The organism is Polynucleobacter sp. IMCC30063, from assembly GCF_021395235.1.
GTDB lineage: Bacteria > Pseudomonadota > Gammaproteobacteria > Burkholderiales > Burkholderiaceae > Polynucleobacter.
This window is the reverse complement of the sequence record NZ_JAJVCQ010000003.1, coordinates 285,846-329,062: the sequence shown is the minus strand read 5'-3', so window position 1 is coordinate 329,062 and position 43,217 is coordinate 285,846. Positions and strand designations below refer to the sequence as shown.

42 protein-coding genes and 3 tRNA genes (1 of these 45 only partly in view) are annotated in these 43,217 nt (G+C 46.3%); 10 read left to right on the top strand and 35 right to left on the bottom strand.

Annotated features, from left to right (window positions below):
• Positions 1 to 233: 233 nt before the first annotated feature.
• From LZG75_RS08155 to cysS, 8 genes are all read right to left on the bottom strand, one after another.
• Complete coding sequence (locus LZG75_RS08155) at positions 234 to 512, bottom strand: hypothetical protein (protein WP_233937198.1); 279 nt, start codon at positions 510 to 512, stop codon at positions 234 to 236.
• Positions 513 to 1,035: 523 nt separating this feature from the next.
• Entirely contained in the window at positions 1,036 to 1,524 is a 489-nt protein-coding gene (locus LZG75_RS08150) for a hypothetical protein (RefSeq protein ID WP_233937197.1), read from the bottom strand.
• Positions 1,525 to 2,016: 492 nt separating this feature from the next.
• Positions 2,017 to 2,111, bottom strand: a tRNA-Ser gene (locus LZG75_RS08145).
• A 106-nt stretch (positions 2,112 to 2,217) separates the two neighbouring features.
• Entirely contained in the window at positions 2,218 to 3,468 is a 1,251-nt protein-coding gene (locus LZG75_RS08140; protein ID WP_233937196.1) for an aspartate kinase, read from the bottom strand.
• A gap of 67 nt (positions 3,469 to 3,535) precedes the next feature.
• Positions 3,536 to 4,942, bottom strand: a complete 1,407-nt coding sequence (gene tilS / locus LZG75_RS08135) for a tRNA lysidine(34) synthetase TilS (protein WP_233937195.1) — start codon at positions 4,940 to 4,942, stop codon at positions 3,536 to 3,538.
• Positions 4,905 to 5,879 carry an acetyl-CoA carboxylase carboxyltransferase subunit alpha gene (locus LZG75_RS08130; protein ID WP_233923485.1) on the bottom strand — a complete coding sequence of 325 codons (975 nt, stop codon included), beginning with the start codon at positions 5,877 to 5,879 and terminating at the stop codon, positions 4,905 to 4,907. Before LZG75_RS08130 ends, tilS begins: the two co-directional genes overlap by 38 nt.
• A gap of 9 nt (positions 5,880 to 5,888) precedes the next feature.
• Entirely contained in the window at positions 5,889 to 6,617 is a 729-nt protein-coding gene (locus LZG75_RS08125; protein ID WP_233923486.1) for a DNA-3-methyladenine glycosylase, read from the bottom strand.
• The gene (cysS, locus tag LZG75_RS08120; protein WP_233937194.1) at positions 6,602 to 8,050 is read right to left on the bottom strand and encodes a cysteine--tRNA ligase; all 1,449 of its coding nucleotides are present in this window, start codon (positions 8,048 to 8,050) and stop codon (positions 6,602 to 6,604) included. Before cysS ends, LZG75_RS08125 begins: the two co-directional genes overlap by 16 nt.
• Positions 8,051 to 8,104: 54 nt before the next feature.
• Here cysS and LZG75_RS08115 point away from each other — a divergent pair, with 54 nt between their 5' ends.
• From LZG75_RS08115 to LZG75_RS08100, 4 genes are read left to right on the top strand one after another with little or no spacing between them, the layout of a single operon-like run.
• Positions 8,105 to 8,311, top strand: a complete 207-nt coding sequence (locus LZG75_RS08115; protein WP_233923488.1) for a hypothetical protein — start codon at positions 8,105 to 8,107, stop codon at positions 8,309 to 8,311.
• Positions 8,265 to 9,143, top strand: coding sequence for a tetratricopeptide repeat protein (locus tag LZG75_RS08110; protein WP_233937193.1), 879 nt, complete (start codon positions 8,265 to 8,267; stop codon positions 9,141 to 9,143). The genes LZG75_RS08115 and LZG75_RS08110 overlap by 47 nt, the downstream gene beginning before the upstream one ends.
• Complete coding sequence (locus LZG75_RS08105) at positions 9,115 to 9,618, top strand: peptidylprolyl isomerase (RefSeq protein ID WP_233937192.1); 504 nt, start codon at positions 9,115 to 9,117, stop codon at positions 9,616 to 9,618. Before LZG75_RS08110 ends, LZG75_RS08105 begins: the two co-directional genes overlap by 29 nt.
• A gap of 35 nt (positions 9,619 to 9,653) precedes the next feature.
• A complete protein-coding gene (locus LZG75_RS08100) occupies positions 9,654 to 10,442 on the top strand; it encodes a UDP-2,3-diacylglucosamine diphosphatase (RefSeq protein ID WP_233937191.1) in 789 nt (262 codons plus the stop codon).
• Positions 10,443 to 10,445: 3 nt separating this feature from the next.
• Here LZG75_RS08100 and LZG75_RS08095 read toward each other — a convergent pair whose 3' ends face one another.
• A complete protein-coding gene (locus tag LZG75_RS08095) occupies positions 10,446 to 11,264 on the bottom strand; it encodes an inositol monophosphatase family protein (protein WP_233923492.1) in 819 nt (272 codons plus the stop codon).
• Between the two features lie 123 nt (positions 11,265 to 11,387).
• On the opposite strand from LZG75_RS08095, the gene LZG75_RS08090 reads away from it, so the two are divergent.
• Together LZG75_RS08090 and cysE are read left to right on the top strand one after the other, a co-directional pair.
• Positions 11,388 to 12,212, top strand: coding sequence for an RNA methyltransferase (locus tag LZG75_RS08090; RefSeq protein ID WP_233923493.1), 825 nt, complete (start codon positions 11,388 to 11,390; stop codon positions 12,210 to 12,212).
• 23 nt (positions 12,213 to 12,235) lie between these two features.
• Positions 12,236 to 13,006: a serine O-acetyltransferase gene (gene cysE, locus LZG75_RS08085; protein ID WP_233923494.1), complete on the top strand. Its 771-nt coding sequence runs from the start codon at positions 12,236 to 12,238 to the stop codon at positions 13,004 to 13,006.
• 17 nt (positions 13,007 to 13,023) lie between these two features.
• Here cysE and LZG75_RS08080 read toward each other — a convergent pair whose 3' ends face one another.
• Positions 13,024 to 13,653 (bottom strand): peptidylprolyl isomerase, encoded by a 630-nt coding sequence (locus LZG75_RS08080; RefSeq protein WP_233937185.1) that lies wholly within the window; start codon positions 13,651 to 13,653, stop codon positions 13,024 to 13,026.
• Between the two features lie 36 nt (positions 13,654 to 13,689).
• On the opposite strand from LZG75_RS08080, the gene LZG75_RS08075 reads away from it, so the two are divergent.
• Positions 13,690 to 14,964, top strand: coding sequence for a cupin domain-containing protein (locus LZG75_RS08075; RefSeq protein ID WP_233937183.1), 1,275 nt, complete (start codon positions 13,690 to 13,692; stop codon positions 14,962 to 14,964).
• 100 nt (positions 14,965 to 15,064) lie between these two features.
• Entirely contained in the window at positions 15,065 to 15,241 is a 177-nt protein-coding gene (locus LZG75_RS08070) for a hypothetical protein (RefSeq protein WP_233923497.1), read from the top strand.
• Between the two features lie 76 nt (positions 15,242 to 15,317).
• On the opposite strand, the gene bamC is transcribed toward LZG75_RS08070, so the two are convergent.
• The 9 genes from bamC to LZG75_RS08025 form a co-directional block, all read right to left on the bottom strand.
• Positions 15,318 to 16,436, bottom strand: coding sequence for an outer membrane protein assembly factor BamC (gene bamC, locus LZG75_RS08065; protein ID WP_233937180.1), 1,119 nt, complete (start codon positions 16,434 to 16,436; stop codon positions 15,318 to 15,320).
• 65 nt (positions 16,437 to 16,501) lie between these two features.
• Positions 16,502 to 17,428, bottom strand: a complete 927-nt coding sequence (gene dapA, locus LZG75_RS08060) for a 4-hydroxy-tetrahydrodipicolinate synthase (RefSeq protein ID WP_233923499.1) — start codon at positions 17,426 to 17,428, stop codon at positions 16,502 to 16,504.
• 27 nt (positions 17,429 to 17,455) lie between these two features.
• Positions 17,456 to 17,995, bottom strand: a complete 540-nt coding sequence (locus tag LZG75_RS08055; RefSeq protein WP_233923500.1) for a class I SAM-dependent methyltransferase — start codon at positions 17,993 to 17,995, stop codon at positions 17,456 to 17,458.
• Between the two features lie 2 nt (positions 17,996 to 17,997).
• The gene (locus LZG75_RS08050; protein ID WP_233923730.1) at positions 17,998 to 19,200 is read right to left on the bottom strand and encodes a tryptophan--tRNA ligase; all 1,203 of its coding nucleotides are present in this window, start codon (positions 19,198 to 19,200) and stop codon (positions 17,998 to 18,000) included.
• Positions 19,201 to 19,241: 41 nt separating this feature from the next.
• A complete protein-coding gene (locus LZG75_RS08045) occupies positions 19,242 to 20,090 on the bottom strand; it encodes a 3',5'-nucleoside bisphosphate phosphatase (RefSeq protein WP_233923501.1) in 849 nt (282 codons plus the stop codon).
• A 9-nt stretch (positions 20,091 to 20,099) separates the two neighbouring features.
• Positions 20,100 to 21,203 (bottom strand): cell division protein ZapE, encoded by a 1,104-nt coding sequence (gene zapE / locus LZG75_RS08040; protein ID WP_233937169.1) that lies wholly within the window; start codon positions 21,201 to 21,203, stop codon positions 20,100 to 20,102.
• Positions 21,204 to 22,640 (bottom strand): dihydrolipoyl dehydrogenase, encoded by a 1,437-nt coding sequence (lpdA, locus tag LZG75_RS08035; protein ID WP_233937166.1) that lies wholly within the window; start codon positions 22,638 to 22,640, stop codon positions 21,204 to 21,206.
• A gap of 12 nt (positions 22,641 to 22,652) precedes the next feature.
• Positions 22,653 to 23,873, bottom strand: a complete 1,221-nt coding sequence (gene odhB / locus LZG75_RS08030; protein WP_233937157.1) for a 2-oxoglutarate dehydrogenase complex dihydrolipoyllysine-residue succinyltransferase — start codon at positions 23,871 to 23,873, stop codon at positions 22,653 to 22,655.
• A 26-nt stretch (positions 23,874 to 23,899) separates the two neighbouring features.
• A complete protein-coding gene (locus LZG75_RS08025; RefSeq protein ID WP_233937154.1) occupies positions 23,900 to 26,761 on the bottom strand; it encodes a 2-oxoglutarate dehydrogenase E1 component in 2,862 nt (953 codons plus the stop codon).
• Between the two features lie 302 nt (positions 26,762 to 27,063).
• On the opposite strand from LZG75_RS08025, the gene LZG75_RS08020 reads away from it, so the two are divergent.
• On the top strand, positions 27,064 to 27,747 hold the full coding sequence (locus LZG75_RS08020) for a helix-turn-helix domain-containing protein (RefSeq protein WP_233937150.1): 684 nt from the start codon (positions 27,064 to 27,066) through the stop codon (positions 27,745 to 27,747).
• A gap of 11 nt (positions 27,748 to 27,758) precedes the next feature.
• On the opposite strand, the gene LZG75_RS08015 is transcribed toward LZG75_RS08020, so the two are convergent.
• The 16 genes from LZG75_RS08015 to LZG75_RS07935 all read right to left on the bottom strand — a co-directional run bounded on the left by LZG75_RS08015 (position 27,759) and on the right by LZG75_RS07935 (position 41,908).
• Positions 27,759 to 28,043 carry an H-NS family nucleoid-associated regulatory protein gene (locus LZG75_RS08015; protein WP_233923507.1) on the bottom strand — a complete coding sequence of 95 codons (285 nt, stop codon included), beginning with the start codon at positions 28,041 to 28,043 and terminating at the stop codon, positions 27,759 to 27,761.
• Between the two features lie 206 nt (positions 28,044 to 28,249).
• Complete coding sequence (locus LZG75_RS08010) at positions 28,250 to 28,666, bottom strand: PaaI family thioesterase (protein WP_233923508.1); 417 nt, start codon at positions 28,664 to 28,666, stop codon at positions 28,250 to 28,252.
• Between the two features lie 34 nt (positions 28,667 to 28,700).
• A tRNA-Pro gene (locus tag LZG75_RS08005) sits at positions 28,701 to 28,777 on the bottom strand.
• Positions 28,778 to 28,809: 32 nt separating this feature from the next.
• A complete protein-coding gene (locus tag LZG75_RS08000; RefSeq protein WP_370634803.1) occupies positions 28,810 to 29,121 on the bottom strand; it encodes a MerR family transcriptional regulator in 312 nt (103 codons plus the stop codon).
• Positions 29,122 to 29,164: 43 nt separating this feature from the next.
• On the bottom strand, positions 29,165 to 29,488 hold the full coding sequence (locus LZG75_RS07995) for an integration host factor subunit alpha (RefSeq protein WP_233923509.1): 324 nt from the start codon (positions 29,486 to 29,488) through the stop codon (positions 29,165 to 29,167).
• A 63-nt stretch (positions 29,489 to 29,551) separates the two neighbouring features.
• On the bottom strand, positions 29,552 to 32,080 hold the full coding sequence (gene pheT / locus LZG75_RS07990) for a phenylalanine--tRNA ligase subunit beta (RefSeq protein WP_233937146.1): 2,529 nt from the start codon (positions 32,078 to 32,080) through the stop codon (positions 29,552 to 29,554).
• A gap of 6 nt (positions 32,081 to 32,086) precedes the next feature.
• Entirely contained in the window at positions 32,087 to 33,133 is a 1,047-nt protein-coding gene (gene pheS / locus LZG75_RS07985) for a phenylalanine--tRNA ligase subunit alpha (protein ID WP_233937145.1), read from the bottom strand.
• Positions 33,134 to 33,159: 26 nt separating this feature from the next.
• Positions 33,160 to 33,522, bottom strand: coding sequence for a 50S ribosomal protein L20 (rplT, locus tag LZG75_RS07980; protein ID WP_233923512.1), 363 nt, complete (start codon positions 33,520 to 33,522; stop codon positions 33,160 to 33,162).
• Between the two features lie 24 nt (positions 33,523 to 33,546).
• Positions 33,547 to 33,744, bottom strand: a complete 198-nt coding sequence (rpmI, locus tag LZG75_RS07975; protein ID WP_233923513.1) for a 50S ribosomal protein L35 — start codon at positions 33,742 to 33,744, stop codon at positions 33,547 to 33,549.
• A 134-nt stretch (positions 33,745 to 33,878) separates the two neighbouring features.
• Complete coding sequence (infC, locus tag LZG75_RS07970; protein ID WP_233923731.1) at positions 33,879 to 34,400, bottom strand: translation initiation factor IF-3; 522 nt, start codon at positions 34,398 to 34,400, stop codon at positions 33,879 to 33,881.
• A 51-nt stretch (positions 34,401 to 34,451) separates the two neighbouring features.
• Positions 34,452 to 36,389, bottom strand: a complete 1,938-nt coding sequence (thrS, locus tag LZG75_RS07965; protein WP_233923514.1) for a threonine--tRNA ligase — start codon at positions 36,387 to 36,389, stop codon at positions 34,452 to 34,454.
• Positions 36,390 to 36,433: 44 nt separating this feature from the next.
• Positions 36,434 to 36,510, bottom strand: a tRNA-Val gene (locus tag LZG75_RS07960).
• 18 nt (positions 36,511 to 36,528) lie between these two features.
• Positions 36,529 to 38,520 (bottom strand): bifunctional (p)ppGpp synthetase/guanosine-3',5'-bis(diphosphate) 3'-pyrophosphohydrolase, encoded by a 1,992-nt coding sequence (locus LZG75_RS07955; protein ID WP_233937143.1) that lies wholly within the window; start codon positions 38,518 to 38,520, stop codon positions 36,529 to 36,531.
• Positions 38,521 to 38,557: 37 nt separating this feature from the next.
• Positions 38,558 to 40,453 (bottom strand): alpha/beta fold hydrolase, encoded by a 1,896-nt coding sequence (locus LZG75_RS12330; protein ID WP_370634802.1) that lies wholly within the window; start codon positions 40,451 to 40,453, stop codon positions 38,558 to 38,560.
• A gap of 31 nt (positions 40,454 to 40,484) precedes the next feature.
• The gene (locus tag LZG75_RS07940; RefSeq protein WP_233923516.1) at positions 40,485 to 41,138 is read right to left on the bottom strand and encodes a CoA transferase subunit B; all 654 of its coding nucleotides are present in this window, start codon (positions 41,136 to 41,138) and stop codon (positions 40,485 to 40,487) included.
• Positions 41,139 to 41,203: 65 nt separating this feature from the next.
• On the bottom strand, positions 41,204 to 41,908 hold the full coding sequence (locus LZG75_RS07935; protein WP_233937134.1) for a CoA transferase subunit A: 705 nt from the start codon (positions 41,906 to 41,908) through the stop codon (positions 41,204 to 41,206).
• Positions 41,909 to 42,037: 129 nt separating this feature from the next.
• Between LZG75_RS07935 and LZG75_RS07930 the strand changes: the two genes are divergently transcribed.
• Positions 42,038 to 43,217: the 5' portion of an electron transfer flavoprotein-ubiquinone oxidoreductase gene (locus LZG75_RS07930; RefSeq protein WP_233937131.1), read on the top strand. 491 nt of this gene lie beyond the right edge of the window; only the first 1,180 of its 1,671 coding nucleotides appear in the window; its start codon is at positions 42,038 to 42,040; the stop codon falls past the right edge of the window.

Below are 43,217 nucleotides of genomic sequence, written 5' to 3'. Positions count from 1 at the left end.
TCAGCCAAAAGTGGAGTATGCCCATCAGAGATTGGAAGGGTGCATTAAATCAGTTTAGTATTAAGTATGAGGAGAGAATCCCTCTGTAGTAAACGAACCCCGTTTACACAAAATATGGGACACCCTCTCATGAGATGACTCCTTTGACCGTAAAAAAATTAAGGTGACTACTTACATCTTAGTACTTTTGGTTAGTTCTTTAGTGGCTTATTTGGTTTCTTTTTTAGCCGTATTTACCAATTAGCAGCCCAAAGCTCAGTTTGCTTCGAGTTAAGCCATTTTTGGCGACCTGCCCATTTATAGTTAAGAAATTCAAGTCCAAACGACTCTTCAATTTTTCTGCCAAAGTAGCTTATTAACTCTTCCGTTATTGGCCAGTGATCCCCAGTCATTCTATGAATACAATAATTAGTTGAAATTTGAATCATTGGGTATGTATTGCCCCCTTGCTTATATTGCTTAGCTACCATCTGCGGGGCATAGACTATCCGTTCAAAATATTCTCCAAACATATCATCTAAATAGCTTTGATCGTTGGCTTTTTGGGATATATTTTCAATAAGGCATTCGAGCATTATTAAGGTGGCCCTCTTAACTGAGACATCATGGTTAATTGCTATCTCATTAACCGTCTGATTAGCCCAATCATCACAGGGATTTCGAAGTAAAGGCTGATCATTATATTTTTGTATATTTATATAGGTAGCGACCCATCAATCCCAGCAAATTAATGCATCTTTCATCCATAGTGGACTCTTTTGACATACCGGACAAGTCATCCCATCCCATAAGACTAAATTCTTAGATTCGTTACATTCATCACAAACTGGCATCACATCTTCGACCCTATATCCCGTATATTGGGATTTATCAGTTACATAGCTGCCAATACGAATGTTTTTAAGGGCCTTGCATTTACTGCAAAATAAAGGTTGGACGACCGCTATAAACCCCCTATCCCTACCGTGCGAACATTGGGCAGTAAACCCACAGTCGTCACATTTGAAGTTGTAATAATCGCCCATATTATTTAATCTATTGCTGGCAGATTTCAGCGCTTACACTAACATTGGTTATGCCATCAGGATCAATTGACGCTATCGACTGATAAAAAATTTTTTCCGACTGAGATCCCAGATAGCTCGAAGGGATTTTATAAGTAACAGGGCTGCCCCCATCTATAAAAAATGTCACCGAAATATTCTGAATAGCCTTAATGTTTCCGTTGTAAACCGTTAACCTGGCCTCCCGGTTTTCTTTGTGAGTTTCAGCTTTGAGCTTAAGCTGGTTCTTTTCGCTCTGGGTGATAGTCGTCAAAGAACATGGTTTTTCTGAACTTTTGGTGGAGTAATCTTTTCCGGTACAAGCGTATGTAACAGCGTTAATTGCTTGCTCTGACATTCCGGGCTTAATTTTTTCTAACAAGCAATCTTCGTATGTTTTTGGCGAACAGCCAGCTAATCCCAATAAAAAAATACACGCAAAAAAATAATGGGGGCGGTGCATTAGAAATATTTTTTTCATTTTAAAAATCTATAAAAACTAGAATCATTTGAGCAAATTCAAGTGTAAAGGGTAAAGCGGGTCCCATCTAGCCTAAATTAGGGGATGGGGGGGTCGTTCAATTTGATCCAAATAAACTAAATGGGTGCCTCCCCCTACTTCGTTACATTAGCTAGATGAGTAAAAAAGGTCTAAGTGATGTTGAGAACGCTGGAAAGGTGAAAACCCAGCTCTTCAAGCAACCCCATTTTGGGTGCCTCATAAAGGACGGCATAGTCATTCCAGTATGTAGGAGAAGCAAAAGAATAAGAACTACAGCGCAGTAGGGACTTTGAAGCAGCGGCTGTGGATGAAGTTCGCCATAGTAGAACAGCGGCCTAGCCATCAAAGGATAAGCTAGAAAAAAGCCGCTCACTAGGGCACGATTCGAGGAATGGCTCTTTTTCTTTTGGGTATTTAATTGGGTAGGTAGAAAAGAAAAAAACCCGTTATGGCTTATTATATATACGTCTATGGCGGAGACGAGAGGATTCGAACCTCCGATCAGAGTTTTAGCCCCGATGCTCCCTTAGCAGGGGAGTGCCTTCGACCAGCTCGGCCACGTCTCCGTATTCAGTCACAAAAATTACAACAGCCGCTAGTTTAACGGAGTGTTGGTAAAACAGCCAAATGTGGCCTCACTGGGCCTTCAACAGCCTCTTAACCAAAGTAAAACTAAGCCTGATCTAACTCAAATGATTTGTGCAAAGCCCGCACGGCTAATTCCATGTATTTTTCATCAACCACCACCGAAATTTTAATTTCACTAGTAGAGATCATTAGGATATTAATACCCTCTTCCGAAAGCGTACGGAACATTTTACTGGCAACCCCAACATGCGAACGCATGCCAACGCCCACTACCGACACCTTGGAAACTTTGGGATCACCAGTAATTTCTTTGGCGCCGATATGCGCCTGTACTGAGTTTTTTAGTAAATCAATCGCTTTTTGATATTCAGCCCTCGGTACTGTAAAAGTGAAGTCAGTTTTACCATCAACCGATTGATTTTGAATAATCATGTCAACATCAATATTCGCATCGGCAATAGGGCCTAAAATTTGATACGCAATACCAGGACGATCGGGCACACTTAAGACAGTAATTTTGGCTTCATCGCGTGCAAATGCAATACCCGAAATAACGGCGGCTTCCATGGTGCTGTCCTCTTCAAATGTAATTAATGTACCCGACTTCATTTCTTGTTCAAGCGCAATTAAGGGGTCTGTCAAGGAAGACAAAACCCGAGTTTTAACTTGGTACTTGCCAGCAAATTCAACAGAACGAATTTGCAATACCTTCGAACCTAAGCTTGCCATTTCCAGCATTTCTTCAAAGGTAATTTTATCGAGGCGGCGTGCATCTTCGCAAACTCGGGGGTCGGTGGTATAGACCCCATCAACATCGGTATAAATTAAACATTCTTCTGCCTTCAGTGCCGCAGCCACTGCTACCGCGGAAGTATCAGAGCCACCGCGACCTAAAGTAGTGATGTTACCGTGCGGATCGACCCCCTGAAAACCGGTAATCACTACCGCTTTACCTAAATTCAAATCGGCCCGAATTTTTTCATCTTCAATACCCATAATGCGGGCTTTTGTAAAAGCAGAATCAGTATGAATCGTCACTTGCCAGCCTGCATAACTAACCGCATCAATACCTTCACGGTGCAAAGCTAGGGCTAATAAACCCGAGCTCACCTGCTCACCGGTCGAGGCAATTTGATCTAACTCACGCGGATTAGGATTGGGGTGAATATCTTTAGCTAAACCCAACAAGCGATTGGTTTCGCCCGACATAGCCGATGGCACCACCACCACTTGGTGGCCAGCTCGCATCCATTTAGCTACGCGCTTGGCCACATTCTGAATGCGCTCAACCGAGCCCATCGATGTGCCGCCGTACTTGTGAACAATAATTGCCATAAAAGAAGGTAGAAAGCTTGCTTAAAGGCTTTATTTTACAAGGTTTGCAGCGCTCCAGCCAAAGTCTTCAAGCTTGCCACTCGGGCCAAACCCGGTTGCCTGTAGCCACTAAATGCGGATGATTCACCCCAATTCCCGCAACTGCTACGAGTTCATTGGCAATAAAGAGTAAAGGGGCCTGACGTTGCCAGGGCGGAATAGCGTCTTCTTGAAACAAATTTTTCAGCGTTTTAGTCGCACCACGAGCCGTTTTTTGAAAACGCTCTCCGCCTTTGCGTAAACGGTATTCAATCGCTCCAGTCAGCTGCGCTTCTTGCACCCATGCCGCTGCTAAACCTAATCGCTTACTGCGCAAGGGTACAGGTAAAAAAACCCACTTCCCTGCGAAAGCTTTATCACTATTTTGCTGATTTGATGTGGCCTCATAAATTAATTGTCCACGCCATAAACGAATTTCCCCACCAGCATGCAGGAACTTCAAGCGTGCATCACTGCGTGCGCGTTGTAAGTCTAGCCACCACGATTGCAAACGCTCTAAGGATGGCATTGCTAAACCCAGTTGTAGCAACCAATAACGCACGACATTATTCGCCGCCGAAGCATCCTTTAGATATAAATCCAATAATGGTTTTACTTTTAATCCTGTTGTCAATGGGGCAGTTTTTGAGCTTTGCAAAATTTCCGCGCCGTCTAGTTGCGCTAAGCGCTCTAATAAATGCTGCGAGTCGCTTAACAATTTTGCACTGCGCGCTAAATTTGCAATTGCGCCTGGCTGCACTTGCTCTAGCTTTGGCAGCAGTGAATGACGCACCGCATTGCGGCGATAAACCAAACTACGGTTCGAGGGATCTTCCACCCACTTAAGGCGGTGTTGCTGGGCATAAGCTTCTAATTCTGCGCGCGATAAATCAAGTAACGGTCGCCATAAGGTAATGGGTTTGGTCTGAGTATTGGGCTCTACTTTGGTCATGTTTCGCATCATGGGCATACCCGCCAAACCACGTACCCCTGCACCACGTAGTAATTGCAAGAGCACGGTTTCGGCTTGATCATTTTGATGATGGGCGAGCAATAAGTCACTTACCCCATGCACCGCGCATAAATCAGCTAAAGCTTCATAACGGGCCAGACGGGCTTTTGCCTCATTGGTATTTGCAGGCAATTGCAATAAACGGAAGTCGAAATGAACTTTTTTACGCTGCGCAGCTAGGGCACAAAAATCTAGCCAAGCATCAGCTGATTTTTGCAAGCCATGGTGAATATGAAAAACCCATATTGGAATTGATGTGCCCTTCTTATCAGTCTTCAAAGCAGCAAGATTGCGTATGACTGCATCAAATAGCACCATGGAGTCGAGCCCACCACTTAAAGCAATGCCAATCACTGTATCTTGGCTGCGCGGTAGTTGAGGCTTGATAACCTGACTACTACGTCGGCTAGGTGGCTTTGGGTTCAGCTTCCTTGAATTTGCCATAGCTCATTAAACGCTCATGCCGACGCTCGAGAAGTTCTTTTTTTCCCATTGATTCAAAAATCTTTAAAGATTCACTTAAAGCTTTACGCATGGCCGTCATCATGTTTTCATAATCACGATGAGCGCCACCTACCGGTTCGCTCACAATCCGATCAATTAAGCCTAGGGCCTTGAGGCGTTGCGCTGTAAGGGCTAATTGCTCAGCAGCTTCAGGGGCTTTCTCAGCCGTTTTCCATAATATAGAAGCACAGCCTTCTGGTGAAATTACCGAATAAGTTGAATATTGCAACATCAAAACTACATCACCCATGGCAATCGCTAAAGCCCCTCCCGATCCGCCCTCGCCAATAATGGTAGAAATAATTGGCACCGTTAACTCAGCTTGGGTATATAAATTTCTGCCAATCGCCTCCGATTGATTGCGCTCTTCGGCATCAATACCAGGGAAAGCGCCTGGCGTATCAACAAATGTAAATACTGGTAATTTAAATTTTTCGGCTAAGCGCATTAAGCGCATGGCTTTGCGATAGCCTTCGGGCTTACTCATGCCAAAATTACGTAAAGCCCGTTCTTTTGTATCGCGGCCTTTTTGATGACCAATAATCAGACAAGCGGTGTCATTAAAGCGCCCTAAGCCGCCAATAATCGATTTGTCGTCGGCAAAGGTGCGGTCGCCATGTAGCTCCCGAAAATCGGTAAATAAGGCGTTGATATAGTCTAAAGTGTAGGGTCGTTGGGGATGCCGTGCCACTTGGGATACTTGCCAAGGGCTTAAATTGGCATAAATATCTTTAGTGAGTTGCTGGCTTTTTTCAGCTAGCGTTTTAATTTCGGCTGAAATATCAACAGCTGACTCATCTTGCACAAAACGCAATTCTTCAATTTTGGCTTCTAACTCACCAATCGATTGTTCAAAGTCTAAAAAAGTGATTTTCATTGCTGAATTCTAATATTCCACGGGAATTGGGTCGATACTGCGCCACATATACCAAGTAGCTACTGTACGCCATGGCGCCCAGTTTTCGCCTACCTCGCGCATTTCATGGCGACTAACAGGCTCGCCACTGAAATAATTTAAGGAAATTGCCCGAATTAAGCCCACATCATCTAAAGGCAATACATTGGGCCGAATCAGATTAAACATCAAAAACATTTCTGCAGTCCACCGCCCAATTCCCCGAATATCGGTTAATTCCCGAATCACGCTTTCATCATCCATTGCTTGCCATTGTTTGGCATGTAAACGCCCCTCATGAAAATGACTGGCTAAATCACGGATGTACTCTACTTTCCGACCTGATAATCCGGCGCTGCGCAAATGCTCACTAGATACAGCTAAAACTTGCGCAGGATTGACCTTTTTTTCTAAATTCGTTACCAACCGATTCCAAACTGCTTGGGCAGCTGCAACCGAAATTTGTTGACCTACAATCGCCCGTGCTAAGGTATTAAAAGCATCACCGCGGGTGACTAAAAATCCAGTACCGTAGCGCGGAATGAGCTTGCGCAAAATACGATCTTGTTGCATTAACTCAGTACAAGCTTGTTGCCAATAATCGGGGGCTGCATCTGCTGCGATTTTTTTTCTAACCGGTAATTTAACTAGATTTTTTTTGAGGGGAGGTATAGCAGTTGCAACTTTAGCGGTACTAGATTGAATTACGCGCGGCGCCATGTGGTTACCCCTCCAGCCTGATCTTCTAGAACTATGCCTTGCGCTAAGAGACGCTGCCGAATCGTATCAGCTTGAGTGAAGTCACGGGCCACTTTGGCGGCGCTTCTTGCGGCAATTTGCGTCTCAATCAACTCTGCACTAAGCCCAGCCGAGTCAGGGTTTTGTTGAACTAAAGTCTCGCCTTGTAAAAATGCTGTGGGATCACCTTGTAAAAAATTCAACACACCGGCTAAATGATGTAAATGTTGGGCCAAAATTACGCGCTCAGCGCCTTGTGCACGGTTAATCTCGCTTGCTAAATCAAATAGCACAGCAAGGGCTTCGGGCGTATTGAAGTCATCGTTCATGGCGGCGGTAAAACGCATAACCCAAGCGTTAGCTGGGTCACCCAACCCATTCATTTTTTTTGCCACAAAACCGGGGGTTTGTACCAGCGCAGTATATAAACGATTTAAACCCGCCCGCGCCTCTTCTAACTGCGAATCACTAAAGTTAATCGGGCTACGGTAATGCGCTTTAAGCATAAAAAAGCGGATCACCTCGGGATCAAATTGCTCGAGCACATCGCGTATCAGAAAAAAATTGCCAAGAGATTTCGACATTTTTTCTTTGTTAACGCGAATATGCCCGTTATGCATCCAATAATTTACAAAAGGGGGATCAAGTGGTTTACGGTTTTGACCGTAGATAGCCCCTTCACTTTGGGCAATTTCATTTTCATGGTGGGGAAATTGCAAATCAGCACCGCCACCATGAATATCAAAATGTTGTCCGAGAAGATCACAAGACATTGCCGAACATTCAATATGCCAGCCGGGTCGTCCTTCCCCCCAAGGGGATTTCCAGCGAGTATCGCTTGGTTCTTCGGGCTTAGCACTTTTCCATAAAACAAAATCAAGTGGATCACGCTTACCGCTGCCAATCGCCACGCGCTCGCCTGCGTTTAAATCATCGATGGCTTTGCCCGAAAGTTGGCCATATTTTGGAAATGAACGCACAGAAAAGTTAATATCGCCATCATCACCTTGATAAGCCAATTGTTGGTCAATGAGACGCGAAATCATGCCCTGCATTGGCGCAATAAAATCGGTTGCTCTTGGTTCATGATTCGGCTGCAATAAGCCTAAATGGTCAGAATCGACATGCATAGCAGTAATAAAACGATTAGTTAAGGCTAAAATAGATTCTTTATTTTCTAGCGCACGTTGGATAATTTTGTCATCAATATCCGTGATATTGCGCACATAATTCACTTCGTATCCCAAGGTCATTAGCCACCGCACTACAATGTCAAACACAATCATCACCCGCGCATGGCCCAGATGGCAATAATCGTAAACCGTCATCCCGCAAACATAGATGCTTACGTGGCGGGGGGTAATCGGCTTAAAGACCTCTTTCGACCGGCTCAGGGTGTTATAGATTTGCAGCATAAAGGCAGCGAAGGTATCGGTTCCGCTAATTTGTTAGACTGCTGAGTATATCGAATGAGCCCACACCTCCCCACCCTTCCTAAAACTCCCTTTTATTGGTACCGCAAAATCCTTTTGCCGGTCTGCGGAACCTTGCTTTTCAATTTAGGGGGTTGTGCCAGTATTAATGGCGATCCAAATGCAACTTATGCAATTCCTCAGGCTACTTTTAATGATGGCCCACCTTCAATGGCCGATTCTGTCGCTGTGCCTTATCAATAAGTTGGCTAGCATGCGTTTATTCTCCTTAGTTCAACGGTTTATATCTGCTGCAGTGTTGCTTGGCGCAATTTTCTTGAGCGCCTGCACTACCACTCCACCCCCTCCAGTGGTCTCATCTTATAGCCCAACCGCTGGGTTTGATCCGCTAACTGCCCCTATCGCTAATTCAATTGCCGTACCCTACCTGTCGTTCTTAATTATCGAGCCCGATGCCCTTGCAAAAGATGGCATTCCACCCCAAATTGAAAAGCTCGTAAGAGCAAAACAATTTAAAGCAGCGGTTGATCAAATCGACCTAACCTTGATTAAGAACCCACGTAATGTGCAATTGCGTTTTTTGAAGGCGCGCTTACAAATTGAATTACACAATATTCCTGCTGCCAAAAAAACCTTTACTGAAATTACCCAACAATTTCCAGAGTTACCCGAGCCCTACAATAATCTAGCGGCCATTGGGGCTAGCCAAGATCAATGGATTGATGCCCGCGATTATCTTGAATTAGCGCTGAAGCTGCGTCCAGATTACGTTACTGCCCTGTCAAACTCAGGTGATATTTATATTCGTTTAGCCGCTAAAAACTATGAAGCAGCCGCGAAATTACAACCCAATATTCGGGAAAATGCGCGTCGTAATAAAGCCTTGCAAGAAATTCTGAAGCCGCCCGTTGTCAAAGTGCCCCAAGCTGCGGCAGCAGCAAAACCGGCCACCACCCCAACAACTTCAGTTGCGCCAGCAACATCACCATCAGTTACTGCAGCACCCGCCACTTCAACCCCTAACCTTCTAGAAAGTACACCAAGCAATGGCCAAAGTTCTTCTCAAAACAAATAAAGGCGATATCACCTTATCTCTCGATGCTGCTAAAGCGCCAAAAACCGTGGCGAATTTTTTACAATATGTAAAAAGTGGGCATTATGATGGCACTATATTTCATCGCGTTATCGATAATTTCATGATTCAAGGCGGTGGCATGACCACTGGCCTAAAACAAAAATCAACCTTGGCTGAAATTGAAAACGAAGCAAATAATGGCTTAAAAAATCTGCGCGGCAGTGTGGCAATGGCCCGCACCAACGAGCCCCACTCGGCATCATCGCAATTTTTTATCAATTTGAATGACAATGATTTCTTAAACCATACAGCACCCAATGCGCAAGGCTGGGGTTATGCAGTCTTTGGCGAAGTTTGTGACGGCATGGATGTCGTTGATGCCATTCGCAAAGTCAAAACGGGTACCGCTGGTTTTCATCAAGATGTACCCACCGAAGATGTCACGATTGAAAAAGCCACGGTTTTAGAAGACTAATTCACGAGCTAGTCATTTTTTAAGAAATTTTCAGCATGATTCCAAGCTACGCTAGCGCCCTCTTGATTTCCGATATCCATCTCACGCCGTCAATGCCAATAACGGCGCAACGGTTGATTGATTTTTGTGAAAAAGAGGCGCGCTCGGTTGAAGCCGTTTTTATTTTGGGCGATCTCTTTGAATATTGGGTAGGCGATGATGCTAGCTTACGCTCCCCTTTTCATCTAGAGATAAAAAATGCCTTGGCCAATTTGGCGCTCAGTGTAAAAATTTACTATCTTCATGGTAATCGCGATTTTTTAATTGGTCCTGATTTTTTAAAGAAAACCAGTATGACCCTCTTGCCCGACCCAAGTAAAGTAGTCTTAGCAGGCTCTGAATATCTCTTAAGCCATGGCGATATTTTATGCACTGCCGATAACGCGTATCAACTCTTTCGTAAGTGGGTTCGTAAACCCTGGCTACAACAGCTATTTTTAAAAATGCCCCTCAACTGGCGTCGCACTATAGCCCAGCAGTTGCGAAGCAATAGTACCGCGCAGTATCAGCGAGCTGCGCGTTATGCGCCTGAATCCACTCAAATGAAAGTCGATGTCACTCTTCATGCCTGTGCCAGCCTTGTCGATCAATTTAAGATCGATCAGCTTATTCATGGTCATACGCATTTACCCACTCGACATCATGAAAACTTCAATCAAGTGGAGTGGCAACGCTGGGTGCTATCCGATTGGGATTTAGATCATCCCGAGAGCGTCTTGCCTAAAGCTAGTGCACTACGCATTGATGCTAATGGGGTGCGCTACCTAGACTTAGTTAAGGGGTAAAAACTAACTCCGTTTTAAGGCGCTATTGCCCTCTGGCGCTTTAGCATAAGGTCGCAAAATTTGCGCCATCTGGGCAAATAAACGAGGGTTAGCCGCCATCACCTCACCACTTTGCAAGAAACCTTCTTCACCCGAGTAGGTACCCACTAGGCCGCCTGCTTCGGCCACAATTAAAGCGCCTGCTGCCATATCCCAGGGCTTTAAATCACTTTCAAAAAATCCATCATAACGACCCGCAGCAACATAAACCAAATCTAAAGAAGCAGCACCAGGCCGACGCAAGCCAGCGCATTGCCGAGACATCTCAGCAAAAATGCGTAAGTAGCTCTCAAGGTCTTGATCTTCTCGGTAAGGAAAGCCCGTTCCCAGCAAAGCATTAGCCAAACGGATTTCAGCTGCTACCCGCAAACGACGGCGATTTAAATACGCTCCGCTACCCCTAGTAGCAGTAAATAATTCATCGCGAGTGGGGTCATATACCACTGCTTGCTGAGTCACTCCCGCAACCGCTAAGGCAATTGAAACTGCATACTGCGGAAAGCCATGAATAAAATTGGTGGTGCCATCAAGGGGGTCAATAATCCAAATTGATTCCGCATCGGGTTTGTGGCTACCTGTTTCTTCCGCCAAAAAACCATGGTCAGGGTAGGCATCACTTAAGGTTTCAATAATGGCCGCTTCGGCTTGTTGGTCTACTTCTGTCACAAAATCATTATGTTGTTTACGATCAACCTGCAAGCGCTCTAAGTTCAGCGAGGCACGGTTAATAATAGTTCCAGCACGGCGGGCAGCCTTAACGGCCACATTCAACATAGGATGCATAAGATTAGTGTGAGCAAATTAAATAAGAGCCAGCCTGTAAGTGCCCTAAAAAATGCGGGACAATAACAAGCGAAGCGCTCATCTTAAACGATCGGACGCAATACCTGCAGAATGAACCTCAAGATGCCCCCAATGACTCCACAACCGACCCATAGTGACGCGGTTAACCCGCTGCATCAGCTAAGCTCACTACCTGAACATCCTGCATTTAATGCGCTAAATTGGGTCTTGGTCCAAACCAGCCATCCTGGCAATATTGGCGCAAGCGCGCGGGCGCTAAAAACCATGGGCTTTCAGCGCCTCACGCTAATAGCCCCACGTCAAAATAAGCCGTTCGAGCACTCTGAGGCCATTGCCTTTGCCAGTGGCGCTCAAGACGTATTAGAGCAAGCGCTCGAAAGACCGACCTTGGGTCCAGCCCTCAAAAATTGTTCGCTGGTGCTAGGTTTAACTAGCCGAGAGCGCCAATTTGGGCCGCCAGCGCTTTCGTGGCCAGAAGCTTGCCAACGGGCGACTCAACTATTAATGAATGAAGAGCAAGTGGCTTTGGTTTTCGGTACAGAAAGAACTGGTCTAGATAATGAAGCCCTCAAACTGTGTTCACATCGAGTCTTTTTAGATGCTAATCCGGCATACCCCTCTTTGAATTTAGCGCAAGCCGTAATGGTCTGCGCCTATACCCTGCGCCAGTCTTTGCAAGCCGAAATAGCCCGCCACAAAATCAGCTCAAACCCCAAAGCAGCAAGCAGTGATCTAGCCGACCCCACCGCAGTGGCCGCTATGGCCGAGCATTGGCGCCAAGGCCTTGAATCTATTGGCTACCTTGACCCCGATCGGCCCAAAAAACTAATGCCCCGTTTACAGGCCTTGTTTGCACGAGCCGAACTGCATAAAGAGGAAATTGATTTATTAAGGGGTATCGCCAAACAGATGCTGACAAAAAAATAAGCGCTTCCGATTAAACTCTCACTATGGCCAACGCATTCTTCGACGAAATCGATTCCATTATTGCCCGTGATCCGGCAGCGCGAAACCGGCTGGAGGTAATACTTTGCTACCCTGGTTTGCATGCGGTATGGCTGCATCGTGTTGCGCACTTTTTTTGGCAAGTAGAACTTAAATTAATCGCCCGCCTATGGTCAATGTTGGCGCGTTGGCTTACCGGCATTGAAATACATCCTGGGGTCAAAATTGGGCGCCGGGTTTTCCTCGATCATGGCCTGGGTATTGTCATTGGCGAAACCACGGTTATTGGTGACGATTGCACAATTTATCAAGGCGTTACTTTAGGCGGCACCTCACTTTATAAAGGCGTCAAACGTCACCCCACACTAGGCAAGGGGGTGGTTGTTAGCGCAGGCGCTAAGGTCTTGGGTGGGTTTATGGTGGGAGATGGCGCCCGTATAGGCTCAAATGCTGTCGTGCTGAAAGAAATACCGGCGGGTGCAACCGCCGTTGGTGTGCCAGCCCGCACCCTACACCCCGACTTACCTCACGCTGGCAGTATGGAGAGTAAGGCTAATTTTTCTGCATACGGAATCACCCCCAATGCCGATGATCCCATGTCACTTGCGCTAAAAGGGCTGATTGACGCCACCCTCTTACAAGAAACAAAAATACAAGCCTTAGAAGAAGCCTTGGCAAAACTAACAGGACACGCCCCTACACAGGTAACACCTAGCTCTGAAGATGGCGCTGCGATGCGCGAGCTAGATGCAATTAAGCGCTGGCTGAAAGAATAAAATATGACGGATTTTATTTAGTGCAAGGTGTGCGGATTTGCGCCATCTTTTTTTTGTGCGCCGCCAATATAATCTTCATCCATTTCATCGTCACCCTCATCCAAAACCCCAAAGCCAAGACCTTCCTCGCCTTGCGGGTGTCGATTTTGAATTTCCTCATCGGTGGCAATTCGCACTTCTTCTACCTGCAACCAAAAGCGTAACGCCATGCCAGCAAGGGGATGATTACCATCCAGCACCACTTGATTCTCGGCAACATCGGTCACGGTATAAATCATTGCGGAAAGATCCTCTTCGTCGCTATCATCTATCACCTCATGAACCTGTTCGGCATCAAGCGAAACGTCATCTGCGTCGGGTACACCCTCAAATTGCATCCCTACCTCAAGCGGCTCTGGAAAACGCGTACGGGGCTCTATTTTTAATAACTCAGGGTCGTATTCGCCAAATGCATCGCCAGGATCGAGTTGCAAAGTGGTTTCATACCCCACATCTTGCCCATCTAAAGCGGTTTCAATTTTTGGAAAAGTGCCATCATAACCCCCGTGCAGGTATACCATCGGGGCTTCGGGTTCTTCGATGACATTATTTTGTGCATCGGTTAATTTGTAACGCAGCGAGACAATAGTATTTTTTGAGATCTTCATACGTAGTTTGCTAATAAGTTTGCTAAAAAATTAGAATTGAGTTCATTTTACTTGAGCAATCCCTACCAACCACCCCGCGCGCCTGAAGTCTTGCTCTTGAAGCAAGCTTGGCCCCTCTTGGGCGGCCTTAGCCCACAAGTCTTTATGCGCAATTACTGGCATCAGCGCCCCCTCTTAGTGCGGGGAGCTATTCCTGCTTTTCAGCAAGCTAAGGCCCTTGGTAACCCGCTCGATAGTCCTATATCGGCCCAGGCACTCTGGGCTATGGCCAGTCAGGGTGAAAGTGAAGCCCGCTTAATTCGCTCTAAACCCTGGCGTCTTCATGACCTCAGTACCGAGCCGCTCAAAGCCAAGCATTTACCAAATCTTAAAGACCCTAATTGGACCCTGCTCATACAAGGGGTAGAGGCCCATCACCCCGCTGCCGCAAAGGTACTTTCTTGGTTTCGCTTTATACCCGATGCCAGATTAGACGATTTAATGATCAGCCTTGCCGGTATCGGGGGTGGCGTGGGGCCCCACTTTGACTCCTATGATGTGTTTTTATTGCAAATGGCAGGCCGCAGAAAATGGTCAATTTCCACCCAAAGTGATCTAACACTCAAAGCGGGGCTGCCACTGAAAATTCTGCGTCACTTTAAGGCTCAAGAAGAATGGGTGCTTGAGCCTGGCGATATGCTCTATTTACCGCCAAATACAGCACATGATGGCGTCGCGCTCGATCCAGCATGCCAAACCTGGTCAATTGGCTTTCGAGCACCCACCTACCGAGAATTACTCCAAGAGGGGTTGTGGCGCTTAGCTGAATCCCTAGACTCGGTACCCGAGCTCAATACACACTATGCCGATCCCCAGCAAGGTGCCACCAAGCAACCCGAAGTGCTACCACCAGAGCTAATTAAGCAATTGAAAAAACGCCTGAAAAGCCTTGATTTAAATGATATTAATCATTTTTTACAGGGTATTAGTGCCTATTTAAGCGAACCCAAGCCCAGCGCATATTTTACGGGCCCAGCAAAACCCCTCAGTTACCCACAATTTATTGGCAAGCTGTCTACAAGCTCTTTGTATCTACATCCACTTACCCGCATGATCTGTGACAAGCAGCATATTTTTTGTAATGGCGAAAATATGACCCAAACCGCCAGCCCGCTAGTCAAGCAGTTATGGCGCGCGCTGGCAACGAACAAAACCCTTAGTCTCTCAGCTCAGCAGCGGTTAATTCTCCGGCCTACCCAAGGCCAAGCTGCCCATTCTCTCTACAGCGCATATCAAGCCGGATGGTTAATCTTTGAACCATTCCCCCAATGATGGCTATAATGTTTTCTGGATTTGTTAAGGGGTAACCCTTAACTGATTCCAACAACAATTACCGGTAATTGATGTTAATTTTTTTTAAAGGAACTTACAAATGAAGAAGTCACTATTACTTGCTGCTATGTTAGCCGTTGCTTTGGCTGCTTGTGGCAAAAAAGAAGAACCAAAACCAGCGCCTGCTCCAGCTCCTGCTGCTGCTCCTGCTGATGCTGCTCCTGCTGCTGCCGCTCCTGCTGCTCCAGCTCCTGCTGCTCCTGAAGCAAAGAAGTAATCTTCTTGCAGAAGAACGAAAAAGCCGCGTAAGCGGCTTTTTTTACGATCTCATACCAATCAAAATCAGTAGTAAATTAGCGCGCTAGTTGTTCAGCTAATAATGTGAGCAATTGAATTCCAGCAGGAGAATTTTCTGGTTTGCCTTCAGCATCTTGCGCAAATACTTGACTTGCCTCTGCGCCATTGGCCTTTACAAAAATTCGATATTGCTTCGCTTGTAAAGCAGCTTCATCTTTACTACTAAAAAGCCCAGAAAAGAAGCCCTTAGAAGCATCGCCAGTATCTTTAGTATTGACGTAGCGCACAAAGTAAACTCCTTTTGAGCGATCACGATCGATTACCGTAAAGTTCGACCGATCAAGCGCTAGGCCCACATCGCGCCAAGCCCGATCAAAGCTCGAGGGTAATTCAATCACAGCTACTCCACTACTATCTTGCGCAAGTTTCGCTTTGACCACTTTATTGGTGGGTGAGCTAGCTGCTGCTAACTGGGCTTTAGCTTGTTCTTGCGTATGACCAAGACGCTCCATCAGCCTGACCAGAAAAGCAGCGTCTAAATCAGGGTCATTGGGTCGTGGTACCCACTTGGTTGAAATCACACCACCACTGTTATCGCGGACGGGCTCTTCTGAAGCGCCTTTATGGGTAATAAAAATTTCTGTCTGATCAGGCTTTAAAACCTCTAAACGCGTTTTATATTTATCGCGCTCACCAGTATCAAAAACACTCGAGAGCACACCACCTAATAGGCTGCGTAAATAATCTTGCGGAATTTTGGCACGATTTTCAACCCAATCGGTTTCCATAATGCCGGTGGTAGGCGAATCTACTAATAATAAAAACCCATTTTCTTGCCAAAAATCTTTAATTTGCGGATAAAGCTCGGCTGCTGGTTTATCGATGACGAGCCAACGCCTGTCGCCATCTCGCACCATACGCATACCTGGAATTCCAGTTAAAGGCGTTTTACGTACTTCTCCGCCCTTTTTTAGAATGGCGTTGTAATCAGACATGGTGGCGCTACCGTCCTGTACTAAATAACGGCGATCGGCTTGCGTAGTAACTAAATCAGGAGGATAGGCTAGGTTGGGGCCGCGCTGAGTACCGCCCGACTTGTAATCAACCTTATCAGAACTTACTGTAGAAGTCGTGCAGGCAGTTAAGCCCGCAGTTAGTCCTAGGCAAGCAAGCATTAGCAGGGTGAAAAAATTGCGGGTATGGGGTTTGAATCGAAGTCGATAAACCTTCACATCAAAAATCATAAAAGACCAAGTTGCTTAAGGGTGGACAACAAAGAGTCTCGCAAAGCGGGGCTCAAGGGCGTTAAAGGCAAACGGATGCCAGGCGTAATTTTACCCATAGCGTGTAATGCCCATTTCACGGGAATAGGATTTGCCTCAATAAACATGGCTTTATGCAAAGCAAATAAGCGAAACTGCAAATCGCGCGTGCGCACCAAATCGCCATTCATAGCGGCACTACATAAATCATGCATTAAACGCGGGGCTACATTTGCAGTAACCGAAATATTGCCTTGACCACCCATTAGCATCAGCATAAAAGCTGTTAGATCATCGCCCGAGTAAACCGCAAAATTACTTAACCCAGCAGACTGTAAATCCGCTAATAACATACAGCCTCGCTCTAAATTGCCCGTGGCATCTTTAATACCCACAATGCCAGGTACTGTTGCTAAACGTAAGATGGTGTCATTGGCTAAATCGGCTACCGTTCTACCAGGTACGTTGTAGAGAATCATCGGCAAATCAACCCGCTCAGCAATGCTTTTGAAATGGGCAAACATACCTTCTTGGGTCGGTTTGTTGTAATACGGCACCACTTGCAGGCTCGCATCAGCGCCCACCTTTTTCGCGAACTCAGTTAGCTCAATCGCCTCAAGGGTTGAATTGCCACCAGTGCCAGCAATTACCGGAATACGGCTAGCAATCTGCTCTACTGCTACCCGAATGAGTTCGCAATGTTCTGCCACCGAAACCGTGGGCGATTCACCACTCGTCCCAACAATCACTATCGCCGAAGTGCCTTCGGCTACATGCCAATCTAATAAATTACGTAAAGCCGAAAAATCTAAAGCGCCATCAGCAAACATGGGGGTAACAATTGCCACCATGCTGCCTTTAATCGGCTTCTCAAGCAATCTAGCGCTGGAATTAGGCGTATTCATCGCTGAAATTGTAACGGATAAGGCCCTCTAAGCCGATTTTTGGGCGCAGAGGCGCTGCACCATCGCCGGTTTAGGTAGATCGGTAAAAAGATCTTCGTAAGCCCATACCCGCAAGCCAGAGCGCTGGGCTAACTGCAACAATTCCGCAGGGTTTAATAAAAATTTGGGGCTGGTCGGTTTTCCAAACTCAGCATTGCCTTGGGCAAAAGTTTCATAAATTAAGAAACCGCCCTTACTCAGAAGGCTCGGCAATACCTCCAAAAAGGGGCGATAGAGATAATTTGTCACGACGATTCCGTCCCAAAAGCCAAAGCTGGCGCTCGACAAGGGCCACACGGCAGCCTCTAAATCCATTTCAAGCCATTGGGGGTTACCGCTCTTTAATTGGCCCAGGTTTTCCCGTGCCAAAGCCAACGATTCGACATTGCTGTCAACCCCGAGAACATCAAAGCCTGCATTAGCCAAAAAAATACTGTGTCGGCCGCTACCACACGCTAAATCAAGCACCCTGCCACCTGGCTTCAACAACGCCGCAAAGCGCTGCACCCAGGAAGAAGGGTCAAGCACGGCTAGTCATACGCTAGCCCCATTGCCTCGCGTACCTCACGCATGGTTTCTTGGGCAACCTTGCGCGCCTTATCACATCCGTCAGCAATAATGGAGCGCAATAAACTAGGGTCGTCCAAATATATTTGCGCTCTTTCAAACATGGGCTGCTGTTCTCGCAAAATGGCATCAATGACTGGCTGCTTACATTCTAAACAACCAATGCCAGCGGAAATGCACCCTTTTTTAGCCCAATCTTGAGTGACCGAATCAGAATAAACCAAATGTAATTGCCATAAAGGACAATGCTCTGGATTACCAGGATCGGTTCGCCGCACCCGTGCTGGATCGGTAGGCATCGTGCGTACTAAGCGAATAATTTCAGCGGGCTGCTCACGAATGCCAATTGTGTTGTTGTAGGATTTCGACATTTTTTGACCATCGAGTCCAGGCATGCGCGAAGCTTTGGTTAATAAAGCTTGGGGCTCTGGCAAAATAATTTTTCGCGCCCCCTCTAAATAACCAAATAACCGCTCCCGATCAACCATCGACAGGCTTTGAGAATCTTGCAGCAGGGCCTGAGCTTGTTCTAGAGCCTCAGTATCACCCCGCTCTTGATAGGCAACCCGCAGTTCAGCATACATTTTGGCGCGCTTACTACCCAACTTCTTTACCGCCTCGATTGCCTTGACTTCAAAATCCGCTTCGCGCCCATATAAATAGTTAAAACGGCGGGCGACTTCTCGCGACATCTCTACGTGCGGCACTTGATCTTCACCAACAGGAATCAGTTGAGCGCGATAAATTAAAATATCCGCAGCCTGCAGAAGGGGGTAACCTAAAAAACCATACGTTTGCAAATCTTTTTCTTTTAATTTTTCAATTTGATCCTTATACGTTGGCACTCGTTCCAACCAACTTAAGGGCGTGCCCATTGCTAGTAATAAAAAAAGTTCAGCGTGTTCAGGCACTCTACTCTGAATAAATAAAGTCGCTTGTTGCGGATCAACCCCAGCAGCCAACCAATCGATTACCATCTCCCAAACCGATTCCTCAATCACGCTAGACGTTTCATAATGAGTGGTTAGAGCATGCCAGTCGGCAACAAAGAAGAAACAAGGGTATTCCGATTGCAACTGCACCCAATTCTTGAGCACGCCATGGTAATGGCCTAAATGCAAATTGCCAGTGGGTCGCATGCCAGAAAGTACACGTTCAGCAAACATCATTCATTTTTTCTAAAAATTAATTTCAAAAATTACAATTGTTAATGAAACACCGACCAAATGGGCTTCAAGCTAGAAGGTAAATTCGGTAGCAAACCCAAATCAGTATGGCTTTCACGCGGGTCATGAAAATCAGAGCCTCGTGAACCCATAAAACCATAATCAATAGCAATCTTGGCATACGTTTGATACTGATCAGGGCTATGACTGCCGGTTACTACTTCAATGCCCAATCCACCTAAATCTTTAAAACGCGCATACAACTCCGTCATCTGTAGCGGGGTTAAATGATAGCGCCCTGGATGGGCAATCACGGCAACGCCACCAGCACTCCGAATCCAATGTACTGCATTTTCTAAGGTTGCCCAACGATGTTGCACATAGCCAGGTTTACCTGCAACCAAATAATTTTTAAATACTGTTTCGGTATCGCGACAAAACCCTTGCTCAACTAAAAACCGCGCAAAGTGGGTACGAGAAATTAATTCTGGATTACCGGCATACAGTTGCGCCCCTTCAAAACTACCGGCAATGCCAACTTTAGCTAATTGCTCTGCCATCGCCTGCGCTCGATTACGGCGCCCATCGCGGGTTTGACGCAGACCCTCAATTAAGCCAAGATCAGTAGGATCAATACCTAAACCCACAATATGTACCGTATGGTCTAGCCAGGTTATCGAAATTTCCACCCCCGCCACATAGTCAATTCCACATTGCGCTGCCGCAGCTTGGGCGCGAACCTGGCCCCCCAGCTCGTCATGGTCGGTTAATGACCACAATTGCACCCCATTCAGCTGCGCACGCTCTGCCAGCGCTTCAGGTGACAAGGTTCCGTCTGAAACCACAGAATGGCAGTGCAAATCTGCATTTAGTACAGAAGGTGTATTCATCCAGCTATTTTAGGTCAAGCTTGTATTAATTACTCGGCGCGGGGCATCGAGATAGGCGCGAGATTGCATTTCCACTAGGCGGGATACGGTGCGACCAAATTCAGCCACAATTTGACCTTCAGGATAAAGCTCTGCAGGTGGTACTTGCGCCGACATAATCAATTTGATTCTATGGTCATATAAAATATCAATTAGCCAAATAAACCGCCGAGCTTCATTGGTCATGCGCGGCGGCATATACGGTACCTCCGACAACATAATGGTATGAAAGCGCGTCGCCAACTCCAGATAATCATTTTGCGAGCGGGGCCCAACGCACAGGGTTTGAAAATCAAACCAGACTACCCCTTCAGCCAAACGAAAGGGACGAATTTGTCGCGACTCGATAAAGAGCACGGGGCACGACATCTCATCGCGATTACCACTTAAGCGCTTAAATGTATCTAATAAAATTAAATGATTTTGCGCCGTAAGGGGACATAAATAAGCCTCAACTTGTGCCATTTGTAGCTGCCGATAATCAGCGCCAGCATCGACATTCAAAATATCGAGCTTGTCTTTAAGTAGTTGAATTGCTGGCAGTAAGCGATCACGATGCAAGCCATTCGGATACAGATCATCAGGCTGGTAATTCGAGGTCATAATGAATTGCACGCGATCTTCAAATAAGGCTTTTAATAAGCGATATAAAATCATCGCATCGGCAATATCGTTTATATGAAACTCATCAAAACAAATTAAGCGGTAGCGTTCAGAAATGCGTTTAGCTACCTCATCAAGCGGGTTAACTAAACCCGACAGTTCATGTAATTCATGATGCACTCCGCGCATGAACTCATGAAAATGAATGCGAATCTTTTTTTCTACTGGCGAGGCAGCATAAAAACAGTCCATTAAAAAGGATTTGCCCCGCCCCACACCCCCCCATAAATAAATGCCTCTAGGCAATTCAGGGTGAAACAGTTTTTTCTTCAGGGCGTTATCACGCTTTTCTTTATAGGCTACCCATTCATCCTCACATAATTGCAAGCGCGCTACTGCACGCTCTTGCGCAGCATCAGTATGGTAGCCATGCAACTGTAATTCATGGCGGTAATACTCGGCAACTTTCAATTACATGTTTAATGCGCGCTGATCGGTTGCAAGGGCAGCCTCACGCATTACCTCAGATAAGCTTGGGTGTGCATGACAAATACGGGCAATGTCTTCTGCGGCAGCTTTAAATTCCATTGCCACAGCGGCTTCAGCAATGAGGTCAGAGGCATTTGGCCCAATGATATGAACCCCTAAAACCTCATCTGTTTTTGCATCAGCTAGCACTTTAATGAAACCTTCGGAGCGTCCCATACCTAATGCACGGCCATTGGCTGCAAACGGAAACTGTCCTGCTTTAAAAGCTCTGCCACTTTCTTTTAGTTGCTGTTCGGTTTGACCAACCCAAGCAATTTCTGGATCGGTATAAATAACCCATGGAATGCAGTTGTAATCAATATGGGGTTTTTGGCCTGCCATTATTTCGGCCACCAGAACACCTTCATCTTCAGCTTTATGCGCAAGCATGGGGCCACGCACTACATCACCAACCGCATAGACGCCAGGCATGGCGGTAGCACAGGTATGGTGATCGATGGGAATAAAACCGCGTTCATCAGTTTTCAGGCCAATGGCTGCCAAATTAAGGCCATCCGTATTGGGCACCCGCCCAACGGAAATAATTAAACGCTCACACACTAATTTTTGCGCTTTACCAGCACTATCTTGATAACTTACTGTGACTTCTTTTTTAGAACTAACTACTTCACCAATTTTTACCCCCAGCTGAATATCTAAGCCTTGTTTAGTAAAAATTTTCTGGGCTTCTGCAGCAATGCCCGCATCGCAGGCACCTAAAAAAGTCGGTAAAGCCTCTAAAACGGTCACCGTTGAACCAACCCGTCGCCACACAGAGCCTAACTCAAGGCCAATAACGCCGGCGCCAATCACACCCAAACGCTTTGGAATCGAGTCAAATTGCAGTGCCCCTTCGTTATCGCAAATCATCACGTTATCAACTTTAATCGTTGGTAAATGCCGCGCCTTCGAACCTGTGGCAATAATCACTTGCTTAGCTGTCACTGTCGTCGGTGTTTTGCCATCAATCTGCAGTTGGTAGCCCGCCGCATCTTTACCCAAAAAAGCTGCGTGCCCTTTTAGTAAAGTCACTTTATTTTTGCGAAATAAATAGTTAATACCACCTGTCATTTTGGTCACAATAGCGTCTTTACGCGCCAACATTTTTTTAATGTCGATACTAACTTGCCCCACAGTAATGCCATGGTCGGCAATACTATGCTCAATTTTTTCGAACTCTTCGGATGACGCTAACAAGGCTTTCGATGGAATGCAGCCCACATTCAGGCACGTACCGCCTAGGCGGATTTCACCCTTGGGATCGTTGAACGAGCTAGCTTCAACACAAGCCACTGAAAAGCCCAATTGCGCAGCCCGAATTGCCGCAATATATCCCCCCGGTCCGGCACCAATTACCACCACATCAAAAGCTTGACTCATGGATTATCTTTCTTATAGATCAAGCAACAGGCGAGCAGGATCTTCAATTGCCTCTTTCATGGCCACCAAGCCCAACACGGCCTCGCGGCCATCAATAATGCGGTGATCATAAGATAATGCTAAGTAATTAATGGGCCGAATTACAATTTGTCCGTCTTCCACTACCGCCCGCTCTTTAGTTGCATGAATACCCAAAATGGCCGACTGGGGAGGGTTAATAATGGGGGTCGACAACATCGAGCCAAACACCCCGCCATTTGAAATAGAAAATGTACCGCCGGTTAATTCTTCAATGGATAATTTACCTTCGCGAGCCTTCACTCCAAATTCAGCAATTTTTAATTCAATTTGCGCTAAATTCATTTGATCAACATCACGTAAGATGGGCACGACTAAACCGCGCGGAGAGCTAACCGCAATTCCAATATCAAAATAGCCATGATAAATAATATCGTTGCCATCGACCGAAGCATTCAGTAATGGAAATTTTTTCAAAGCATGGGTTGCCGCCTTTACAAAGAAAGACATAAAGCCAAGTTTTACACCATGGGTTTTTTCAAATACCTCTTTGTATTTATTGCGCATTGCAATTACTGGCGCCATATTGACTTCATTAAAGGTTGTCAAGATCGCATTATTAGCCTGCGATTCGAGCAAGCGCTCGGCAATACGGGCGCGCAAGCGGCTCATAGGCACCCGCTCTTCAGGTCGATCACCTAATGGCATCGTCGCTGGTGGCAAAGCGGCTTGAGCCGCTTTTACAGGCTTAGCCCCGCCAGTAGCTACCGCAGCCAGCACATCCCCTTTGGTAATCCGGCCGTCACGTCCACTACCGCTAATAGCGGCAGCATTCGTGTTCAGTTCAGCCATTAATTTTACTGCCGCAGGGGCTGCTGCAACTGTTGCTGAAGCCCTTGGCGTTGTAGCTGGCGGTGCTGCTATTGCACTTGCTACTATGCTAGCAGTTGGAACTGCAGCAACGGTAGGAGTGGCGACACTATCGAGCTTGGCAATTAATTGCTCAGCTACTACCGTAGCACCATCTGGCTGCAGAATTTCGGTTAGCACACCAGCTGCGGGTGCAGGAACTTCTAAAACCACTTTATCGGTTTCAATCTCAATCAGAATTTCATCTTGCGCCACCGCTTCGCCAGGTTTTTTTCGCCACTTTAATAAAGTTGCCTCTGTAACAGATTCAGAAAGTTGCGGTACCTTAACTTCAAAAATAGACATATTTTTCCTAAAATGAATCAATCGACTTATTTATTTTTTGTCACAATAAAACCTTTTAATTTTGCAAAGGCTGAGTTCAGTAATGATTTTTGTTGCTCTTGATGTAAATGCGAATAACCCACTGCTGGTGATGCTGATGCCGGCCGACCCGCATAAGCTAGCCGCATGCCGTCACCCATATTTTCTAAAATATTGTGTTGCACAAAAAACCAAGCGCCTTGATTTTGTGGTTCATCTTGACACCAAACAACCTCTTCTAAATTAGAATATTTTTTAAGTTCAGTAGCAATTGACTTATGCGGAAATGGATAAAGTTGCTCGAGCCGAATAATGGCAGTATCTGTTGATTTCTTTTCAACTCGCGCCTTCACTAAATCGTAATACACCTTACCCGAACAAATAATTAAGCGAGTTACTTGCTTTGGCTCAAGCGTCGCGTCAGTATCAGGCAAAACCGTTTGAAACTGGCCTTTTGTAAACTCCATCAAAGGTGAAGCGGCTTCTTTATTGCGCAATAACGATTTTGGCGTCATTAACACCAGCGGCTTGCGAAATTGCCGAATCATTTGGCGACGCAAGACATGAAAAATTTGCGCGGCCGTAGTAGGTTGTACCACCTGCATATTCGTATCAGCACACAACTGCATAAAACGCTCTAAACGAGCCGACGAATGTTCTGGGCCCTGCCCCTCATAGCCATGCGGCAACATCATCACTAAGCCGTTCACCCTACCCCACTTCACCTCACCTGAGGCGATAAATTGGTCAATCACAACCTGGGCACCATTAGCAAAGTCGCCAAACTGCGCTTCCCAAATCGTCAAGGTGTTGGGTTCAGCAGAAGCATAGCCGTATTCAAAGCCAAGCACCGCCTCTTCAGAAAGAATTGAATCGATTACGGTAAATGGGGCCTGATCTTTAGCAACATGCTGCAAAGGAACATAAGTACCAATATCCCATTTCTCGCGATTTTGATCGTGCAATACGGCATGGCGATGCGTAAATGTTCCACGGCCGCTATCCTCACCAGATAAACGCACTGGGTAGCCACTAGCCACTAAAGAGGCAAACGCCATATGCTCACCCATACCCCAATCGATATTGATTTCACCACGACCCATGGCGGCACGATCAGCAATGACCTTTTCGACTAAATGATGCGCCTTAAAGTCGGCTGGAATTGTTGTGATGCGGGCGGCTAAACGTTTCCATTCAGCCAATGGAATCGCAGTATCTGCTTGATCGGTCCATTTTTTATTTAGAAATGGCGACCAATCGACAGCGAATTTTCCTTTGAAATTACTTAATACCGGGTCAGAAGTTTGTTTCCCTTCATCCATTGCTGCACGAAATGCTTTCACCATCAAATCGCCGCCGCCTGCGGCGATCACGCCTTGAGTCTCTAACTTATCTGCATACAGTTTGCGGGTACCGGGGTGAGCCGCAATAATTTTATACATTAGGGGCTGAGTCATTGCGGGTGAATCTTGTTCGTTATGGCCTAGCTTGCGAAAACAAACAATATCGATGGCTACATCTTTCTTAAAGGTGCTACGAAAATCTAAAGCTAACTGGGTCGCCAATACAACTGCCTCAGGGTCATCTCCATTGACATGTAAAACCGGAGCGTCAATCACTTTCATAATGTCAGTGCAATAAAGGCTAGAACGTAGATCACGCGGATCTGAAGTAGTAAAGCCAATTTGATTATTAATCACAATATGTACTGTGCCGCCCGTGGAATAACCTCTTACCTCTGACATCGCTAAAGTTTCTTGTACAACTCCTTGCCCAGCAATCGAGGCATCGCCGTGCACTAAAACAGCCAAGACTTGATCGCCATGCAAATCGCCGCGGCGCTCCATGCGGGCCCGAGCCGAGCCTTCAGCAACCGGATCAACAATTTCTAAATGGGAAGGATTAAATGCCAAAGAGACATGGACTGGGCCGCCTGGTGTTGAAATATCACTAGAAAAACCCTGATGGTATTTAACGTCGCCCGATGGTAGATCTTCTGGTGCGGTATGCTCAAATTCAGCAAATAGATCCTTAGGCATCTTGCCTAAAACATTGACCAGCATGTTTAAGCGGCCGCGGTGCGCCATGCCCACGACTATTTCTTGTATACCTTTAATACCAGCGCCACGAATTAATTCATCCATGCTGGCGATAAAACTTTCACCGCCCTCAAGAGAAAATCGCTTTTGGCCCACATATTTGGCTTGTAAATAGCGCTCGAGACCTTCAGCTGCAGTTACGCGATCTAAAATTTGACGCTTTTCTTCAAGATTAAAGCGCGGGGTTGAGCGTACTGATTCTAATTTTTCTTGCCACCATTTTTTTATTTTTTGGTCGGCTATGTACATCACTTCGGCACCTATCGTGCCGCAATAGGTTTCGCGCAAAGCCTGCAATAAATCGCGCAGGGTCATCGTGTCTTTGCCAAAAAACGTATTACTAATATTGAAGACAATATCCATATCGCCATCGCTAAAACCATAGAAGGCGGGATTTAATTCCGGAATATCGGGGCGTTCGGTGCGCTTTAACGGATCAATGTTGGCCCAGCGATTACCGACATTTCGATATGCGGCTATCAGTTGTTGAACAGCGACTCGTTTACGACCCATCTCCGCATCTGCCGAGTCACTAACTTTACGAATGGGGCCTTGCTTTGCGCGCTCAGCAAAAGAAGCGACGATTGGCGCATGAGCAATATCTGGGTGGTTACCGCCATCAACAGCGGGTACACGATTGACCTTATCAAAATACGTGCGCCAATGATCAGAAACCGAACTGGGGTCAAGCAAGTAAGACTCATATAGGTCTTCTACATACGGCGCATTACCGCCAAACAAATAGGACGAGCCTATTGAAGCTTGCCTCATGATGCTCACCTTTCGTCGGGTATGCCGAAAAAAACTGTGGTTTAAACCGTCCGGGCTTTGGCTTTACCAAATTGCGAACTGATCACTGATGAATCTACACATTGAATCTAATATCGAATGGTTATTTTAGCATCATTAAGCTTATTAATAGTCAGGTTTTATGGCGAAGTGGGGAGGAATCGACCAAATTCTGACCCTTTAATAAGAAATTTCCTACAACTGTTTCAGCCGAAACTGACAGCATCCCTGCGAAATGATTTATATGCTTGAACCTTCATAAAACTGAAAGAAATTTACCAATAATGAAAGCCATTAATCCCGCCTCAGACTATCTCAGTACTCGCCAAAGCGCTAAAATTCTCCAAGTATCCTTGGGTACCGTCCAAAAAATGGTTGAAGTTGGCGAGCTTATCGCCTGGAAAACCTACGGCGGTCATCGGCGGATCCTCGCCAGCTCCCTAGAAAAGCAATTAACGCGCCGTAAACAACTCATGCGGCAGAAAATATCAACTCATTGTGTGGTCATGGCTATTTTTCGCCGCACTGAAAACCGTGAAGAATTACAAGAAATTTGTCGGGATTGGTCGCTGCAGGTCGACCTAATCTGGTCGCTCGATAGCCTTGAGGGTCTCATGCAAGCAGTATCAAGCGCACCCGACTTAATTTATCTCGATGCCTTTATTCCCCCAGTTGAGCAAGTACACATCATCCATTATTTAAGTAAAAATGAACTTACCCAACGCATTCCCATTTTGGTTGATGAGGGTTTTGTGGAACTTCATCCTGGCGTAATACAGTTGGCAGGAGAAAATTCAGGAGTCATCCAGCCCCAGCCCAATGCAGAAAACGCCAGTTCCGCTCAAAATCAAAATATTTTAGAGAACCCCCTCATTCTGGGTTATCCAGCGAATCACTCCCAGTTGGCTAAACAGCAACTTGAACAGTTGTTTGTTGAAGCCTTATCGAGAAAGTACGATTGGGCTTAAAGTCCATAGACTTAAATCGTAAAACTCGTTCGATCTCTGCCTTCAATCCATTTGGGGGCCTTGCCGCGCCCAGTCCAAGTATCACCAGTACTGGGATTGCGGTATTTTGGGGGGACCTTGCCACTCGCCCCACGGGTGGCAGATTTCCGACTAAATAAATCGCCTACTTCTAATTTATAACGCTCAATAATGACTTTAGCTTGCGCTATCCCCTCAGCCTTTTCACGCTGAATTGCATCTTTAATTTGTTGGTCTAATTGCTCGCGTTGGGCTAATAAATCAGTGTAACTAACCATTATTATTAATACTCCAAATGTAAATGATGATAAAGGTTAATATTATTGTATATCAGCTTAAATAGATATAAATAAATCTAGGCATTAGTATATAACAAATGATTATATTAATTACTGAATTAATCAAATTTATAATTACTAAATTGAATAAAATCAAGCATTTAAGATATTAAATTAAAGCTAATAGTTACTTATTTATCGCTAGCTTAGCGGCGGAGCATAAAACTACCCAATGCCTTGGCAGTAATTTCTCCGGCCTCATTCAAAACTTCAGCCTCACAATAATTGACTGTTTTGCCAATTTTGAGCAATTTACCTTCAACAATCAAAATACCGGTGGAAGGCCGCAAAAAGCTCACTGTCATATCAATCGTAATCATGCCTAAGGCCTGTTCATGCATGCTACGGGCTGCAGCAGCCATGGCAAAGTCGAGCAAAGTCATGGTAAGTCCACCATGGGCTACTTGAAAGCTATTGTGTAGTTCCGGGCGTAAATCTACCCGAATTCGTGACTTACCAGCCTCTGCAAATTCAGGAATTACCCCAATAAAATCAAGAAAGGGAATCGTCAGGCCAAAATAATCCCGTGGTGATGTTGGCGTATTGGTTGAACTAGTTGGCATAGAAAGTCTTGAATAAGAAACTGAAGTATAAAAATGGTCGGGGCGAGAGGATTTGAACCTCCGACCACTTGCACCCCATGCAAGTACGCTACCAGGCTGCGCTACGCCCCGACGAAACTAAAATTGTATCAGCAGCTACGGAGCTATAACGATAAGATCTGTACTACAGCCTCTAATTCTGCGCGCAGTTTTAAGCTGCCACGCGCTTCATCTAAGCGATTGCGGGCCCCACCAATCGTAAAGCCTTCTTCGTACAGTAAAGAACGAATTTTGCGAATTAAGACCACCTCGTGATGCTGGTAATAACGCCGATTACCGCGCCTCTTTTGCGGGCGAAGCTGCACAAACTCTTGCTCCCAATAGCGCAAGACATGGGATTTAACGCCACATAAACTCGCTACCTCACCAATAGTGAAATAACGTTTAGCAGGAATGGGAGGTAATAAAGAGATCAAGAGAGACTGAAGATAAAAAACAAAACCTGCTTAAAATTCAAACCTAAGCCACCATACCAGTTTGCGCTTCTACTGCTTCTTTTAGTTTTTGGCTCGCATGAAAAGTAACCACGCGACGTGCATCAATTGGAATCTGCTGGCCGGTTTTAGGGTTGCGACCTGGGCGCGCAGATTTGTTGCGCAATTGAAAATTGCCAAAACCCGAAATTTTTACTTCAACGCCTGCCTCAAGGGATTCGGCAATCCGATCAAAAAAAGCATCGATCATATCTTTAGCTTCGCGTTTATTTAGACCAACTTGATCAAACAAAGCCTCAGAAAGCTCATTTTTAGTTACAGTTGGGTGCGCATGAGATGTCTGGTTCATTCAAATTACCTTTTTAATCTTGAATTATTATTCAATTTTTAGTTACTAATGACTAATATATACCTACCGCAAGCGGGCTCCACACTTTTTTTCTAACTGCGCCAGTAATGTGGCTATAACGGCATCAACTTGTTCATCTTGCAAAGTTTCAGCTGGATTTAAAAGAGTAATCCGAAATGCTAAACTTTTTTCATCGGCTGCTAAGCCGCTATTAGATGCACTCCCAGTACTATCAGCTTTTGAGCGAAACTCATCAAAGAGTGTAATTTTTTGAACAAATGCGGGCGGCTTTGCTAGCATAGCATCTAAGGCTAATTGCGCTGGAAAATTTTGTTTAACCACGATGGCTAAATCGCGTTGTACTGCAGGTAATTTACTGAGCTCATTAGGGCTCGGTAAATCGATCAAGCTAATCGCATCCCATTCAAACTCGAAGACAATAGGCGCTAGCGGTAAAGCCAGTTTTTGCTGAAGAGCGGGATGTAACTCGCCAATCCAGCCAATTGTGCGTGCACCAGTTGGCAAAGACAATTGAATTGCCGCACAGCGGCCAGGATGTAATGCAGCATGCGGCGCAGCACTGGTGGTAATGTGCAAGGGCATAAGGATGGTTTCCAGATCGCCTTTAATATCAAAAAAATCGACTATTTTATTTGCTACTCCCCACTGCTCTGGCCAAGCAAAGCCATAGGCAAGACCCGCAATCTGTAGTGGTTGCCAAATTCCTGCAACTGCCGCAGCAACGGCATCGTCACTATTGGGTAAACGAAGCGTATCCAGACTGTTCACGCGTGTAAAAGTCCGTCCTACTTCAAATAAACGCATCCGACTAGCGCCACGATTAAGGTTGCTTCGCAAGTTGGCTAGTAAGCCGCCCAACAAGGTACTACGCATAACCGCATATTGCGCTGCAATTGGGTTAAGCACATTGATTGGCGGGCACGAAACCGGGGCACCATTAGCAAGTTGCTGTTCAAACTCAGGCTCAGTAAAACCAAAATTGACGACTTCTTGATAACCCTGCTGGGCAAAACGATGCCGTAAAAGATGAATGCTCTGCAATTTTTCTGGTGTCGCTCGCATCGCCAATAATCCCCGCGGCGGTAAATCGGGAATATGTTCAAAACCATAAAGACGGGCTACCTCTTCAATCAGGTCTTCCTCAATCTCTAAATCAAAACGATAGCTTGGTGGCATCACTTGAAAAATCGTCTCGGCAGCGCTTCCTGTAGAAGTAAATTCAAAACCCAAGCGCGTAAACACGTCACTTACTACTTCTACAGTTAATGGAATCCCAATAATTTGCATGGCGCGCTTTAAGCGCATAGAGACCGGCTTACGTTCTGGTAAAGCAACGATTTGATCGTCAATCGGACCGGCTCGACCACCACAAACTTCAATGATTAAGGCAGATAAATACGCCAAACAATCTACCGTGGCTTGAGGATCAACACCACGCTCAAACCGATGTCCAGCATCGGTCGTAAAGTTCAAGCGCCGTGACCTACCCTGAATCGCCGCGGGCCACCAAAAAGCAGCTTCCACATAAATGTTGGTGGTCTTATCCGTCACTGCAGAGTGATTTCCGCCCATCAGTCCAGCTAAACTCACTAAGCCCTTTTCATCTGCTACCACGCCTACGCCACTAGTAATTTGTGCAGTCGGTTCAATCTCATCAGAGATGGGTACGAGGGTCTGACCGTTTAATAATTCAATACTTTCTCCAGGTTTAGCCCAGCGCACACTTAAGTCACCCACTAAACGGTCTAAATCGAAAACATGGCTTGGCTGACCCATCTCTAACATCACATAGTTAGAGATATCAACTAAAGGAGAAATACTGCGCTGACCTGCACTCTTTAAGCGCTGCACAAGCCATGCTGGTGTAGGTGCAGAAGCGTTAACGCCACGAATAATTCGGCCCGCAAAACGCCCACATAAATCACTCGCTACGATATTAACCTTTAACTGGTCTGGAATAGATACGGCTGGCGCTTGCACTGGCGAGAGTTGCAAAGGCGTTTTCGTAATCGCCGCAACTTCGCGGGCCATCCCAATTAATGATAAGCAATCTGCCTTATTAGGCGTTAGCTTCACCACAAATATTTGCTCATCTAAATGCAGATACTGACGAATATCTTCGCCAATTGGTGCGTCAGCAGGTAACTCATAGATGCCAGCGTGATCGTCGCCCAGACCTAATTCACGACCCGAACACAACATACCTTGGCTTTCAACGCCACGTAATTTACCCACTTTAATTAGTAAAGGTTTACCGCCGACTTCAGCAGCAGGCAAACTAGCTCCTACTAAGGCGCAAGGAATCTTAATGCCGGCTCGCGCATTGGGTGCTCCACAAACTATAGTTAGATCTTCTCCAGTTCCCGCATTGACTTTACAAACCCGCAAACGATCAGCATCAGGATGTTGCTCGGTTGATAGAATTTCAGCTACCACAACTTGGGTAAATGGCGGCGCCACTGCATACCGCTCTTCTACCTCAAGTCCTGCCATTGTCATGGCATGCGCTAAATCAGCGCTATCCAACGGTGGATTAACGTATTGACGAAGCCAAGATTCAGAAAATTGCATATGCTCTTAAGCCGGAAATTGCGCCAGAAAGCGCAGGTCGTTTTCAAAAAATAAGCGTAAGTCATCAATTCCGTAACGCAACATAGTTAAACGCTCTAAACCAGAACCAAAAGCGAAGCCGGTATACCTTTCAGCATCAATGCCCATATTACGTAATACCTTAGGGTGCACTTGACCCGCACCCGAAATCTCCAACCAACGGCCAGCTAACTTACCGCTGCTAAAGGCCATATCGATTTCCGCCGAGGGTTCAGTAAATGGAAAATAGGAGGGACGAAAACGGACTTGTAACGCATCGGTTTCAAAAAATGTGCGTAAAAAATTGGTATATACACCCTTTAAATCAGCGAAAGATACCTGTTCACCAATCCACAGACCCTCAACCTGATGAAACATGGGTGAATGCGTCGCATCGCTATCAACCCGATACGTTCTACCAGGGGCAATAACTTTAATCGGCGGCATCACTGCAGCGTTAGCATACTTTTTAACGTGCTCGCTTGCATAGCGTACCTGCATCGGGCTGGTATGAGTACGCAACAATAAGGGCTTACCTTGGGTATCATTGCAATCAACGTAAAACGTATCTTGCATCGAACGCGCTGGATGATTTTCAGGGCTATTGAGCGCCGAAAAATTAAACCAGTCGGTTTCAATTTCAGGGCCTTGTGCCACATCAAAGCCAATCGAATGAAAGATGGTCTCAACGCGTTCCCAGGTCCGCATGACAGGGTGCAAACTCCCAACCTCTTGACCACGCCCCGGCAATGAGACATCGATTGCTTCAGCAGCTAAACGTGAATAGAGAACGCCCTCTGCTAAGGCTTGGCGTCGCTCTTGGAGCGCATCTTCAACTGCGGTTTTAGCGAGATTAATTTCAGCGCCAGCACTCTTGCGCTCATCAGGCGAAAGCTTACCAAGCGCTTTGAGGCGCTCAGTAAGCATACCCGTTTTGCCAAGATACTGCGCCTTAGCATCCTCTAAGGCTGCCGAATCGGCAGCCTTAGCGAAATCGCGTTTGGCATCCTCGACAAGTTGGTCGAGCGAAACCATATCAGTTCAGCTTAATGAATAGTAAATTAAGCTACGGCTACTGTGGATTTAATCCGCGTAACCAAAGCAGCGAACGCTTCTTTATCCATAATGGCCATATCAGAAAGCACCTTGCGATCAAGTTCGATTTGGGCTTTTTTCATGCCATTCATAAATACGCTATAACTCATATCGTGCTCGCGTACAGCAGCATTAATACGGGCAATCCACAAGGCACGGAAAACCCGTTTTTTGTTACGACGATCGCGGTAAGCATATTGACCCGCGCGCATAACTGCTTCTTTGGCAACACGAAAGACGTTATTACGCCGACCGCGATAGCCTGAAGCAGCATCAGTAATTTTTTTATGACGGGCTCTGGCGGTAACCCCACGTTTGACTCTTGACATTACATTCTCCTATCTAGTCTGGGTTTATGCGTAGGGCAGCATCGAGCGAATTGACTTCACATCTGCTTTAGCTACTTCGGTTGAGCCACGTAATTGACGCTTATTTTTAGTGGTTTTTTTGGTGAGGATATGGCGTTTAAAGGCCTGACCCCGTTTAATCGATCCGCTAGCGCGCACCGTGAAGCGCTTTTTCGCGCTACTCTTGGTTTTCATCTTGGGCATGACTACTCCCTTTCATTCTCTCGTGATCTAAGGTGGCAACCGACGGCTACACTTCCTGTACCTTGACTCACACAACTAACTACGACAAGCTCGGCAGCTATTGCTGCTCTTCTCATACACCTAGCGGCGCATGGTTATTTCTTTTTTGCTGGGGATAAAACCATCACCATTTGACGGCCTTCCATTTTAGGAAATTGTTCAACTTGACCAAAAGGCTCAAGATCCAACTTCAAACGATCCAGCATTCTTGCTCCGATTTCTTGGTGGGCCATTTCCCGACCACGAAACCGCAGCGTAATTTTCGTTTTATCGCCATCCTCTAGGAAGCGAATTAAATTGCGCAACTTCACACCATAATCACCATCATCAGTACCCGGGCGAAATTTTACTTCCTTCACCTGAATCACCTTTTGCTTCAGCTTCGCTTCATGCTGACGCTTCGCTTCTTGGTATTTAAATTTACCGAAGTCCATTAAACGGGCTACCGGAGGCAACGCAGTGGGAGCAATTTCAACCAAATCGGTTTCTTGCTCCTCAGCCATCCTTAAGGCATCTAACAACTTAACTACACCAACGGCTTCTCCGTCGGACCCAATCAAACGCACTTCAGGAGCAGTTATTTCCCCATTAATGCGCTGCAATTTATCAGTAGCGATCTTCTAATTCCTTATAAAAAACAATAAAAACCGTCAACACCACCCAAAGCCCTAGCTCACTAGCTCGGGACCGACTTTCTGGACAATATCCTGCTGGAGTCGGGCAACGAAGGCATCTAGAGGCATTACGCCTAAATCGACTCCGCCACGGGCACGAACGGCCACTGTATTACTTTCAAGCTCTTTATCGCCAACAACTAGCAAATAAGGCACTTTCTGTAATGCATGCTCGCGTATTTTATAGGTAATTTTCTCATTTCGCAAATCAGCCTCAGCCCTAAACCCTTGTTTTTTCAGGATTTGCTGAATTTGTTGCGCATATGCAGCAGAATTTTCAGAAATATTGAGGACTACCGCTTGGGTGGGGGCTAGCCAACTGGGCATAGCGCCAGCGTGATTTTCGAGCAAAATCCCAATAAAACGTTCAAGGGAGCCCACAATCGCGCGGTGCAACATGACTGGTACCTGGCGACTATTATCTTCAGCCACATATTCAGCGCCAAGGCGTGCAGGCATTGAAAAATCAACCTGCATGGTGCCGCACTGCCAAGATCGCCCAATAGAGTCTTTCAAATGGTATTCAATTTTGGGGCCATAAAACGCCCCCTCACCGGGCAACTCTTCCCAAGTTTGACCGGTAGCACCAAGCGATTCGCTTAAAGCACCCCGTAAGGCATTTTCTGCTTTATCCCAAATCGCGTCAGTCCCCACCCGCTTCGCCGGGCGTAATGCTAATTTCACCACCACTTCAGTAAAGCCAAAATCAGCGTAGACCGCGCGCACTGCTTTATCGAAAGTAGCTACCTCGCTTTGCACTTGGTCTTCGGTACAAAAAATATGACCGTCATCTTGCGTAAAACCGCGCACCCGCATTAGGCCGTGCAGTGCGCCGGAAGGTTCATTGCGATGACATTGCCCAAATTCACCCAAACGTAACGGTAACTCTCGATAACTATGCAAGCCAGAATTAAAAATTTGCACATGACCGGGGCAATTCATTGGCTTCAAGGCATAGGCTCGATTTTCAGAATCGGTCGTAAACATATTATCTTTATAGTTTTCCCAATGACCCGATTTTTCCCATAAAGAACGATCTAAAATTTGCGGTGCTTTTACTTCTTGGTAGTTTTCTTGTTGATACACCCGGCGCATGTATTGCTCAACCTCTTGCCAAATCGCCCAACCTTTGGGATGCCAAAATACTAAGCCAGGGGCTTCATCTTGAAAATGAAATAAGTCGAGTTGCTTAGCGAGACGGCGATGATCGCGCTTTTCAGCCTCTTCCAGCATATGCAAATAGGCATCTTGATCCTCTTTCTTTAACCAAGCAGTGCCATAAATTCGTTGCAGCATTTCATTTTTACTATCGCCCCGCCAATAAGCTCCAGCAACCTTCATTAACTTAAAGACTTTTAATTTGCCGGTTGAGGGCACATGGGGACCGCGACATAAATCGGTAAAGCCGCCTTCACTATAAAGTGAGACGTCTTGATCGGCAGGAATGCTGCCAATAATTTCAGCTTTGTAAAGTTCGCCTTGCGCTTTAAATAATGCAATGGCTTGATCGCGCGGTAGCACTTGGCGTACAACTGGTTCATTTTTCTTGGCCAATTCCAGCATGCGGTTTTCTAAGGCTGTTAAGTCCTCCGGCGTAAATGGGCGCTGAAAAGAAAAATCATAATAAAAGCCGTTTTCAATCACCGGGCCAATCGTTACTTGCGCCGCAGGAAACAGCTCTTTAACTGCGTAAGCCAATAAATGTGCCGTCGAGTGCCGCACAATGTCTAAAGCCTCTGGGCTTTTATCCGTCACAATTGCCAATTGCACGTCATGCTCAAGCGTAAAACTCAAGTCGACTAAACGACCATCCACTATGCCAGCTAAGGCGGCTTTAGCCAGGCCACTGCCAATACTTTGTGCGACTTCAGCAACGGTTACGGGCGCAGGAAACTCGCGCTTCGAACCATCAGGTAAGCTTACTGCCAGCATTCATACTCCCATTCGCCATTCCGGGTCAATTCGGGTCAATTCGTTGGTAGGCTCGATTGGACTCGAACCAACGACCCCCACCATGTCAAGGTGGTGCTCTAACCAGCTGAGCTACGAGCCTATATCAGTCAGGAGTTTATCACCGCCGCTGTACTTCTAGTACTCCAGCCGCATCTTCAAGGCTGTTTTGCACTAAACGCAGCGCTGCAGTGTTGCTAATTTCCAGCGTAAAGACGATTTGAACCTGCCCGCGTTTAGCTGATTTACGTAAATCAATCACATGCACCCCTTGGCGGGTAATAATTTCAAATAGCTCGCGTAACAGTTCAGGTCGATCCAAGGCAAGCACCGTCAGGTCAGTTGGATAAAGACGATCTTGTTTGTCTGATTTAAGGGGCTTACTATTTTTATTCGGGCTACCGGGCTGATAGGGCTGTGGAAGCGCAGCTGCTACCGACGCATTCCAAGCAGTTTGAATCACCCGTTCAGGAGCTCGCTCTAGAAGCTTCAAAAAGGTTTTGCATGAGCGACGATGAATCGAGACCCCGCGCCCTAACGTTACAAAACCAACAATGGCATCGGGTGGCACAGGTCGACAGCAACGCGCCAATTGAGTTAATAAAGAATCCATGCCCACCACCAAGACATCACTATGACTAGCCCCCTGACGAGCACCAGGATGCAAAACAATCGACTCGAGTGGTTTGACAGTTTTTGTTTCTACAGGTGCTTTATTTGCTGGGACTAAAGATTCGTCATCGAGCGCATTAAACCAAGCCCGTACTTTCGAGCGCGCGCGGTGCGATTGCAAGTAAGAACGATCTGGGCTAATCCAGTCGCGCGAGGGACCACCCTGTTTAACGGCAATGATATCTACCGTTTGCCCGTTAGCTAAAGGCGTATCTAAGGGCACCATCGCACCATCAACATGGGCCCCGCGGCAGCGATGGCCAAGATCGGTATGGACAGCATAAGCAAAATCAATTGGCGTAGAACCTTTTTCTAGGGCAATGACTTTACCAAGCGGGGTTAGCACATAAATATGCCCATCAAGTTCATGGTGTTTTAAATGCTCCCACGCATCTTCCTTCCATGCAATTAATTGTCGAGCCCAAGCAATTTGTTGCTCATAAGCGCTTGCTGCGCTCTGTGTACCCTGCTGCTGACCTTCTTTGTAACGCCAATGCGCAGCTAAGCCAAATTCAGCTTGTTGATGCATCGCCTGAGTACGAATTTGAATTTCAAATGCAACCCCCGCATCATTCATTACCACGGTATGCAAAGATTGGTAACCATTTAATTTTGGCCGTGCAATATAGTCGTCAAACTCTCGTGGAATCGGCTGCCAGAGTTGATGCACTAAACCCAGCACGCTGTAACATTCCTGAATATCATGCACCACCACCCGAAATGCCCGTACGTCATACAAATTAGCAAAATCTAATGACTTACCTTGCATTTTTTTCCAAATACTATAAATGTGTTTCGGGCGCCCTTGCACCTCGCAAGTCATTTTTGCACCAGCAAGTTCTGCCTGTAATTGCGCAATAACTTCTTTAATTAGACTTTCCCGCTCCGTTCTTTTGGCATCGAGCATCTTGGCAATGTTGCGATAATCTGCCGGTGAAACTAGGCGAAAAGCCAAATCTTCCATTTCCCATTTCATTTGCCAAATACCTAAACGATTAGCCAAACTAGCATCAATTTCTAGAATCGTTTGCGCCCAGGCGCTTGGCATCACAATACCCATTTGGGTAATCCACCGTAAACTTTGCAGACGTGAAGCAAGGTAAATTAGTACGACGCGTAAGTCACTACCAAAAGCCAAAAGCATTTTGCGTAGCATTTCTTCTTGTCCAACAACACTCGCTACACCGTCTTTACCAATGAGTTTTGCTTGCGCTTGACGTAGCCCCCGAAAGCCAACTAATAACTGGGCGGCTTCTGTGCCAAGTAGCTTGACTAAGGCCTCTTTATTTTGCTCATGGTGTATGTGGCTAGCTGCAATAAGGCTACTCGCATCCAAACCGAGGGCTTGCAAAATGGCGTGGACGCCACGGGCATGGGTCGCGGGTCCTTCGCCGTACCAAGAATCGAGCATAAGATCATGAGTCAGTTTTGCGGTAGGCATCACTAAATGACCAAGGGATATTTAGAGACTGGTTGAGCTAATTAAAAAAATCTCTGGCCAGGGTAATTTGCGCAGGCTTAATAAATGCAGGGGCATGCCCAACTAAAGGAATCTCAAGACTACGAGCATGCTTGTTACGACGACACATTTCCGCCACAGTTGCAGCCGAGAGTAAGTCTGATTCGGCACCGCGCACAATTAAAATCGGCACCTGAATCTGTTCAAAGCTATGCCATAGTGCCATTTCCCCAGCCGCAGCGGTAAGCGCATTGACGGCCGCAAATGGCACGGCAATTGCAGGGTCGTAATGGACTTCCCATGCACCCTTATGCTCAACTAAATGGGGGCCGTTATAGTCATCCCATTCTGCGGCAGTATGTTCGCCAAAAGTCGTGCACAGTAAATTTAACTGCGCTAAAGCATCGGCTCGATTGATAAAACGCAAGGGCTTGCCAACATAAGAACCCAAACGTTTTAACGCTGCAGGTTCAATGCGAGGCCCAACATCATTAAGCAATAATTTGCGAATCGGCGAATCGGCCATGCCAGCGTACACCATGCCAATCATCCCGCCCATCGAGGTACCAAACCAATCGACCTGCGAGACCCCTAAATGCGCCACCAAAGTGACCATGTCGCTAACATATTGCGGAATACCATAAAGCATGGAATTGCTTAACCAGTCAGACTCACCCCGCCCCACTACATCAGGGCATACCACATAGTATTTGGTGCTCATTGCCAAGGCTAATTGCTTAAAGTCGCTGCCCCTACGGGTGAGGCCGTGTACGCAAATTAAGACCTGAGGATTGCGGGGATTGCCCCAAGCGTGATAAGCCATACGGTGCAAACCACCCGAGTGAGCACATTCCACATAAAAGGTGTTGCCGCGGTGTATGTCAAGAGCCGCTGGTGCAACTGCAGGTTGCCGATCCTGCAGAGCAAGTTGAGCTTTACTTGTCACATCAGGCTCATGCATTGCTTCGGGCTGCAAAGTCACATGATCAATGCCATGTTTATTTAACAACATCGTATTAATTCGCGCCATAACCGCGGGCCAATCAGCAAGCTGCTCAACTTCAATATGACCAATCAGCGCTGGAAAACTGGGAGCCATTTCCCAAACATGTAAATCATGCACAGATAACACGCCGGGAATCGCCCGCAGATCGCGACCCACTTCTAAATAGTCAATGTGTAGCGGCACACCTTCCATTAAGAAGTGATATGACTCGCGCAAAATTGCATAAGTCGATTTTAAAATTAATAATGAGACCAGAATCGACAACCAAGAGTCGGCCTGCATCCATCCGGTCAGTTGAATAATGACGCCGGATAACAATGCGGCTACTGAGCCAAGTAAATCGCCCATGACGTGCACTAAAGCGGCGCGCGTATTGACACTTTTCCGATCGTGCGATAAAACCCAAGCCACAACAATATTCATGGCTAAGCCAATTGCCGCAACAATTGATACCACAATGCCATCTACCTGATGCGGAGTAAATAGACGGGAGATGGCCTCAAACACAATCCATACCACCAAAGCTAGCATCGCCAAACCATTGATAAATGCAGCTAAAGCCTCAGCTCGTCCATACCCAAATGAATGGCGCGGTGACGGTGGGCGACGGGAAATAATTTGCGCCAGCAACGCTAGCCCAAGGGCGGCGGCATCGGTCACCATATGACCCGCGTCTGAAAGTAATGCTAATGAACCCGCCCAATAGGCAGCAATAGCTTCGACCAAGGAAAAGCCCAAAGTCAACACCAAGGCAATCGCTAATAAATGCTGATTATTAATTTCCTTGGAATGGGTATGCTTAGCGTCGCCTTTTTTATGGGCATGTAAGGCACTAGAGGCGACTAACTCTTCCTCTGTATGCGCATGCGCATGAGCAATTGGGCGATCTTGATGCTCATGCGTATTCATTAAATACTATTATTTCATCCATTCATGATGCTTAAGTGACAGCGCTTAAATCAATCTTAGCACCGGTCTTTGCCACTACCTCTTCTTTAGTTACTCCGGGAGCTAATTCAACTAGCCTCAACCCGTTGGGCGTAATATCTAAAACACATAAATCGGTAATGATGCGATCAATTACCCCCACTCCTGTCAAAGGCAAAGTGCATTGGGGCAAAATTTTCAGCTCTTCTGAACCATCTTTTTTCTTCGCAACGTGCTCCATCAGCACCACCACATCTTTTACACCAGCCACTAAATCCATTGCTCCGCCCATACCCTTGACCATTTTCCCAGGAATCATCCAGTTGGCCAAATCGCCAAACTCACTGACCTGCATCGCACCCAAAATAGCAATATTAATTTTGCCACCGCGAATCATGCCAAATGAATCAGCCGATGAAAAAATTGCGGTACCAGGTATTGTTGTCACAGTCTGCTTGCCAGCATTAATTAAATCAGCATCCACTTTGGCCTCTGTTGGAAAAGGGCCAATGCCAAGCATGCCGTTTTCCGATTGCAGCCAAACTTCCATACCCTCTGGTACATGGTTGGCCACTAAGGTGGGTAGGCCAATTCCTAAATTAACGTAATAACCATCGCGTAATTCTTTAGCGGCACGAGCCGCCATCTCTTCTCTACTCCACGGCATTTCAATCTTCCTTATTAATCAGTTTATTGCATCGTTAATTGGGTTGGTATATATATAGCAAATACTTACGCAGTAGCTGGCGAAAGGGTGCGCTGTTCAATACGCTTTTCGGGATTAGCATTCAGGACAATGCGGTGGACATAAATTCCTGGCGTATGAATTTCATCAGGATCAAGCATGCCATTTTCTACAATCTCCTCAACCTCGGCAATCGTAATCATCCCGGCCATAGCCACCACCGGATTAAAATTACGCGCGGTATATCGATAGACTAAATTACCAGCGCGATCGGCCTTCCATGCTTTAACCAACGAAATATCGGCAACCAAAGAACGCTCCAGCACATATTTACGACCATCAAACTCACGAATTTCTTTGCCATCAGCCACAATAGTCCCAACTCCTGTTTTGGTAAAAAACGCCGGGATGCCGCAACCACCAGCGCGTAATTTTTCAGCCAATGTTCCTTGTGGAGTAAATTCCAACTCCAATTCACCTGCTAAATATTGACGTTCGAATTCTTTGTTTTCACCAACGTAAGATGCAATCATTTTTTTTACTTGGCGTGAAACTAATAAAATACCTAAACCAAAATCATCGACGCCCGCATTATTTGAAATCGCAGTTAAATTTTGAAAACCGAGACGCTTGACGGCCAGAATTAAGGCCTCTGGTATGCCACATAGGCCAAAACCTCCAACTGCAATCGTTTGACCATCCCGCATCACATCGCTAAGCGCCTCTTGCGCCGAAGAAAAAACCTTGTTCATCGCTTCTAATTCCTTATTTTGGAAAATAAATGCTAATCATAACTGGTTTGCCACAAAGCGAAGCGCAGCAAAGCCCCAAAAAGAATTAAACTGTAGCTTGATGAAACCGCCTTACTCCCTATTTGCCGTATGACTTCTGCCGAATTACTTGAGCACTATGGTCCGCGTGAGTCGATGGCCTATGACCTGGTCATCGTTGGTGGCGGTCCTGCAGGGCTAGCAGCCGCTATACGGGCCAAGCAAGTAGCCGCAAGTAAACAACAAGAAATCAGTGTCTGCGTACTTGAAAAGGGCTCAGAAATAGGCGCCCATATTCTCTCTGGTGCAGTAATCGACCCAATCGCCTTAAATGAACTCCTTCCTAATTGGCAGACCTTAGGGGCACCCATCGAGACAGCGGTAACGGCTGATCGCTTTCTCTTTTTGACTGCACAACAATCCTATGCAGTGCCTAATTGGCTGCTGCCTAATTGCTTTAAAAATCATGGTAATTTCATTGTCAGTTTGGCCAACCTCACCCGCTGGATGGGCCAAGAGGCTGAAGCTTTAGGGGTTGATATTTTTCCCGGCTTTCCTGCCACTGAAATTATGTATACACCAGCTGGCGCAGTCGGCGGCGTTATTACTGGTGCTGTTGGTATGAATAAGGCCGGTTTACCGAGCGAGCAATTTCAACTCGGCATGGAATTGCATGGTAAGTACACTTTGTTCGCCGAAGGTTCACGCGGTCACCTAGGTAAACAATTAATCAATCGTTATGCCCTCGACGCCCAAAGTGATCCGCAAAGTTATGGTCTGGGCATTAAAGAGTTGTGGGAAGTAAAGCCCGAACAGCATCATGCTGGACTGGTAGTACATACCGCTGGTTGGCCACTGCATAATGACACCTATGGTGGTTCATTTCAATATCACTATGGAGATAATTTAGTCGCCGTGGGTATCGTCGTCGGTCTGTCCTATCGCAACCCCTACCTCAGCCCCTTCGAAGAGTTTCAACGGTATAAAACTCATCCACATATACGGCCTACTTTTATTGGTGGCAAGCGCATTGCTTATGGCGCTCGCGCTATTACGGCAGGCGGTCTTAATAGTCTCCCGCAAACCATTTTCCCTGGTGGTGCACTTATTGGTTGCGATGCCGGTTACCTGAATGCTGCACGCATTAAAGGTAGTCATGCAGCAATAAAAACCGGCATGTTAGCAGCCGATGCTGCGGTAGCTGCCATTGCCGAAAATCGGGCTGGCGATTTACTTAAGGCTTACCCCGCTACATTTAAAACGAGTTGGCTCTATCAAGAATTAAAACAGA

Bases quoted from the DNA above. Each gene is read 5' to 3' on its own strand.
- LZG75_RS08155 (WP_233937198.1), bottom strand. From the start codon at position 512: ATGTTTGGAGAATATTTTGAACGGATAGTCTATGCCCCGCAGATGGTA.
- LZG75_RS08150 (WP_233937197.1), bottom strand. From the start codon at position 1,524: ATGAAAAAAATATTTCTAATGCACCGCCCCCATTATTTTTTTGCGTGT.
- LZG75_RS08140 (WP_233937196.1), bottom strand. From the start codon at position 3,468: ATGGCAATTATTGTTCACAAGTACGGCGGCACATCGATGGGCTCGGTT.
- tilS (WP_233937195.1), bottom strand. From the start codon at position 4,942: ATGGCAAATTCAAGGAAGCTGAACCCAAAGCCACCTAGCCGACGTAGT.
- LZG75_RS08130 (WP_233923485.1), bottom strand. From the start codon at position 5,879: ATGAAAATCACTTTTTTAGACTTTGAACAATCGATTGGTGAGTTAGAA.
- LZG75_RS08125 (WP_233923486.1), bottom strand. From the start codon at position 6,617: ATGGCGCCGCGCGTAATTCAATCTAGTACCGCTAAAGTTGCAACTGCT.
- cysS (WP_233937194.1), bottom strand. From the start codon at position 8,050: ATGCTGCAAATCTATAACACCCTGAGCCGGTCGAAAGAGGTCTTTAAG.
- LZG75_RS08115 (WP_233923488.1), top strand. From the start codon at position 8,105: ATGAGCCCACACCTCCCCACCCTTCCTAAAACTCCCTTTTATTGGTAC.
- LZG75_RS08110 (WP_233937193.1), top strand. From the start codon at position 8,265: ATGGCCCACCTTCAATGGCCGATTCTGTCGCTGTGCCTTATCAATAAG.
- LZG75_RS08105 (WP_233937192.1), top strand. From the start codon at position 9,115: ATGGCCAAAGTTCTTCTCAAAACAAATAAAGGCGATATCACCTTATCT.
- LZG75_RS08100 (WP_233937191.1), top strand. From the start codon at position 9,654: ATGATTCCAAGCTACGCTAGCGCCCTCTTGATTTCCGATATCCATCTC.
- LZG75_RS08095 (WP_233923492.1), bottom strand. From the start codon at position 11,264: ATGCATCCTATGTTGAATGTGGCCGTTAAGGCTGCCCGCCGTGCTGGA.
- LZG75_RS08090 (WP_233923493.1), top strand. From the start codon at position 11,388: ATGCCCCCAATGACTCCACAACCGACCCATAGTGACGCGGTTAACCCG.
- cysE (WP_233923494.1), top strand. From the start codon at position 12,236: ATGGCCAACGCATTCTTCGACGAAATCGATTCCATTATTGCCCGTGAT.
- LZG75_RS08080 (WP_233937185.1), bottom strand. From the start codon at position 13,653: ATGAAGATCTCAAAAAATACTATTGTCTCGCTGCGTTACAAATTAACC.
- LZG75_RS08070 (WP_233923497.1), top strand. From the start codon at position 15,065: ATGAAGAAGTCACTATTACTTGCTGCTATGTTAGCCGTTGCTTTGGCT.
- bamC (WP_233937180.1), bottom strand. From the start codon at position 16,436: ATGCTTGCTTGCCTAGGACTAACTGCGGGCTTAACTGCCTGCACGACT.
- dapA (WP_233923499.1), bottom strand. From the start codon at position 17,428: ATGAATACGCCTAATTCCAGCGCTAGATTGCTTGAGAAGCCGATTAAA.
- LZG75_RS08050 (WP_233923730.1), bottom strand. From the start codon at position 19,200: ATGTTTGCTGAACGTGTACTTTCTGGCATGCGACCCACTGGCAATTTG.
- LZG75_RS08045 (WP_233923501.1), bottom strand. From the start codon at position 20,090: ATGAATACACCTTCTGTACTAAATGCAGATTTGCACTGCCATTCTGTG.
- lpdA (WP_233937166.1), bottom strand. From the start codon at position 22,640: ATGAGTCAAGCTTTTGATGTGGTGGTAATTGGTGCCGGACCGGGGGGA.
- odhB (WP_233937157.1), bottom strand. From the start codon at position 23,873: ATGTCTATTTTTGAAGTTAAGGTACCGCAACTTTCTGAATCTGTTACA.
- LZG75_RS08025 (WP_233937154.1), bottom strand. From the start codon at position 26,761: ATGAGGCAAGCTTCAATAGGCTCGTCCTATTTGTTTGGCGGTAATGCG.
- LZG75_RS08020 (WP_233937150.1), top strand. From the start codon at position 27,064: ATGAAAGCCATTAATCCCGCCTCAGACTATCTCAGTACTCGCCAAAGC.
- LZG75_RS08015 (WP_233923507.1), bottom strand. From the start codon at position 28,043: ATGGTTAGTTACACTGATTTATTAGCCCAACGCGAGCAATTAGACCAA.
- LZG75_RS08010 (WP_233923508.1), bottom strand. From the start codon at position 28,666: ATGCCAACTAGTTCAACCAATACGCCAACATCACCACGGGATTATTTT.
- LZG75_RS07995 (WP_233923509.1), bottom strand. From the start codon at position 29,488: ATGAACCAGACATCTCATGCGCACCCAACTGTAACTAAAAATGAGCTT.
- pheT (WP_233937146.1), bottom strand. From the start codon at position 32,080: ATGCAATTTTCTGAATCTTGGCTTCGTCAATACGTTAATCCACCGTTG.
- pheS (WP_233937145.1), bottom strand. From the start codon at position 33,133: ATGGTTTCGCTCGACCAACTTGTCGAGGATGCCAAACGCGATTTCGCT.
- rplT (WP_233923512.1), bottom strand. From the start codon at position 33,522: ATGTCAAGAGTCAAACGTGGGGTTACCGCCAGAGCCCGTCATAAAAAA.
- rpmI (WP_233923513.1), bottom strand. From the start codon at position 33,744: ATGCCCAAGATGAAAACCAAGAGTAGCGCGAAAAAGCGCTTCACGGTG.
- thrS (WP_233923514.1), bottom strand. From the start codon at position 36,389: ATGCTGGCAGTAAGCTTACCTGATGGTTCGAAGCGCGAGTTTCCTGCG.
- LZG75_RS07955 (WP_233937143.1), bottom strand. From the start codon at position 38,520: ATGCCTACCGCAAAACTGACTCATGATCTTATGCTCGATTCTTGGTAC.
- LZG75_RS12330 (WP_370634802.1), bottom strand. From the start codon at position 40,453: ATGAATACGCATGAGCATCAAGATCGCCCAATTGCTCATGCGCATGCG.
- LZG75_RS07940 (WP_233923516.1), bottom strand. From the start codon at position 41,138: ATGCCGTGGAGTAGAGAAGAGATGGCGGCTCGTGCCGCTAAAGAATTA.
- LZG75_RS07935 (WP_233937134.1), bottom strand. From the start codon at position 41,908: ATGAACAAGGTTTTTTCTTCGGCGCAAGAGGCGCTTAGCGATGTGATG.